Consider the following 55,521-nt stretch of genomic DNA (forward strand, 5'->3'; position numbering starts at 1 on the left):
CACCCACTCCTAGCCACCCCACCCGGCCGGACTCCTGGCATCCCGCCCAGCCGACCTCCTGGCAGCCCACCACCGGCTGCGGCGTGGGAGCGCAGCACCGGCTCAGCGATCGGTCGCGAGCCGGGCGTGACGCTCGACGTCGTAGCGCACGCCGTCGTAGCAGAGCTTGGCCCGCTCGATCCCTTCGGGGCGGAAGCCCGCCTTGGTGGCGACCCGGCACGACGCCGGATTGTCCGTGCGGTGCCCCAGCTCCAGCCGGTGAAGGCCGCGCTCGCCGAACGCCCACCGGGCCAGCTCGTCGGTGGCCGCCGCCGCGATGCCCCGCCCTCTGTACGCCGGCACGACCCAGTAGGACACCCAGCCGTTACCGTGGGCGTCGATCCCGGCGACCGCGACGTTGCCCACGACCAGCTCGCCGATCGTCACGGCGAAGGCGTGACCGGCCCCCGGCCAGGCGGCGATCCAGCCCACGGCGTCCTGGAGGGTGACGACGGGCCACGGCGCCTGGTGCCGCAGATCCGGAGACTGGAAGGCGCGCAACACGGCCGGGGCGTCGTCGTCGCGCCACTCCCGCAGCCGCATGTTCACAGGGGTCACGCTGCCCGAGATTACCCAGGCTGCACCTGTTGCCCGATCTGGTGGGTGGCTTCGAAATCGGCCACCAGCTGCTTCGGCGCGGTCAGGCACCAGGCCTCGGCCACCAGCTCGAACAGCTCGTCAGAGTCGATCCTGTCGAGGTGGACCACCACCCAGCCGAACCGCCCGGCCGTGAACTGCACCTCGAACACCTCTGGCCGCTCGGTCACGAGGGCGATCTGCTCCTCGATCGTGGCCTTGAGCCCGACGGTCTCGGTCGCCTCCCACAGGTAGCCGAAGCCCTTGTCACGCACCTTGAGCCCGATCCACTCGCTGCCATGGCTCATCCGGACCTCGGGCAGCTCGTTCAGCAACTCAAGGAACTCATCGACGCTCACACCCATGCCCGCCTGTGTACCAGACGCGGCCGACACTTCCCTGGCCGCGGCGGACGCACCGTGCCGGCCGCCTCCCCAGAACGATCAATCGTAATAGCGGACTTCCAGCACGTTGCCATCGGGATCAGGAAAGTAAATCGCCTCGGGAGCGATGCCCTGGGCGCCGAAGGTGTTGGTCGCGGTGCCGGAGATCTCCACTCCGTGCTGTTTCAACCGGACCTGGAGGGCGTCGAAATCCTCCCTGCTCACCGACAGGCAGAAATGATTGATCGGATGCCCGGCGCTGCCCTTCACGCCGGTGTGCTCGTCCACCCCTTTTAAGGCGTCGTACGCCATGAGATCGAGGATCGTCCCGGCCGAGATCCGCACGCTGGGAAAGGCCGCCTTGCCATCGCGAAACTCCTCCGTCCGCACCCCGGGCAGCCCGAGCACCTGCTCGTAGAAATGCAGGGACCTGCGCTGGTCGGCAACCCAGCAGACGAGATGGTCAAGGCACACATCCATGAAAACCTCCTGCTCCAATATCTGCCGCCCGCCGCTCCTTGTCCACCTGCAGAACCACCTGCCCACGAATTTCTGCCTCCGCGAAACACGTGGTTAACGTCAAGTTAGCGGTGATGACCTGCACGGTTGAGCCGGCCGCGACATTCCTCCGCACAATGCGGGTGTGATGGAGATCATCGCCACCGGGGCCAATAATAGTCGCAGGCTTTCGGATTCATCATGACGGCCCGTGGCCGGACGGGCCGAACCCGGAGGGCGCGCGCACCCCGCAATGAGAGCGATGATGACGTGGTGGACTATTTCAGCACCTTGATCGCCGTCTCCGACGACTGCCCGGTGGAGCGCAGCGTCGTGCCGGCCCCGCACAACGGCAGGAAGACGGTCGCCGTCCTGCAACACGAGCTGCTCGCCGGGCGGCCGTACGAGCTGACCCAGGAGGACGTCCTCTTCAGGTCCTGGCTCATGCGCCAGCCGGGCTGCGAAGACAGGACGGACGACGAGGTGGCCGCGTTGCGGGACACCTTCTTCGCCAAGTCCCAGGCCTGCCTGCGCGCCTCGCCGCTGCCCAAGAAGTACGGGTTCGGCCTGCTGTTCGATGCCGAGGGCCGGGTGGCACTGTGCCCGATGGAATCCGAGGACTACCGCGCCGGCCTCCACCGCGAGGACGTCAAGGTCCTCAAGGCCATGCGGTCGAGCCGCGGCCGGCCGGGCGCAAGCCGGTGAGTCCGGGGGAAGCCGGTGAGTCCGGGGGAAGCCGGTGAGTCCGGAGGCAGCCGGTGAGTCCGGAGGCAGCCGGTGAGTCCGGAGGCGGGTCAGCGGTCCTGCGGGAGGCGGTAGACGGACACGTGAGAACGTGACTCCGCGGTGAAGTCGGCGCCGGCCCAGTCGGCGTGCCTGGTCTCCAGCTCGAACCCGGCCAGCTTCGCCATGAGGTCGAGCTCGGCCGGCCAGATGTAGCGGTGCGGGCTGCGGAACAGCTGGGCCTGCCTGCTCTCGTCGAACCTGAAGTGGTGCGACACGACCAGCTGGCGCAGCACGTCGTAGGTGTCCAGGCCGATGTAGCCGGGCTCGGCGGTGAAGACCGTCGCCTGCTGGCCCGGTGGCAGCTTGCGCAGTTCGGGCACCCACAACTCGATCACGAACCGCCCGCCGGGCTCGAGATGGCGAGCGGCGTTGCGGAAGCACGCGACCTGTTCGGCCTGGGTGAGCAGGTTGGAGATCGTGTTGAAGACGAGATAGACGAGAGAGTATTTCCCCGGGGCGGAAGCGGTCGCCATGTCGCCGTTGATCACCGGGATCGCCGCTTCGTCCACCTTCGTGCGCAGCTGCTCGATCATCGGCGTGGACAGCTCGATGCCGGTGACAAGCACCCCACGCTCGGCGAGCGGCACGGCCACGCGGCCGGTCCCGATGGCGAACTCGAGCGCCTGCCCGTCGCCCGCGAGCTCGGCGAGGCGGTCGACGGTCGGCTCCAGCACCTCGGACGCGAACATGCCGGTGCCCGGCGTGTCATAGAGCCGGGCGGTCTCAGCGTCCCAGATGCGCTCCTGGGCGTACTCCGGCTCACCGGCCCCCGTCATGCCGCACACCCCATCCGCCGCCGGGCCCGCTGGACGCGGCGTTCGGCGCGGCTCAGCCACTTCTTCTCCTGCGGACTCCTCCGCCTCATCGTTCGCCTTCCGTGACGGTGCTCTTGGGCGATCAACAGTAGGCAGCACGCGGGCCCGGCGTCCAGCGAGTTTCCGCCGGGTCGCGGCACGGACCCGGGAGGCGGGCCGCGACGGCCTCCCCGCGAGGAGGAGGAAAGGTCTCTACTTTTAGAGAAAGCATATCTTCGTACACTGTCTACTATGCTGAGCCCATGGCGGAGCAGATCGGCCTGCGGGAGCGCAAGAGGCGGCGCACGCGCCAGACCCTGATCCACACGGGGCTGCGGCTGTTCGCGGAGCGGGGATACGACCAGACCACCGTGGCCGACATCTGCGCGGCCTCCGAGTTGTCGCCCGCGACCTTCTACAAGCACTTCCCCGCGAAAGAGGACATCGTCTTCGCCGACTATCCCGAGCGGGTCGACGCCATACGAGCGCTGGCCTCCGCGCCCCGCCCGGGAGAGTCACTCGAAAGCCTGCTTCGGCGGGTTTTCGCCGTGGCACTGGAGCCCGGGCGGTGGAGCATCGATCCCGCCGAGGATCTGATCGTGATCCGCACACAACTCATCTTCGCCGTGCCCGCGCTGCGCGCGATCGCGCTGAGATGGCTCTTCGACATCCAGCACGAGTGGGCGAAGGCGCTGCGGGAGGCGTTCCCCGAGCTGGACGACATCACCGCGCACGCCCTCATCGGAGCCATGGTCGGGGCGCTGGCGAGCGCGGGCCGCGCCGCCATCGAGAACGGGCGGCACGGCGTCGCCCTGATCGAGGACATCACCCGTGCCCTCGACGTCGCCATGGCCGGGCTCCCCCACCACCCGACCCCGCGACAGGAACAGGCCGGCGCGACGCCGCTGTAGAAGCACCCGGCCGCCTGTGCTACTTCCGGCCCGGAGCTCCGAAACTTTCGGAGCGCGACGACGACCGGGAAAAGGCCCTACCGGCTCCCGCAACTTTCATCCACATGCCGCCGGCAGCGCCTGGTCATCGAGGCACTGCCGCCACGGAAGCCCGAAAATTTCTATGTTGTGTTGACATGTTTCGGGACGATTCTCACACTGATCAGCGGCTGGACACGCGCGGTGAACAGCCCGTGCCGTCGATCGATCGGCGATCGTCGCCCGCACCCCCCGCCCGGAAGGAGAGCCTCAGTGATCAGGAGCTCGGGCCGCTCAACGATCCGAACAGCGGCCGTCGCGCTGGTGGCAGCGGCACTCTGGGTCGCTGGAGCGGAAACGGCGGCACTCGCCGAGGCGCCCGGGACGCTCGCCAAGAGCCCCGGGACACTGGCCGAGGCGCCCGGGACGCTCGCCGAGGCGCCGGCGGCGCCTTTCGCGGCCGGCGTCGAGGACGAAGGCGCCGACTGCGCGGTGCCCGGCCTGCCCGGCGAAGGATCGCTGCCGTCCAACTCCCGGCTTCCCGACCCCTTCATGAAGCTGGACGGCACGCGCATCACCACCAGGTCCGACTGGCGCTGCCGGCGGGCGGAGATCAAGAAGCTGGCGGAGAGATTCGTCTACGGCGAGAAGCCCGCGAAGCCGGCGAGCGTCACGGGCACGGTCTCCAGCACCGGCATCACGGTGAACGTCAACCACAACGGCAGAAGCTCCAGCTTCTCGGCGAGCGTCTCGCTGCCGAGCGGTTCTGGGCCGTTCCCCGCGGTCGTGGTCCTGGGAGGGTTCGGCGCCGACACGGCGGCCATCAGGGCTGCGGGGGCGGCGGTCATCAGCTACGACCCCTACGCGGTCGGCAGGGAGGGCACACCGCGCAACAACAAGCAAGGCGCGTTCTACAGCGTGTACGGCTCGTCGAGCAGCACCGGGCTGCTGGTCGCCTGGGCCTGGGGCGTGAGCCGCATCATCGACGTCATCGAGCAGTCGGGCGGCGGCATCCTCAGAGCGGATGCCACCGGCGTCACCGGATGCTCGCGGTTCGGCAAGGGCGCCTTCGTGGTCGGCGCGTTCGACCAGCGCATCGCGTTGACCATGCCGATCGAGTCGGGCAGCGCCGGCGTGCCCATCTTCCGCGGCATCCCCGGGGAGGGCGCCCAGAGCCTGAGCAGCGCGTACGGCGAGCAACCGTGGCTGGGAGACGCGTTCGGCTCCTTCACCAGCAGCCCGAACCGGCTCCCTGTGGACACGCACGAAGCAGTGGCCATGATCGCCCCGCGCGGGCTGTTCATCATGGACAACCCCCACATCACCAACCTGGGTCCCAGGTCGGCCAGCGTGGCGGCCCTCGGAGGCGCTGAGGTGTACAAAGCGCTCGGCGCCGGAGAGAACATCACCTACTGGTCCGACGTCCAGGACGGCAGTCACTGCGCCAACCGGGCAGAATGGCGTACCCCGCTACAGCAGCACATCCAGAAGTTCCTCCTCAAGACGGGCAACGCACCCGGCGCAATGAGGATCTCGTCCAGGGCGCAGGGCAACCTGGCCGAGTGGCGAGACTGGCAGACGCCGACCCTCGGCGACGGTTCCGGCGACATCACCGCGCCGGTCACGCCGGGCTCGCCCAACGCGTCCGACGTGACCGCCACCAGCGCCAGGCTGGCCTGGACCGCCTCCACCGACCAGGGCGGTTCCGGCCTGGCCGGCTACACCGTCTACCGGGAGCAGGGCGCCACCGACCCGCAACTCGGCCAGGCGACGACCAACTCGATCACCCTCACCGGCCTGACCGCGAACACCGAATACCAGGTGTACGTACGGGCGCGTGACGGCGCGGGCAACGTGTCCGGCAACTCGCCCTCGGTCACGTTCACCACGACCGGCGGCGGTGGCGACACCTCGCCGCCGACGGCTCCGGCCGGACTGGCGGCCTCAGGAACGACGTCCACCGGCACGAGCCTGACCTGGACGGCCTCGACGGACAACGAAGGCGTCTCCGGCTACGACATCCTGCGCGCTCCCGGCGCGAGCGGCGGCATGTTCGCCCAGGTCGGCACCTCGGCCACGACCTCGTACAACGACACGGGCCTGACCCCCGACACCACCTACCGCTACCAGGTCAGGGCCAGGGACGCCGCGGGCAACACCTCACCAGTCTCGAACACCACCCAGGTCACCACCCGGCCCGGCACGTCCACCGGAGGCTGCACGGCCGAGGCCACCGTCCAGACCCAGTGGGGCACCGGGTACGTCATCCAGCCGCTCACCGTCACCAACACCGGCACTTCGACGATCACCGGCTGGGCCGTCACCTTCACCCTGCCGGCGGGGCACACGCTGACCGGCTCGTGGAACGGCACCACCACCGTCAGCGGACAGACCGTGTCCATCAGGAACGTCGGCCACAACGGCACCCTCGCCCCCGGAGCCGGCACCGGCGGCGTCGGCTTCCAGGTGAGCCGCCCGAACGGCGACACCGCGCTCCCGTCCGGATACACCTGCGTCTGACGCCCGGGGCCCACCCACCCCTCGCGGGCGTGGGTGGGCCCCGCGGCCACGGCCGTGGCCATGCGTGACTCGGCACGGACGCGCGGAGGAGGGGTGCGGCGGCCGCACGCAACTCGGTGCCGAACGGCGCGCTCGACCAGCAGGGCATAGCGGGAGTTGTGCAACAGGCCGGGATCCCGGGGGCCGTTGCCCGGAGTATCGTCCAGATCAGATACTGAGGAAACGGGACGATCCCGGAGGTCAGGTTGGCCCAGGAGGAGATCCGCCGGCACAACGCCGGCACCCTGCTCCGACACGTGCACCTGGGCGGCGCGGTCTCCCGCACGGCGCTGGCCGAGCGGATGAGGCTGAACCGCAGCACCATCATGGCGCTGACCACCGAGCTCGCCACTGCGGGCCTGGTCCGCGAAGAGCTTCCCGCCGACACCGGCCGGGCGGGACGGCCGTCGCTGGTGGTCCGCCCCGACTCCGGCCAGGTCTACGTGCTCGCCTTCGACGTCGCCGTGGACCGGCTGGTCGCCGCCCGGGTCGCGCTCGGCGGGATCATGCTGGATCGCCGGGAAGCCGTCCGCCCGCGCGCCGGAGCCGACCTCGACCGCGTGGTCGAGGTGCTCGCCCGGTTCGGCCGTCAGCTGCACCGTACGGCCCCTCCGGACTCCGTGTGCGTCGGCGTCGGCGCGTCCTACTGCGGCATGATCCGGCCCGGCGACGGCATGGTGCGCTTCGGCCCCGACATGGGCTGGGTGGACCAGGCGTTCGGCACCGAGCTCGGCCGCCGGCTGGGCCTCGGCCTGCCCGTGTCCGTGGGCAACGAGGCACACCTCGGCGCGCTGGCCGAGCAACAACGCGGAGCGGGCTCCGGCTTCCAGAACCTGATCTATCTCCACGGGGACGTCGGCGTGGGCGGCGGCATCATCGTGGGCGGCAAGCTGCTGGACGGCGACGGCGGCTACGGGTGCGAACTGGGGCACATGGTGGTGAACCCGTACAACGGGCGTCCCTGCGGATGTGGCTCACATGGTTGCCTGGAGGCGGAGGTCGGCGAGCGGGCGCTCCTCGACGCCGCGGGCCGGCCCGCCGACCTGTTCGGCCGCGACGCCGTACGAGCCGTGGTCGACGACGCCGACCGCGGCGATTCCGCAGCCCAGGAGGCGCTGCACCAGGTCGGCGACTGGCTCGGCATCGGCGTGGCCAACCTCATCAATCTCTTCAATCCCGGCATGGTCGTCTTCGGCGGCATGCTGCGCGACATGTACCCGGGCGCGGCAACCCAGGTGCGCGCCCGCATCGCCACCAACGTGCTGCCCGTCGCCCGCGAACGGGTGAGGCTGCGCACCTCGGCGCTCGGAGACGACGCCACCCTGGTCGGCGCCGCCGAACTCGGCTTCTCCGACCTGCTGGCCGACCCGCTGGGCGTGCTCACCCGCACGACGAGATGACCCACGTGGTGCGGCCGACCGGCCGTTTCCCCGTTCCCGCAGTGGCACGGAGACGATCGAAGCACCAATCCTTTTCTGGAGAGAATGTCAAGGATTTGTGCACTGGCTGATAAGGCGAACCGCCACTGCGGTTGTACATTTCACACGGGTCGAAACAAACGCCATTTGACAGCTGCATCCGCGGTGCGACCGGCGAGCCTCCGCACGTCCGGAACCGTTCGGCGGCGTCTCGTTGAATGGCCAACGAAGAAACGGGAGACACACATGTTCACCATGAGACGCGCCGTCGGCGCCTTCGCTCTCGGCTTGACCGTGGCCGCCGGCGCCGCCGCCCTGACGGCGCCCGCCGCAGCGGCCGCGACCACAGGGCCGGTCAAGCCGGCTGGTTACTGGGACCTCATCCGGTGGTACCCCGGCACCACTCAGGGGGGAATCGACTGCAACAACGCCGGCAAACAGTACGGCGGCTCCTACCGGTGCGATCTCGCGACCATCGGCGGCGTACGAGTGTACGAGCTCTACATCTGGCGGGAATGATCCGGCGACAAGGCGATCGCCGTGAACGACGGCGAGACATCGGAAAGGGACCGCGTGCTGCCCGCCCAGGGCCAGGACGGGCACATGAATCGTTCCAGCGTCCGGACGGACTTGTTCAAGTCGGCAAGGAAGGACGATAAATGCGCAGACAATTAATTCTCTCGCTCGCCGCCACGCTGATCGCCTTACGACCTTTTCCATGAACGCTTCCGCGCAGGCGGGCTCATGGTCGGCCGCCTCCGCCGAGGACGAGGACGTCGCGCTGGTCGCCGAGCAGAGAGGGCTCTCCCTGACCGAGGCCCAGGCCCGCTACGGCTGGTACACGTGGGACAACGTACGCGATGTCTCCAGCGTCAGGCGTCCGGTGCTCGACCAGAGCATCTGCCACTTCGGCCGTACGACGGGCAGGGACTGCTCGGCGCCCGTCTTCGCGCTCGACGTCTGCAGCGGCGACTTCTGCGACATTGTCGCCGTGACGGCGCACACCACTGACAACGGGGACAGCGGCGGACCCTGGTACTACACCACCACCGCCTACGGTGTCCACCACGGCTGGAGGTCGATCGGCGGCAAGGAGCGCGCCCTGTTCACCGAGGTGGCGAACTTCCCGCTCATGGACGTCAACGTCCTTACGCGCTAGATGCGCCCTGCGACGATCTGGAAGAACGGGCTATTGACGCCGATGACTGGTGCCTCCATCGGTGTCATGGCGCTGATCACGACTCGAAAGTCGTTGTCCTGCGCCTCCCGTACGAACGCTGTCAGACGGCCTTCACACCTCGGCTTATTCCTTGCCGTGGGTGGGGACGATATCGAGCTTGCGCATGCGACGGACGCTCCATTCCCCCAGAGCGCCGAGCGCCGCGTAAAGCGCAACCCCTTCGTCGGTCAGCTCGTATTCGACTCGGGGCGGTGTCTCCTCGAACACGGTCCGCCGGACGATCCCGTCCGCCTCGAGCTCGCGTAGTTGCTGGGCGAGCACCTTCTCACTGACGCCGGGGAGGCTGCGGCGCAACTCCCCGAATCGGTGGAGCCGCTCGTCCAGCGCCCAGAGAATCAGCGCTTTCCACTTGCCTCCGACGACGTCCATCGCGGCGTCGAGGGCACAGATGTAGGGCGGGTTACGCACCCGTCTCATGATAGCCGGACCGCGCCGCCCTACTCCTGGATGCCCTGGTACGGGCTCAGCCGGCGGTGACGGCGCGCTGCATCCGCCACAGCGAGGAGCGCAGGTGTCCGGCCAGATCCGCGGGCACACCCGCCTCCGCGGAGGCGGAGAGGATGGTCTCCAGGCCGGTCGCCTGCATCGCGGGGTTGTACTCGTCGGGGACGGATTCGCTCACGTCGGCGCCGGCGACCGTGATCGGAAGCATCTGCTCCATCCACGGCCGGAGCACCTCGCGCTTGAACGTCTCCACGTCGCCGCCTTCCGCGTGGACCAGTGCCACGGCGTGGTCTGCCCCGGCGCCCATGCCGTACATGCCGCTGAGCGCGGCCATATCGTACAGCGCCGCGAGTCCCGGGTCCTCGCCCACCCAATGAGGACGGCCGATGGGGCCGAGCACCGGGGCGACACGGTCGAACAGGTCACGCGCACCGCTGTAGAGGATGAAGGATCCCTCCGTCCCCACCGTCGGAGGCACGGCCATGATCCCGCCGGCGAGGAAGCGCACCCCGTACCCACCGAGCCATCCGGCGAGCTCGCGTGCCTGACGTACAGAGCCGCTGGTGAGGTTGACGAGCGTCCCGCCGGCCGGCTTGCGCAAGGCCGGTCCGAGCGCCTCCCGGACGCTGGCGTCGTCCAGCAGGCAGGCGACCGTCAGGCCGCCCGCCCCGATCGCCTCCTCCACGCTCGACGCCTCCCGCGCACCGCGCGCAACGAGTTCGCCCGCTTTCCCGGGCGTACGGTTCCAGACCGTCACCTCGCGACCGGCTTCGAGGAGCGCGCTCGCGAGTGCGCTCCCCATGGCTCCCAGACCGACGATGCTGATTCGTTCATGTCGCATATTCATGGGAACACTGTTCACTCGGGTCGGTACGCGCCACAAGAACGCACTTCAAAGTGCGTGGTTACGTGGAGGTTAGTGCTCAAGCCTCAGGTGGTGATCTTCACTGTTCACCGGCGGCTGGGACGTTCGTCGTGGCCGGCTCGGACGCGTGCTTGATGACGCGGCTCCAGCGGCAAGATCACGATCTACGGCCGGAGTATGACCCTGGCTGTTTTCCTCTGGGCCCGGCAACGCGGCACAGGCTAAAGTCGTCGATGATTTCGATGCATGAGGTGAGTCGCTCCCATTACAGGTTGGAGTAACCCCCATACCGCAATACCCGTTGGGCACCTCAGCCGTCTCAGACAGGGACCACCTGCACTGCTTTCCCGCACAGTTTGCTCATGTCGTCCTCGTCGGACGTCAGAACGACGGCAGGGCGCACCGAGCGCAGTGCGGTGACCGCGACCACAGCGTCAATGGCGCACTTGTGACCGTGCAGGCGGACATCTCGAAGACGCTCGATCGCTCGCGACGAGATATCCTCGGTAACCGGCTCGATCTTCAGCCGGGACAGGTGCCACCTCAGGCGATCACCCTTGATGCGGACATCTTGCGACCGGACAGGAGACTCCGGTGCCGCCGATGCCGCAGTAGCCATTGGGCACTTTGTAGAGATATTGCTGGTGGTAGCACTTCATCTCGCGCGATAAATCAGGCTCAGGCCGCGGGAGCACGTGGACTGATTCGCACCTCCAGCTCGGCGCCCAGAGCCCTGGCCAGTCGCTCGAGGACCGGCAGCGTCGGCACGGTACCTCCTCCTTCGAAACGGGCCACCGCTGACTGCGTCATGCCAGCCGCACGAGCCAGCTCACTCTGGCTCCACCCGCGAGATTCGCGCATCTGTCGTACTGCCCGACCGAGTTCGAAGGCGAGACGAGCCGCATCGTACGCCTCGGCCGCCCTGGGCTCGGACAGTCGTCGGTCACGAAGATCAGCCCAATCGGTCCGCTCGGTCATCATCACTCCTCGTCCACCGAGTGCGCCTCGTCCTTGCAACGGGACAACGCCCGCCGCGCCCGCTCCACTTCTCGATCTTCCCTCATTCGTGTTTTGCGGAAAACAGTCAGAAGGATGATCCGCCGATCCGAAGCGATCCAGTAGCTGATCCGCATTGTCAGATCATCAAGGTAGAACCGCAGCTCGCGCAGCTTGCCATCGAGCTGTCGCGTGTACGGCTCTCCCAGCAGCGGGCCTTCCGCCGCCAGCAGATCGACATAGAAAGCCGCTCGCGCGAACGACTCTGCCGAAAGCTTCTCCAGCCACTCCCGAACTTCCGGTTCCAGCCCTACGCTACCCCAGACCATAGCAACGATGCTATGGCAGCAGGACTCCCCGATCCGATCGCAGAATTTTGACCGCCCGAAGTGATGCCACAACTACCCATAGCTACTTCAGCGGACACAGGAGGCAACAAGGAAGCCCTCGAGACCGGTGTCCACGGCTCCCGCGGCCCTACACCTCGCCGGACGTGAGCCCGACCGGGCAGGCGACGCCCGTGCCACCGATCCCGCAGTACCCATTGGGCACTTTGTACAGGTATTGCTGGTGATAGTCCTCGGCGAAGTAGAAGGGGCCGGCGGGGGCGAGCTCGGTTGTGATGTCGGCGTACCCGGCCTGCTTCAGCACCTTCTGGTAGGCGTCACGCGACGTCTCGGCGGCCTTCTGCTGCTCCGGGGAGTGGTAGTAGATGGCCGAACGATATTGGGTGCCGACGTCGTTGCCCTGGCGCATGCCCTGCGTCGGGTCGTGAGCCTCCCAGAAGATCTTGAGGAGCTCTTCGTACGACACCTTCGCCGGGTCGAGGACGACCCTGACGACCTCCGCGTGCCCGGTGAGGCCGCTGCAGACCTCGTCGTACGTCGGGTTGGGGGTGTGGCCGCCCTGGTAGCCGACGGCCGTCGTGACGACGCCCGGGGTCTGCCAGAACGTGCGCTCGGCGCCCCAGAAGCAGCCGAGGCCGAAGTCGGCGACCTCCAGCCCCGGTGTGTACGGCGGGGCGAGGGGGGCGTCGAGGACGGCGTGGCGGTCCGGCACGGGGATAGGCTCCGCGCGCCCCGGCAGGGTGTCCTCCGGTCGGACCATCGATGTCTTGTTGCCGCCGAACAGCCAGCCCATAACGCACCTCCAGAGGTCTTCCCTCAGCTTACATACGCGCCAACACTTAAGGGCTCCTGAATAATTCCCTATAGAGGAACAGGTTTGTGTTTAAGGGTGGTAATGCCCGAAACTGAAGTACATGCCTGACCTTCGGCGTGGCGTACTGTTCGGGATCGCCGCCTACACCATGTGGGGCCTGTTTCCGCTCTACTGGCCCCTGCTGAAACCCTCGGGCGCCGTGGAGATCCTGGCGCACCGCATGGCGTGGTCGCTGGTCGCCGTCGTCGCCGTGCTGGCCGTGCGCAGGCACTGGTCGTGGTTCAGGGAGTTGGCCCGCCGGCCGGGGAAACGCGGCCTGCTGAGCCTCGCCGCCGTCGTGATCACCATCAACTGGGGCACCTACATCTACGCGGTCAACACCGGGCACGTGGTCGAGAGCGCCCTGGGATACTTCATCAGCCCTCTCGTCAACGTGCTGTTCGGGGTGGTGTTGCTGCGGGAGCGGCTGCGGCCGTTGCAGTGGGCGGCGGTCGGGTTCGGGGCGCTGGCCGTGCTCGTGCTGACGGTCGACTACGGCCGGCCGCCGTGGATCGCGCTCACGCTGGGGATGAGCTTCGGCGCGTACGGGCTGGTCAAAAAGCGGGCCAACGTGGCGGCGACCGAGAGCCTGGCCGTGGAGACGCTGATCCTGCTCCTGCCGGCCCTCGGCTACCTGCTCTTCCTGCAGGGCACCGGCACGGCGACGTTCGGGACAGAGGGCGTCTGGCACGCGGTGCTGCTGGCGAGCGGAGGGCTGGTCACGGCCGTGCCGCTGATCTGCTTCGGGGCGGCGGCCATCAGGGTGCCGTTGAGCACCATCGGGCTGCTGCAGTACATCGCGCCGATCCTGCAGTTCGCGTGCGGCGTGCTGATCGTGCAGGAGGTCATGCCGCCCAGCCGGTGGATCGGCTTCGCGATCGTCTGGGTGGCGCTGGCGGTCTTCACGTACGACAGTCTCCGGACGGCGCGTGCGGCCGCCCGGGTCAGGCGAACGGCCGCCCAATCGGCCGCCCAATCAGACGATCCGGCAGACGATCCGGCGGGCGATCAGCCGCTGCGCTCCACCACGTAGTCGCATAGCGCCAAAAATGCGTTCTTGGCGGGGATGTCGGGAAGGCCGAAAATGTCGGCACGGGCCTGGTCCACCCACGACTCCAGCTCCGCCCGCGCCCGCGCCATCCCGGGATGCGCCCGCAGCAGCGTCAACGCCTCCTCGACCTCGTCCTCGGCGAGCGGCCCCGACAGCAGCGAGGTCAGCCGGGACGCCTCCCCTGAGGCCAGCGCGTACAGGACCGGAAGGGTCCTGACGCCCTCGCGCAGGTCGGTGCCCGGCGTCTTGCCCGACTCAGCCCCGCTGGAGGCCACGTCGAGCAGGTCGTCGCCGAGCTGCCAGGCCACCCCGATGGCCTCGCACGCGCGGCTGAGCCGCTCCTCCACGTCGGCGGGAGCCCCGGAAAGCAGCGCGCCGAAGCGGCCCGACGCGGCGATCAGCGAGCCCGTCTTGTCGGCCAGCACGCTGAGATAGTGGCCGACCGGGTCCTCGTCGTCGCGCGGGCCGATGGTCTCGCGGATCTGCCCCTGGACGAGGCGGGAGAACGTCTGGGCCTGGACGCGGATCAGCTCGGGGCCCAGGTCGGCCAGGATGTCGGAGGCCTGCGCGAACAGGTAGTCGCCGGTGAGGATCGCCACGGTGTTGTCCCACCGGGCGTTGGCGGAGGGAGAGCCCCGGCGCACCGGGGCCTCGTCCATGACGTCGTCGTGGTAGAGCGAACCCAGGTGGGTCAGCTCGATCACGACCGCGCCGGGCACCACACCCGGCGCTGACGGGTCGCCGAACTGCGCGGCCAGCAACACCATTAGCGTCCTGAACCGCTTGCCACCTGCCTCGATGAGGTGCCTGGACGCCTCCGTGACGAAGGCGTCCTGGCTCTCCACGGACGAGCGCAGCAGCTTCTCGACCGCGGCCAGTCCGTTGGCCACGTCCTGCGCCAACCGCTCGTCCTCAATGGGAAGGTCAACCACGGGAGGCGCGGACATACGGGATCCCCTTATCTAATGAACAGGCTGCGAGCAGCGTCGTCAGCAACACCGAGCACGGACTCCGGGTAGAGCCCCACCCCTACGGTAACGAGCAGGGAGACGCCGATGACGGCCACGGTTCCCATACTGGGCACCGCGATCGCCGGGCCGTCGGCCGAGGGCTCGCTGAAGAACATCAGCACGATCACGCGGACGTAGAAGAACGCCGCGATCGCCGAGGCCACGACGCCCACGACCACCAGCGCCGCCATCCAGCCGCCCATCGAGTCGCCAGGCTGCGTGCCGCTGTCCAGCGCGGCCGCGAACACGGCATATTTGCCGAAGAAGCCGCTGGTCAGCGGGATGCCGGCGAAGGCCAGCAGGAAGAAGGCGAACACACCGGCCAGCATCGGCGCACGCTTGCCGAGCCCGGCCCAGCGCGACAGGTGCCCCGCCTCGCCGCCCGGGTCGCGTACCAGCGTGACGACCGCGAACGCGCCGACCGTGGTGATGCCGTAGACCGCCAGGTAGAACAGGATCGCCTTCAGCGAACTCGCGTTCTGCGCGGCGGTGCCGAACGTGGCCATCACGCCGACGAGCAGGAAACCCGCGTGCGCGATGGACGAGTAGGCGAGCATGCGCTTGATGTCGGTCTGCGTGATCGCCAGGATCGAGCCGACGATCATGGTGAGCGCGGCGACACCCCAGATGACCGGCCGCCAGTTCCAGTCGAGGTTGCCCAGACCCACCCAGAACAACCGCAGCACGGCTCCCACGGCCGCGACGAGCGTGCCGGAGGCCATCAGAGCGGTGATCGGCGTGGGAGCACCCTGGTAGACGTCAGGCTTCCAGGCCTGGAACGGAGCCGCACCGATCTTGAACATCAGGCCGACGCCCAGCATCGCGAGCCCGATCATCAGCAGCGGATCGAGCGCGGCGCCGTTGGCCAGGGCCTGGTTGATACCCGGCAGCGAGACGGTGCCCGCGTAGCCATAGATCATCGCGGTGCCGTACAGGAAGAACGCCGAGGAGAACGCGCCCAGCAGGAAGTACTTCATGGACGCCTCCTGCGACAGCAGGCGACGCCGGCGGGCCAGGCCGCACAGCAGGTAGAGCGGCAGCGACATGACCTCAAGGGCCACGAACATCATCAGCAGGTCGTGCGAGGCGGGGAACAGCAGCATGCCGCCCACGGCGAACAGGACCAGCGGGTAGACCTCGGTGTGGCCGCCGCCCGTGGACTCGGCCTCCTCCTCGTCGGCACTGCCCGGCACGGCCGCGGCCGAGGCGACGAAGTGACCCTCGTCGTTGATGAGCAGCACGCAGACGAACGACAGGACGAGGATGACGCCCCAGATGAACAGCGAGGGCCCGTCCACCGCGAGCGCGCCCACGGCGGAGGCCGTGGTGGACACCTGGCCACGCAAGACCTGCACGAGGACCAGCGCGAACGCGCCGGCCAGGCTGAGCAGGGTGAGCGGCACGTGGATCGCCTTGCGCAGGTAGCGCGGCGCGAAGGCCTCGACGAGCACGCCGATGACGGCCGCGCCGAAGACCACCAGCAGCGGCGCGAGCGTGCCGTACTCGATCGTCGGCGCTGGGATGGAGTTCACTGACCTGTCCCCTTCTCAGCGATGGTGGAGGTGGGTACGCCCACGTTGGTCAGCGTCTGTTGCACTGACGGGTTGATCACGTCGAGCAGCGGCTTGGGGAAGAAACCGAACCCGATGATGAGGGCGACCAGCGGAGCCAGCACCCAGACCTCGCGGGCGTTCAGGTCTTTGAAGGGCTTGACCGGCTCGGCGGTCGGGCCGTTCAGGGCCCGCTGCACCATCCACAGGATGTAGACGGCCGCCAGGATCACGGCCACCGCGGAGACGATCGCGGCCGCCGTCAGCGCTCCCGAGCCGTGGGCCTGGCTCGAGTACGTGCCGATCATGACCATGAACTCGCTCACGAAGGACGACAGGCCCGGCAGCGAGAGCCCGGCCAGACCGGCGACGAGGAAGAAGCCCGCGAGCACCGGCGCGACCTTCTGCACGCCTCCGTAGTCGCCGATGAACGGCGAGCCGCGCCTGGCGATCAGGAACCCGGCGGCCAGGAACAGCGCGCCGGTGGCGAAGCCGTGGTTGACCATGTAGAGGGCCGCGCCGGACTGGGCGACCGAGGACATGGCGAACACGCCCATGACGATGAACCCGAAGTGCGAGATCGACGTGTACGCGATGAGCCGCTTCATGTCGGTCTGCCCGATGGCCACGATGGCGCCGTAGATAATGCTGATGACCGCCAGCACGATGATCGGCACCGTGAACGTCTTGGCCGCGTCGGGGAACAACTCCAGGCAGAAGCGGAGCATGCCGAACGTGCCGACCTTGTCCAGCACGCCGACCAGCAGCACGGCGGCCCCAGCCGGAGCCTGGGCGGCCGCGTCGGGCAGCCACGTGTGCACCGGCCACAGCGGCGCCTTGATCGCGAACGCGATGAAGAACCCGCCGAAGAGCCACTTCTGCATCGTCGGGTCCTGGATGGCCCCGACGAGTTCGGGGAACATGAACGTCTGCTTGCCCGCGACCACGTACAGCCCGATGACCGCGACCAGCATGAGCAGGCCGCCGAACAGCGAGTACAGCAGGAACTTCACGGCCGCGTAGGACCGCTGGGCGCCGCCGTACGAGCCGATCATGAAGTACATCGGGATCAGCATGGCTTCGAAGAAGACGTAGAACAGGAAGATGTCGGTCGCCGCGAAGACGCCGATCATCATCGTCTCCAGCACCAGCAGCAGCGAGAAGTACGTCTTCACCGACCGTTTAGGCGTGATGAGCGTGCCGTCGGCGGTCTTGACGCCGTCGGCGTCGTGCCACGAGGCCAGCACCACGATCGGCACCAGCACCGCGGAGAGCGCGATCAGCACGAGCGCAACGCCGTCGACGCCGACCCCGAACTTCACGCCGAAGCTCGGGATCCAGTCGTACTCGGCGACGAACTGGAAGCGCTCGCCCGACGGCTTGAACCCGGCGGCCATGACGCCCGTCAGGACCAGCACCGCCAGCGAGACCAGCAGCGTGACCTGCTTGGCCAGCTTGTCACTGCCCTTGGGAAGCAGGGCCACCACGATGGCGCCCACCACGGGCACCGCCATGAGTATCGGGAGCCAGGGTGACATCAGATGTTCCCAACGAGGAGCAGGGCGCCGGTCAGCAGGGCGGCACCGATCAGGATGGACAGCGCGTACGTTCTGGCGAAGCCCGTCTGGATCCGCCGCAGGCGCCCGGAGCTGCCGCCGATGCCCGCCGCCAGACCGTTGACCAGCCCGTCGATGCCGCGGTTGTCGAAGAACACCGCGAGGCGGGTCAGCCACTGGCCGGGACGCATGAAGAGCGACTCGTTGAGCGCGTCACCGTACAGGTCGCGCCGGGCGAACGTGGTGAGGAAGGAGCCGCGCGGCTGCACGGACGGAACCTCGGCCCGGCCGTACTTCATCCACGCGAAGGCCGCGCCGACCGCGACGAGCGCCAGGGTCGCCAGGCCGGGGGTGCTGGTGAAGTGGAAGGCGGGCAGTTCCTCAGGCCGGCCGACCGCCGGGGCGAGGAACAGCATCAGCCGGTTGCTCAGCACGAGGTAGGCGCCCAGGCCGAGCGCGCCGAGCGACAGGACCATCAGCGGGATGGTCATGACGGACGGGGACTCGTGCGGGTGGGCGTCGTCGGCCCAGCGCTTCTCGCCGAAGAAGGTCATGAAGACCATCCGCGACATGTAGAAGCCGGTGATGCCCGCGCCCAGCACGGCCAGCCAGCCCAGCACCGGCTGGTGGTGCACCGCGGTCTCGATGATGCCGTCCTTGGTGAAGTAGCCGGACAGCAGCGGGAACCCGATGATCGCCAGGTAGCCGATGAAGAACGTGGCGAAGGTGATGGGCATGAACGTGCGCAGCCCGCCGTACTTCCGCATGTCCACTTCGTCGTTCATGCCGTGCATGACCGAGCCGGCGCCGAGGAACAGGTCGGCCTTGAAGAAGCCGTGCGTGATCAGGTGGCCGATCGCGAACGCGTAGCCCGCGGGGCCGAGGCCCGCGCCGAGCATCATGTAGCCGATCTGCGACATCGTCGAGCCGGCCAGGCCCTTCTTGATGTCGTCCTTCGCGCAACCGATGATCGCTCCGGCCAGCAGCGTAGCTGCGCCGACGATGGCCACGGCGAGCGCGGCCCCCGAGCCCTCGGGGAAGAAGAACGCCCCCGAGCGCACCACGAGGTAGACGCCGGCGGTGACCATGGTCGCGGCGTGGATCAGAGCCGACACGGGGGTCGGGCCCTCCATGGCGTCGAGGAGCCAGGACTGCAGCGGCAACTGCGCCGACTTGCCGCACGCGCCGAGGAGCAGCAGCAGGCCGATGGCCAGCATGGTGCCGTTCTCGGTGCCGGGCGTGATCTGCTCGCCGAGGCCCTGGAACGTGAGCGTCCCGAACGTGGTCCAGATGACGAACATGCCGACCAGCAGGCCGAAGTCGCCGACGCGGTTGACGACGAACGCCTTCTTCGCCGCGGTGGCCGCCGACGGCTTGAACTGCCAGAACCCGATCAGCAGGTACGACGCCAGGCCGACACCCTCCCAGCCGATGAACAGGCCCACGTAGTTGTCGGCCAGCACCAGCAGGAGCATCGCGGCCACGAACAGGTTCAGGTAGGCGAAGAACCTGCGCCGGTGCTCGTCGTGCGACATGTAGCCGATCGAGTAGATGTGGATCAGCGAGCCCACACCGGTGATCAACAGGGCGAAGCTGATCGACAGCGGGTCGATCAGCAACCCCATATCGGCCATGCCCGGGATGAACTCGTAGAGATGCACGGCCCGCCGGCGTTCCTCCTCCCCGAACCCGATCAGCTCGAAGAACCCCAGCACCGCCACGGCGAACGAGGCGAGGGACATGGCCACGCCCAGCAGATGGCCCCAGCGGTTCGTGAACCGGCCGAACACCAGCAGGACGAACGCCCCGACGAGCGGGAAGGCGATCATCAGCCAGGACAGTCCGATCACGCCGCCGGTGTGCTGGGCGATCTCAGCGATTTGAGATTCCACCAGTCACCTCTTAGTACTTCAGCAGGTTGGCGTCGTCGACGGACGCGGACCTGCGGGTTCGGAAGATCGTCACGATGATGGCCAGGCCGACGACGACCTCGGCCGCGGCCACCACCATCACGAAGAACGCGATGATCTGGCCTTCCAGGTTGCCGACCTGCCTGGAGAAGGTGACGAAGGCGAGGTTGCAGGCGTTGAGCATGAGCTCCACGCACATGAACACCACGATCGCGTTGCGCCGGACGAGCACGCCCAACGCGCCGATGGCGAACAGCAGCCCCGAAAGGATCAGGTAGTGCGTGGTCACTTGGTCACCCCGTTGCTCTCATCGGCGTTGCTCTCCGCGTCGCCGCTCTCCGAGCCCTCGTCATCGGCCCGGTGCTTGATGGCCGCGGCGAGTTTGGGGTCCTCGGGCAGGTGGCCGTGCTCGACGTCGTAGCGCGCGATGTAGCGGTTGACCGAGGTCTCCGCGACCGACCCGTCAGGCAGCAGCGCCGGCATGTCGATGGCGTTGTTCCTGGCGTAGGTGCCGGGGCCGGGCAGCGGCGACGGGCGGTCGCCGAGGAACCGGGCGCGGGAGAGGTCCTTCTGCGTGGCCTTCTCGGTGAGCTGCTCGCGGTGCGCCAGCACCATCGCGCCGAGCGCGGCGGTGATCAGCAGCGCCGAGGTGATCTCGAACGCGAAGACGTACTTGGTGAACAGCAGCAGCGCGATGGAGCGGATGTAGCCGCCCTGCGCCGTGGCCTGCGCCAGACCCGCCGGGTCGGCGAAGACCGCGTTGCCGACGGCGAGGACGATCAGCGTCACGAAGCCGAGCGCCGCGATGGAGGCCCAGAAACGCTGGCCCTTCAGCGTCTCGACGAAGGAGTCCGACGAGTCCACGCCGACGAGCATGAGCACGAACAGGAACAACATCATGATCGCGCCGGTGTAGACGATGATCTGCACTGCGGCCAGGAAGGGCGCGTCCTGCACGGCGTACAGGACGGCCAGGCAGAGCATCACGGTGCCGAGCATCAGCGCGGAGTAGACGGCCTTCCGGTTGAAGACCATGCCGAGCGCGGCGCCGACGGAGACGACGGCGAGCACCCAGAAAGTGATGGTCTCACCCATTGGTCCGTCCCAGGCGGTAGTAGTCCTCTTCGGTCTCGCCGAGCCGCATCGGGTGCGGAGGCTGCTCCATGCCCTGGGTCAGGGGGGCGAGGAGCATCTCCTTGGTGTAGATGAGGCTCTCGCGGCTGCTGTCGGCGAGCTCGTACTCGTTCGTCATGGTGAGCGCGCGGGTCGGGCAGGCCTCGATGCACAGGCCGCACAGGATGCACCGCAGATAGTTGATCTGGTACGTGCGCCCGTAACGCTCGCCCGGCGAGAAGCGCTCCTCGTCGGTGTTGTCCGCGCCCTCGACGTAGATCGCGTCGGCCGGACACGCCCAGGCGCACAGCTCGCACCCGATGCACTTCTCCAGCCCGTCAGGCCAGCGGTTGAGCTGGTGCCGCCCGTGGAAGCGCGGGGCTGTCGGCCTCTTCTCCTCCGGGTAGTTGGTCGTGACCGGCTTCTTGAACATCGTATGGAAGGTGACCCCGAAACCCTTGACGGGGTTCAGCCAATCAGTTAGTCCCACTGGGAATCTCCTTGTGCTGCACCCCGTGGTAGTGCGGCAGATCGAGCGGCGGCACCGGGAAGCCGCCCGCCACCGGCTCCTTGGACAGTTCCTCGAACTCGGCCTCCACCTGCGCCTTCCTGGCCTCCCTGCGCCGCTGGTTGACGGTGTCGAACCGCATCCAGATGGCCAGCGCCCCGATGACGATCACCGCGCCGAGGCCGATGCCGATCATCCTGTCGCCCTCGTTGATCACGACGTTGCGCACCGCGGCCACCAGCAGGATCCACGCCAGGTTCACCGGGATCAGCACCTTCCAGCCCAACGCCATGAGCTGGTCGTAACGGACGCGCGGCAGCGAGGCACGCACCCACACGATGAAACTGAAGGTCAGCACGAACTTGATGAAGAACCACAGCACCGGCAGCCAGCCGACGTTCGCACCGTCCCACAACGAGATCGGCCACGGCGCCCGCCAGCCGCCCAGGAACAACGTCACCGCGATAGCGGAGGCGGTGAACGTGTGCAGATATTCGCCCATCATGATGAGAGCGAACTTCAGCGACGAGGAATATTCGGTCTGGAACCCGCCGACCAGCTCGCCCTCGCCCTCGGGCAGGTCGAACGGAATGCGCGCGGCCTCGCCGAACATGCAGACCACGTAGATCAGGAACGACGGGATCAGCAACACCGCGAACCACGTCTGCTCCTGCGCCTTGACGATCTCCGACGTCGACAGCGTGCCCGCGAACAGGAAGATGGCCACGAACGACAACCCCATGGCGATCTCGTACGAGACCACCTGGGCCGCCGACCGCAACCCGCCCAGCAGCGCGTACGGCGAGCGCGACGACCACCCGGCCAGCACCACGCCATAAACCGAGACCGCGCCCATGGCCAGCATGAACAGCACCGCCACCGGCAGATCGACCAGCTGCAACGGCGTCTGCACGCCGAACAGGTTGACCATCGGCGCGAACGGCACGATCGAGAAGGCCAGGAACGCCGGCACCACCATGATGACCGGCGCCAGCAGGTAGAGGACCTTGTCGACGGTCCGCGGGAAGAGGTCCTCCTTCAGGCCCATCTTCAGGCCGTCGGCCACGGACTGCAGCAGGCCGAACTTGCCGGCCCGGTTGGGGCCGTAGCGGTGCTGCATCCGCGAGATCAGCTTGCGCTCGTACCAGACGCCGAACAGGACGCCCAGCATCAGGAAGAGGAACAACATCACGGCCTTGATGATGGTGATCCACAGCGGGTCCTTGCCGAAGTCGGCGAGGGTGGGATCGGCCGCGAGAAGGTGCATCATGAGGCGCTCCCGATCGTGACGATGTCGCCGGCCACCGCACTCAGGTCACGCGTGACCGAGCAGCCGCCGGAGTTGGCCGGCACCCAGACCACGCGTTCCGGCAGGTCGGCGACGCGCACCGGCAGCGTGACGGTGTCGGCCCCCGAGCCGCCGATGACGAGCTTGTCGCCGCCGACGACGCCGATCTCGGCGGCGGTGACCGCGGAGACCAGCGCCTCGGCCTCACGAGCGGTGCCCGCGAGGTAGGGCTCGCCGTCCTGCAGCCTGCCCTCGTCGAGCAGCAGGTGCCAGGTGGCCAGCAGGGCCTCGCCGGCCGCCGGGGCGACCTGGGCGCGGGTGGCGGTGTGCGGGGCGGTGACGCGGCTGCCGCGCCAGGCGCCCAGCCCCGACAGCTCCCGCCGCACGGCCTTGGCGTCGGGCAGGCCGAGGTGCACGTCCATCCGGTCGGCCAGGTTGCCGATCACCGCGAGGTCGGACTGCAGGCCGGGCACCTTGAGCGGCGCCTCGAACGAGCGGCCCCTGCCCTCCCAGTTGACGAACGTGCCGCCCTTCTCCTGGACGGCGGCGACGGGCAGCACCACGTCGGCGCGGTCGGTGACGGCGCTGGCGCGGATCTCCAGGCTGACGATGAACGGCGTGCGCTCGAGCGCGTCGAGCGCCGCCGCGGGGTCGGGCAGATCGTAGGGGTCGACGCCGCCGACGACCAGCGCGTCCAGCTCGCCCTCGTGGGCGGCGGCGAGGATGCCGGCGGTGTCGCGGCCCGGTGTGGCGGGCAGCGAGGCCACGTTCCACGCCCTGGCGACCTCGGCCCTGGCGGTCTCGTCGTCGACCGGGCGGCCGATCGGCAGCAGGTTGGGCAGCGCGCCCGCCTCGACCGCGCCGCGCTCGCCGGCCCTGCGCGGGACCCAGGCGAGCCGGGCGTCGGAGACGTTGGCCAGCCGTATCAGGGCGGAGAGCGCGCCCGGCACGGTGGCCAGGCGCTCGCCCGCGAGCACGATCGTGCCCTCGGCCAGCGTGCCGAGCAGGTCCCCGATGGCGTCGGCCTCGGCCCCGGGAGCGGTGCGGATGAGCGTGCCGCCCATCTTGACCAGGCCGGGCGTGGCGAACGGCGCGATGGCGGTGACCTTGAGCCCCTTCTTCATCCACGCCTTACGCAGGCGCAGGAAGACGATCGGCGACTCCTCCTCGGGCTCGAACCCGACGAGCAACACGTGCGGGGCGTTCTCGAGGTCGGCGTAGCTGATCTCGATGCCCTTGCCGGCCACCGTGTGGGCCAGGAACTGCGCCTCCTCGGCGGAGTGCGGCCTGGCGCGGAAGTCGATGTCGTTGCTGCCCAGGGCGATCCTGGCGAACTTGGCGTAGGCGTAGGAGTCCTCGACCGTGGCCCGGCCGCCGACCAGCACTCCGGCCTTGCCGCGTGCCCTGGCCAGGCCCTCGGCGGCCACCGACAGCGCCTCCGGCCACGAGGCGGGTACGAGCGCGCCCTCCTCGTTGCGGACCAGCGGCGTCTTCAGCCGGTCGGGCTGCTGCGCGTAGGTGAACGCCCAGCGGCCCTTGTCGCAGTTCCACTCCTCGTTCACCTGCGGGTCGTTGCCCGCCAGGCGGCGGGTGACCCGGCCGCGCCGGTGGTCGGTGCGCATGCTGCAGCCGGAGGCGCAGTGCTCGCACGCGCTCGGCGTGGAGACCAGGTCGAACGGGCGGGCCCTGAACCGGTAGGCGGCGCCGGTCAGCGCGCCGACCGGGCAGATCTGCACCGTGTTGCCGGAGAAGTAGGAGTTGAACGGCTTGCCGTCGGCCGTGCGCACCTGCTCCTTGGCCCCGCGCTCGAAGAACTCGATGAGCGGGTCGCCGGCGATCTGGTCGGAGAAGCGGATGCAGCGCGCGCACTGCACGCAGCGCTCGCGGTCGAGCAGCACCTGCGTCGACAGCGGCAGCGGCTTGGGGAAGGTGCGCTTCTGCTCCTGGAACCGGGACTCACCGCGGCCGTTGGACATGGCCTGGTTCTGCAGCGGGCACTCACCGCCCTTGTCGCAGACCGGGCAGTCGAGCGGGTGGTTCAGCAGCAGGAACTCCATGGCCGCGCGCTGCGCCTTCTCGGCGACCGGCGAAGTGAGCTGCGTCTGCACCACCATGCCCTCGGCGACCTCGATCGCGCACGACGGCTGCGGCTTCGGGAAGCCGCGGCCGTTGCCCGCGTCGGGGATGTCGACCAGGCACTGCCGGCAGTTGGCCGCCGGGTCGAGCAGCGGGTGGTCGCAGAACCGCGGGATCTGGATGCCCAGCAGCTCGGCGGCCCTGATGATCAGAGTGCCCTTGGGGACACTGACCTGGAACCCGTCGATGGTCAGGGTCACCAGGTTCGTTTCTGTCTCTACGACGGTCACTGCTCACCCCAGAGAGTGGACTTCTTCGGGTCGAACGGGCAGCCGCCGATCTCGAAGTGCTTGAGGTACTCATCGCGGAAGTACTTCACTGAGGAGTGGATCGGGCTGGTGGCGCCGTCGCCCAGCGCGCAGAACGACCGGCCCAGGATGTTGTCCGCGATGTCGGTGATCGTGGCCAGGTCGTCCTCGGTGCCCTGGCCCGCCTCCAGCCGCTTGAGCACCTGCTTGAGCCAGTAGGTGCCCTCGCGGCACGGGGTGCACTTGCCGCACGACTCGTGGGCGTAGAACTCCGTCCAGCGCAGCACCGTACGGACCACGCAGGTGGTCTCGTCGAAGATCTGCAGGGCGCGGGTGCCGAGCATCGAGCCCTTGGCGCCGACCGCCTCGAAGTCGAGCGGCACGTCGAGGTGCTCGTCGGTGAAAATCGGCGTGGAGGAGCCGCCCGGGGTCCAGAACTTGATCTGGTGCCCGGCGCGGATGCCGCCGGCCATGCTGAGCAGCTCGCGCAGCGTGATGCCGAGCGGCGCTTCGTACTGGCCGGGCCGGGTGACGTGGCCGCTCAGCGAGAAGATGCCGAAGCCCTTGGACTTCTCGGTGCCCATCCCGGCGAACCAGTCGGCTCCGTTGCCGATGATGGAGGGAACACTGGCGATCGACTCCACGTTGTTCACCACAGTGGGCGAGGCGTAGAGACCTGCCACGGCCGGGAACGGAGGCTTGAGTCGCGGTTGACCCCTGAAGCCTTCGAGCGAGTCGAGCAGCGCCGTCTCCTCGCCGCAGATGTAGGCACCGGCGCCGCTGTGCACGACCAGCTCCAGGTCATATCCGGAGCCGAGGATGTCGGTGCCGAGATAACCCTTCTCGTACGCCTCCCGCACGGCCGCCTGCACCCGCCTGATCACGTGCAGCACCTCGCCGCGCACATAGATGAAGGCGTGATTGGCCCGGATCGCATACGACGTGATGATGACGCCCTCGACCAGCGCGTGCGGGTTGGCCATCATCAGCGGGATGTCCTTGCAGGTGCCCGGCTCCGACTCGTCGGCGTTGACGACGAGATAGTGCGGTTTACCATCCCCTTGCGGGATGAAACCCCACTTCATGCCAGTCGGGAAGCCCGCGCCGCCGCGGCCGCGCAGCCCGGAGTCCTTGACGGCCTGGATGACGGCGTCGGGCTCCATGCCCAGCGCCTTCTTGGCCGCCTCATATTCGCCGTAGCCGTCGAGGGTGAAGGAGTCGGGCTGGTCCCACTTCGCGGTCAGGACCGGGGTGAGAGTGCTCATGCCTCAGGGGCCTTCCATCCGTTGGCCTTGGCGACCTTCAGGCCCTCCAGCGAGGGGCCCGCGGCCGACGGGCCGTCGCCGGCCAGGCCGTCGGGCAGGCCCGCGAGCACGCGCGAGGCCGCCTTGAAGGTGCAGAGCTTCTTCGGGCCGCGCGTGGGCCGCACGTCCTTGCCGTCGCGCAGGTCGTCGACGAGCTGCTTGGCCGACTCGGGCGTCTGGTTGTCGAAGAACTCCCAGTTGACCATCATGACGGGGGCGAAGTCGCAGGCCGCGTTGCACTCCACGCGCTCCAGCGAGACCTTGCCGTCGGGGGTCGCCTCGTCGTGGCCGACGCCGACGTGCTCCGACAGCTCCTCCCAGATCTGGTCGCCGCCCATGACCGCGCACAGCGCGTTGATGCAGACGCCGACGTGATAGTCGCCGACCGGCTTGCGCTTGTACATGGTGTAGAAGGTCACGACGCCGGTGACCTCGGCCTTGCTGATGCCCAGCATCTCGGCACAGAACTCCTGCCCGTCGTCGGAGACGTAGCCGTCCTCCGACTGCACGAGGTGGAGTAGCGGCAGCAGCGCCGACCGCGTCTTCGGGTAGCGCCCGATGATCTCCTTGGCGTCCCGTTCCAGACGCTCACGGACATCCGGTGAATAGGTCACCGGTCCACACCTCCCATGACGGGGTCGATAGATGCCACCGCGGCGATCACGTCGGCGACCTGGCCGCCCTCGGCCATCGCGGGGAAGCTCTGCAGGTTGCAGAAGGACGGCTCGCGGAAATGCACGCGGTAGGGGCGGGTGCCTCCGTCGCTGACCACGTGCGCGCCGAGCTCGCCCTTGGGCGACTCGATGCTGGCGTACGCCTGCCCGGCCGGCACCCTGAAACCCTCGGTCACCAGTTTGAAGTGGTGGATGAGGGCCTCCATCGAGGTGCCCATGATGTGGGCGATGTGGTCGGGCGAGTTACCGAACCCGTCGGGGCCGAGCGCGAGCTGCGCGGGCCAGCCGATCTTCTTGTCCTCGATCATCACCGGGTCGCCCTTGAGCGGCCCCGCGATGCGGTCGAGCGCCTGCTCGACGATCTTGAGGGACTCCTCCATCTCCTTCATCCGGACGAGATAGCGCGAGTAGACGTCGCAACCACGCTCGGTGGGGACGTCGAACTCGTACGTCTCGTAGCCGCAGTAGGGCTGCGACTTGCGCAGGTCCCACGGCAGGCCCGCGGCGCGCAGGATCGGGCCGGTGATGCCCAGCGCCATGCAGCCGGTCAGGTCGAGGTAGGCGACGTCCTGGGTGCGGCGGACGTAGACCGGGTTCTCGTCGAGGAGCTTGCGGATGTCCTTGATCCGCTTGGGCATCTCCTTGAGGAACTCGCCGACCTTGTCGACCGCGCCCGCGGGCAGGTCGACGCTCACGCCGCCCGGCCGGATGTAGGCGTGATTCATGCGCAGGCCGGTGATGTACTCGAACAGGTCCATGACCATTTCGCGGTCGCGATAGCCGAACAGGAACGGCGTGGTCGCGCCCAGCTCCATGCCGAACGTGCCCATGGCCACCAGGTGCGAGGCGATGCGGTTGAGCTCCATCATCATCACGCGGATGGCCTGCGCCCGGTCAGGGATGCGGTCCTCGATGCCGAGCAGCTTCTCCACGCCCATGCAGTAGGCGGTCTCGTTGAAGATCGGCGAGAGGTAGTCCATGCGGGTCACGAACGTGGTGCCCTGCGTCCACGTCCGGTATTCCATGTTCTTCTCGATGCCGGTGTGCAGGTAGCCGATGACGCCGCGCGCCTCGTTGACCGTCTCACCGTCGAGGGTCAGGACCAGCCGCAGCACGCCGTGCGTGGACGGGTGCTGCGGGCCCATGTTGACGACCAGGCGCTCGTCCTGCGAGTCGCGCACGCCGGACACGACCTGGTCCCAGTCAGCCCCGGTGACCGAGTAGACCTTGCCCTCGGTCGCCTCGTCATAAGCCGTGCTCACGCGTGTTCCTCCCACCGGTCGTCAACGCTCAGCTCGACACGCTCGCTCACGCGTACGACCTCCTCTGATCGGGCGAGGGGATGGTGGCGCCCCGGTATTCGACGGGGATGCCGCCCAGCGGATAGTCCTTGCGCTGCGGGTGGCCGTCCCAGTCGTCCGGCATCATGATCCGGGTCAGGCCCGGATGGCCGTCGAAGACGATGCCGAAGAAGTCGTACGTCTCCCGCTCATGCCAGTCATGACCAGGGTAAACGCCTACCGTGGATGGAATGTGCGGGTCGTCGTCGGGGCAGGCGGCCTCGACGCGCACGCGCCTGTTGAAGGTGATCGAGCACAGGTGGATGACCGCGTGCAGCTCCTCGCCCGTCAGGTGCGGGTAGTGCACGCCGGACACGCCGAGCGAGAGCTCGAAGCGCAGCGCCGGGTCGTCACGCAGCTTCTGGCACACCTCGACCAGCCGCTCGCGCTTGACGTGCAGGGTGAGCTCGCCGCGGTCGACGACGACCCGCTCGATCGCGTCGTCGAGCGCGAGCGCGTCGACGATCTCGTCGAAGTAGCCGCCGTACGGGCGGGGCGTCGAGACCTGGGGCTGCCGGCGTACGACGAGGCCGCCGTAGCCGGAGGTGTCGCCGGAGTCCTCGGCCCCGAACATGCCGCGCCTGGCGACGGGCGCCTCGGGCACCGCGGGGACCTGGACCTCAGGCGTCTGCCCGCTGTCCGGGCTGCCAGGGAGGTTGTCGGGCGAGGTCACTTCGATGCCCCCTGGTCGATCAGCGGCAGCGTACGCAGCGCCTGCAGCTCGAGCTCGTCGATCTGCTCGGCCCGGTGCGCGCCGAACTTCATGTTCTGGATCTTGTCGTGCAGCTTCACGATCGCGTCGATCAGCATCTCGGGCCGCGGCGGGCAGCCGGGCAGGTAGATGTCGACCGGCACGACGTGGTCGACGCCCTGCACGATGGCGTAGTTGTTGAACATGCCGCCGCTGGAGGCGCACACGCCCATGGAGATGACCCACTTGGGCTCGGCCATCTGGTCGTAGATCTGGCGCAGCACGGGAGCCATCTTCTGCGAGACCCGCCCGGCGACGATCATGAGGTCGGCCTGGCGAGGAGACGCCGAAGCGCGCTCCATGCCGAAGCGCGCCAGGTCGTAGTGGGGGCCACCGGTGGCCATCAGCTCGATGGCGCAGCAGGCGAGGCCGAACGTGGCCGGCCACACGGAGCTCTTCCGCGCCCATCCGGCGGCCGCCTCGACGGTGCTGAGGATGAACCCGCTGGGGAGTTTCTCTTCAAGTCCCATTTTCAGTCCCAGTCCAGACCCTTGCGGCGCCACACGTACGCGTAGGCGACGAGCACGGTGACGATGAACAGCAGCATCTCCACCAGGGCGAACAGCCCCAGCCCCGGGGCGATCGTCCGGCCCGCGTCGTTCAGCTCCGGCGCGAACGCGACCGCCCACGGATAGAGGAAGATGATCTCGATGTCGAAGACGATGAAGAGCATCGCCGTGACCATGTATTTGAGCGGGAACCGTCCGCCACCGACCGGCTGGGGCGTCGGCTCGATGCCGCATTCGTAGGCGTCAAGCTTGGCGCGGTTCCAGCGCTTGGGGCCGGTGAAGGGAGCGATGGCGACCGAGAAGATCGCGAAGCCCCCCGCGAGAACGGCGAGCACCAGGATGGGCACGTAAAGGTCCATCGCTACGCCTCCTCTGGAGTCGCCGCGCGCGCGGGCGCGCAGCCGGATCTGTCAGTTCTGAGATTCATGCTGGTGGCGCGACCTTCGAGAGTGCGTTTATGATCTTGTCCGACGCATCGCCTCGCCGGTCGGTGAGATTACCAAGGAGTTTGAGCGCGAAGCGCATCAGCCTCGGGTGGGGAAGCCCGTGCCTGGTGCCGAAGCGCATCACGCCCGGCTTCCCGAGCGCCTCGACGAACCATCTGCCAAGGGTGAAGTAACCACCGTATGCGTCTTTCAGCACACGGGGGTAAGCCCGCAGGGTCCGCTCGCGCTGCGCGGGAGTGGTGCCCCTGAGGGCCTTTGCGATGATCTCCGCGGCGATCTCGCCGGTCTCCATGGCGTACGCGATGCCCTCGCCGTTGAACGGGTTGATCGAGCCGCCGGAGTCGCCCACCAGCATCAGGCCGCGCGTGTAGTGCGGCTGCCTGTTGAAGGCCATCGGGAGCGCGGCGCCGCGGATGGGCGCCGTCATGTTGTCCTCGGTGAAGCCCCAGTCGGCCGGCATCGACCGGCACCAGCGCCTGAGCAGGTCGCGGTAGTCGATGTGCTTGAACTGGGCGCTGGTGTTGAGCAGGCCGAGCCCCACGTTGGCGGTGCCGTCGCCGACGCCGAACACCCAGCCGTAGCCGGGCAGCAGCGTGTCGCCGTCCCACAACTCCAGCCACGTCTCCAGGTAGTCGTCGTCGTGGCGGGGGCTTTCGAAATAGGTGCGCACGGCCACGCCCATCGGGCGGTCTTCGCGCTTGTGCAGGCCCATGCCGAGGGCGAGGCGGGTGCTGTTGCCGTCGGCGGCCACGACCACGCGCGCGCGGAACATACGGCCGTCCTTGGTGGTCACGCCGACGATATGGCCGCTGCGGTCGTCGAGCACCGGGCCGGTGACGGTGACGCCCTCCATGAGGCGCGCGCCCCTCTTCACCGCCGTGGCCGCGACGATCTGGTCGAAATCCTGCCGGGTGCGTACGAGCCCGAAGTCGGGGAACCGCTCCAGCTGGGGCCAGTCGAGCTCGAACCGCAGGCCACCGCCCACGACGCGCAGGCCCTTGTTCCTGACCCAGCCGGGGGCGTCGATGTCGACCCCCATGTTGAGCAGCTGTTTGACCGCCCGCGGCGTGAGGCCGTCGCCGCAGACCTTCTCGCGGGGGAACCTGGTCTTCTCCAGGAGCAGCACGTCGAGGCCGGCCTGGGCGAGGTAGAAGGCGGTCGCGGAGCCGGCAGGTCCGGCGCCGACGACGATGACATCAGCGTCAGCTGTGCCCCTGGTCGCGTCAGCGCCACTCCGTAGGCTTCGCTCTCCCGGGACGAGCTCCTGCGCTTGAGGTCGGGCTGCTGGCACGGTCACTGGACTGTCCTGTCCTACACGCTCGAAGGCCTTGGGGTGTCGCGCCTTCGTTCCTTTGTGAACCCCTTCACAAACTTGTCGGCCCGAAGTCTACTGCTTTTCGTGCACAAAGTGGCAGCCGGGGGGCACTTCCCGGACACAACAAGGCCCTTCGTCCTGACGAAGGGCCTTTACCTGCGTGCCGGGCACCGTCAAACGTCGAACCCGCCGTTCCGAACCCCCTTGGCGAAGGCCCGCCACTCGCCGGGGGTGAAGACCAGTGCTGGCCCCGCGGGGTCCTTGGAGTCTCGGATCATGATCTCTCCGGACCCGCCCCTGGCGAACTCGACACACTCACCTGCCGCTGCGCTGAACGAGCTCTTCCGCCAGCCATCCGACAAGACAGGACCGTTCATCGGGCGGCTCCCCCTAGCCTCACAGGTCTACTGCCGCCACACTAGTATTCAGGGCAATATAAACACGCTTGGTCACCGATCGGTGACGATTGCTTGCCGAAATGGTTACTCAGAGTCCGTCGAGCGTGCCGGTAAAGCTTCGCGACTCCTCCTCGCTCATGGCCGCCTCTTCAAGCTCTCGTTGATGACCAGCGAGTACCGCAGGACCGTTTCCTCGTCTTCGACAGCGTGAAGGAGGGGTGGTTCTCGCAGTAGACGACTTCGCCGGAGATGTTCCCCAGCACAGGCACGGAGGGTGAGCCGAACAGCATGAAGTTGGCGATGTCGGTCGGATGCGGCTCCTCCAGACGAAGCACCCGGACGGTGATGTTCGGCAGGTCGCAAAGCTTGACGAGATGACTCATCTGGTCGCGCGTCACCCTGGCGTCCGCCTTTCCGAAGCGGCGGCGCGGCACCGCCTCGTCGAGCACGACGGAATAGTCCAGAGGCGGATCCTTCATGAGCACGCGCTGCCGGCGCAGGTCTGGCGCGGGTCCGGCGTTCGATCTTGCCGGGCGGAGCCATCCCGACCGTGCGGGCGAACTTTGCCTCGCCGCCGGCGAGTTCCAGCAACAGGCCGCTGAGCTCGTCGTCGGCCCCGGAGCGCTTGAGGAGGCGCGCCACGTCCTTGGCCGAAGTGGCCACCTGTCCCGTTTCGAGACGCGAGATCTTGGACGTCGACCAGCGTGAGGACCGCGCGACCTGCACGCCGTGGAGCCCCGCATCCTCGCGAAGCCGCCGCAGCTCGGCGGCGAGCTTCCGGCGGCGGAGGGCCGGATTGATTTCTCCGGCCACGCCGGCTCCTCCCAAGGATTTCGCTGATTATGCCTGTTTCAACTACCGGGCAATCCTCGCGGGGAAGGTCTGCTTTCGCCCCGGAAAGAGTCCCTGCCATCATCCCTGCGGGAATTGCACGGGAACGCCCTCCGGCACAACCTTGGGGTAGCCCGCCACGAAGGAATGCGGGGAAGAGAGGAGCGGCAATCCGGGAATTTCGGGTGGGCGAATGGGCGGATGGCTGGAACCCATCCGCCCGTAGCCACGCCGCGCCCCGGCTCTGACTCAGACCAGAAATCCCGAGCCTCGGACATGTCAGACGGCACATGCGGGAGCGGAAAGCGCAAGGTGAGCCGGGCACAATCCGCGCTCAAGCGGGCTTGAAACCCCTGTGCATGGCGACGATCCCCATCGTGAGATCGCGCCAGGCCACCCGTTCCCAGCCGGCGTGCTGGATCATCCGCGCCAGCGCCGGTTGGTCGGGCCAGTCGCGGATCGACTCCGCCAGGTATGCGTAGGAGTCGTCATTAGACCCGAACACCTTGGCCACCTTGGGCAGCAACTTCATCAGATATTCGCGGTAGACCAGATCGAACGGGGCGAAGGTGACGTGCGAGAACTCAAGGATCACCAGGCGCCCGCCCGGCTTCGTCACCCGCCACATCTCCCTCAGCGCCCGCGTGGTGTCGTGCACGTTGCGCAGCGCCACCGAGATCGTCACCGCGTCGAAGGAGTCGTCGGCGAACGGCAACCGCAGCGCGTCTCCCGCGACGAACGGCACCCCCTGCCCCGTCAACGCGTTGCCGCCGTGGCGGCGCACGCCGGTGCGGAGCATGCCGAGTGAGAAGTCGGAGGCGATCGCCCGCGCGCCCAGCGAGGTGAACGCGTCGGTGGAGGTGCCCGTGCCCGCCCCCAGGTCAAGGACGATCTCCCCGGGCCCCGCGTCGACCGCGGCGGCCACCGCCTTGCGCCAGAGCCTGACCTGCCCGAGGGAGACCACATCGTTGACCAGATCGTAACGCCGGGCGGTGCGATCGAACATCGCGGCGACCTCGTCCGGCTGTTTGTCCAACTGAGCACGCGTCATGCCCACACCATATGGCTATCGGAACATTCAACGGAAAGTATCCACACCATTACGCAACGTCTGCTAGAAATTGGCGAATGCTTGCCCGTCTCGCCCTTGCGGCGATCATCGCCTCGGCCCCCACCGCGCATCCTCGCGTCGTGCTGGCCGACCCGATCGACAGCACTCCCCACGTGCTCGACGGCATCGTCAACGCCATCGCCGTCGTGGGCCGCACCGTCGTGGTCGGCGGCGCGTTCAGCGAGGTCGCCGACGCCGCCCGCACCACCACCTATCCGCGCGCCAACCTGTTCGCCTACGACCTGGCCACCGGCCGCGTCCTGGAGGACTTCGCGCCCGTCATCCCAGGCCCGGTCCACGGCTTGGCGGCGGGCGAGCGCGGCACCGTCTACGTCGGCGGCCAGTTCCACGGCGTCAACAACGAGCCGTCCAGGGCGCTGGCCAAGCTCCGCCTCTCCGACGGCGCACTGGCGCCCGGCTTCGCACCGCGCATCGGCGGCGGCACGGTGACCACGCTGGCCCGCCAGGGCTCCAAGCTGTACGTCGGCGGCGACTTCGTCAGCCCCCGCACCGCGCTGGCCAGGCTCGACGCGGTCACCGGCGCGGCCGACCCCGACTTCGCCATCACGCCGGGCAAGCCGCTGACCAGGCAGGTGAAGGTCTACGCGCTGGCCGTCTCGCGCGACAGGCTCGCCGTGGACGGCACGTTCACCACGCTCGACGGCGCGTCCAGGCCGCAGCTCGGGCTGATCGACGTCAGCGGGCGCGTGGCCAGGGTCGCGCCGTGGCGGACCGACGTGTACGCGCGCACGTGCATGGCCGCGTTCCCGTCGTACGTGCGCGGTCTCGACTTCTCCCCCGACGGCCGCTATTTCGCGGTGGTCACCACGGGGGGCCCGAGGGCCGGCATGTGCGACACGACCGCCAGATTCGAGACCTACGCCAAGGGCTCGCGCATCAAGCCGACCTGGGTCAACAGCACGGGAGGCGATTCGCTCTACGCGGTCTCGGTGACGGGGGCGGCAGTCTATGTGGGCGGGCACCTGCGCTGGCTGGACAATCCGCGGGGCCACGACTCAGCCGGCCCTGGAGCGGTGTCACGGCCCGGCATCGGCGCCATTCATCCGCGCACAGGAAAGGCGCTGAGTTGGAATCCGACGCGCGAGCGCGGGATCGGCGTGAAGGCGTTCTACGCACATCCCACCGGACTACTTGTCGGTAGCGACACGACGAGACTCGGACGGGAGTACCATGCCCGGATTGGCATGTTCCCCCTGCCCTAGTCGTCGTGCGGCTTCGGCCGGTCGACCTTGTCGCTGATGCGCGCACTCACGGCGTCACGTTGCCTGGAGAGCAGGACGTAGCTCGCTATGCCGCTGATCAAGAATGAGCAGACGATCAGCACCAGCGGGTTAGTCAGTCCGAGCAGCCACAGCACACCCAGGGTCACCAGAAACAGGCCGATCCGCGACGCGGTGTAAACGAGAACGGGACGCACAGGTTCGAGGTTACTCGGACCTGTGGCGCGGTCGCTCTTCGCATCAGACGCGAGCACTGCTACTGTCCCAGTCAGGGAGTTTCGTAAAGAAACACCCACGAGAGCCCCAAAGAGGCTCTATCATATAACAATCGGGCAGTCAGCTGATAACAACCCGTGATCTTTGTAGAAAACCACGGATAAATCAGGCTTCGCTCGACACACTGGTTACCTGTCCGCCCGCTGGCAGGAAGCGGGATGCGAGGGGGAGAGATTGGTGGAGAGTAGCAGCGAGCGTCTGCTGACCCCAGGAGAGGTTGCCGCCCTCTTCCGGGTAGACCCAAAGACGGTTACGCGCTGGGCTGCGGCAGGCCGCATCAGCAGTATCCGCACCCCCGGAGGGCACCGGCGCTTCCGCGAGTCGGAAGTCCACGCCCTTCTCCGAGGCGAGGACGTTCTCACGGCCGACAGGCCAGCAGGTGAGTCCCCGCGCGTCTGACGTTCCGTCCAGTCGGTGATCCTGTCCGCCAGGATCACCGCGGACGGGATCGACTGTTGCGTGCTTCCCGGCCACACTTCCGTACGGTGAGCACGGGGCGGCGCCATCCGCCGACCGTGGCTGGCGCCTGTCCGTCCGTTCCATCTCAGGCACCTTCCTGCTCGGCCTTGAAAGCCAGGAACTCGCGCTCCAGGTCGTCGTTCTCCTCTTCCCAGCGCCGGCGGCGCTCGGCCGCCTCCTCCTCCGTCAGCGCCTCGGGCAGGAACGTCTCGTAATCGGGATCACCGGGCTGGAGCTCCACGTACGCGTTGCCGATCAGCCGACCGTCTTCGCTGGTCAGGCTCTGCGGTACGCGTAGCGTCCCGTCCGCGAGCCGGATGACGTACATGGTGGACCACCTAGATTCCGTAGCGCCGGTTGAAGAACAGCATGACGTCGAGCGCCATCCGCGTGTCGCCCCCGAGCATGTCCAGCAGGGCAGGACGCTGGCGGGAGGCGATGGCGGCGAAGGCGTCGGCGAAGAACTCCTTGCGTCCCAGCCCGCCTCCCTGGCGGTGGAACGTCGAGGCCAGCACCGGCATGGCCGTCTCGTAGAGCCGCACGAACTCGGGCGAGTCCGAGACCCACTCGCCGTGCGCCGAGTCGACGTCGTCGATGGCGTGGCCGACCTCGTGCATCATCACGTCAGGAGTGGGCGAGGGGCGATCGCCCACCACGATCTTGCGGTCTCCGTACGCGCCCGCGCAGATGTCCCAGGTCGCGCGGCCCGACGGTAAGGGGGCGCCGCGTAAGTAGCCCATGTCGTCGAGGTCGGGCACGCCTCCCCCGCCGACGTAGATGCCTTCGAGACCGGCCGCGAGCTTCTCCTTGAGCCCGTCGGGCAGCCGGGCCAGGCTCTCCACCGCGTGGACGACCTCGGGGGACGGCGGCCCTCTCCGGACGTCCCACTGGCGGTGCAGGATCTGCTCCAGCCTGCCGCAGTGGCGTAAACCGTCGCCCATCGAGGGCACGTCGGGCCGGTTCGGCTGCGCCCTGGGCGGCTCGTCGCCGAGCTCGAAGTCGTACCAGGTGTAGCGGGGGCGCTCGGCAACGGCGGCGGGCAGCCGCGCGCGGCGCTCGCGCACCGTGAAGGCGTCCCACGTCACCTGGCGTTCGCGACGGCCCGGTGGTGCCCCCGCCTCGCCGCCCGGCCAGGCCCCGTGCTCCGGCTGCTCGGCCCCCGGCCAGTGTCTGCGGTCCGGCGGCTCGCCGCCCGGCCATGGCCTGCGGTCCGGCGGGCCAGCTCCCGGCCACGGCTTGCGTTCCGGCTGGTCCACGCCGGGCCAGCCCGACCGCTCCTGGCGGCCGCCGAGCTTGCCGCTGCCCGCCGGACGCCGGCGGTCCGTGCCCTCGCGTCCTCTGGCCGCCGCGCGAGCCTCCCTGCGCCTCTCGCGGGCGTTGGACCAGAACGAGCGATCGGAGTCGGCCGGCGCCTCACCGCGCCGGGAGAAGAGGTAGGAGCCGCGCCGCCACCAACGGCCGCGTCGATGCCGGCCCTTGTCGTGAGAAAAGGCCATCGCACCTCTCAACGCCGTGAAGCCCATGCAGACCGGCACATCGGGTTCCACCGTACGACGTCGATCTTCTCCTAGTAACCCGAAATGGGACATCAAGCGGCACGATCACGCTGAGGATGGCTTACAGTTCGGGCATGGCAGGTGTTCTAATCGGCCTTGGGCTGCTCGCCTTCTGGCTCTTCTCCCTCTTCGACGTGGTGACCACGCCGGAAGACGAAGTAAGGAACGTACCAAAAGCGCTCTGGATCCTGATAGTCGCGCTGATCCCGCTGCTCGGCGGCCTGGTGTGGATGGCCCGTGGCCGTCCGCGGGCCCCGCGGGCGGCATGGCCCGTCCCCCCGGGCCCCGGCACGCCGAAGGGACCGGACGACGACCCCGACTTCCTCCGTGACCTAGAGCGCCGCATGCGTGGAGACGACGTCAGCTAGTCCACGTCGGCGTAGCTGTGCAGGCCCTCGAAGAAGATGTTGACCCCGATCAGGTTGAACAGGAGGCAACCGAACGCCACCAGCTGCACGATCGTCGCCGACCTCCCCCGCCAACCGGCCGTCACCCTGGCATGCAGGTAGGCGGCGTAGGCGACCCACGTGATGAACGACCACACCTCCTTGGGGTCCCAGCCCCAGTAGCGACCCCACGCGCGGTCGGCCCAGAGAGCGCCCGCGATGACGGCGAACGTCCACACCGGGAAAGCGAACACGATCGCCCGGTGCGCCACCCGCTCCAGGTCGGCGCGGGCCGGCAGACGCGAAAGCCCGTCGCCGCGCAGCAGGTAGAGCACACCTGACACACCCGCGATGGTGAACAGACCGCTGGCGACGATCGCGGCGGTGACGTGGATGGCGATCCAGTACGAGTCGAGCGCCGGCACCACCGGCCCTGCCGTGGTGTAGAAGGCCTTCACCGCGAGGCCGAGACCGAGCGCGACGGTGACCATGACGAAGGAGCCGAGGAAGCGCACGTTGGCGCGCAGCTGGGTGACCAAGAACGCGGTCACGGCGGCGAAGCAGATGGCCACCACGAACTCGTACATGTTGCCCCAGGGCCACCGGTCGGCGGCCAGGCCGCGGGTGGCGATGGCGCCGAGGTTGGCAGCCCAGCCGAGCCAGGCGAGCGCCAGGGCGGCTGTCCCGGCCCTGGCCGCGACCCTGGACGGCGGCGCGCCGTCGCCTCCGGTCGCCGCGGCGACGTCTCCTCCTGACCCGGGCGCCGTCGCGTCGCCGCCCGCGTCCACGTGGTCGCCTGGGAGCCCCGTGACCGCGTCGCGGCCCGGCGCCCCGTCGCCGCTCCGGTCGGCAACCCTGTCGTTGGCGGGGGCGCCGACCGTGACCGGCTTCTTGGCGGCGAGCGGGCCGGCCGGGGACCGCGCGGCCACGCCGGGACGGGCCCGGCCGAAGGCGAGCTCGATCGCGAACCCGATCATGGCGACGACATAGAGCAGGACGGCGGCGACGACGGAAAGGTCGCTCAGCTCGGCGAGTTGCTCAGCGGACATCCTTTTCTCCTGCTGATAGATCCTTGACGATGTCGGCGAACTCCTCGGTGAAGCCCGCCGCGGAGCCCTCTGTGCGGGTCAGGCCGCCCACCTCGACCCTGCCATCCTCGATCCTGACGAACACCCTGCGCCGCCTGATCATCAGCGACAGGGCGATGGCGACGACGGCGGTGCCGCCCGCCACCAGCGCGGGAACGCGGCCGGGGTCGTAGGCCGTCTGGAGCGTGATCCACTCCTTGACTCCGGTGAACTCGATCTTGCCCACGCCGCCCGGCAGGTCGACCGACTGGCCCACGGCCAGCGGCTTGGGCGTGTCGGAGGCCATGAGCAGCGGCTTGAGCTTCTTCATCACCTCGGGCGGCGCCAGCTCGTAGACCGACTGCGGCCGGCCCGAACGCACGCCCAGGTCGCCGGAGAAGGCCCCGAGCACCTGCACCTCGGGGTTGAGCTCGCCGGGGAAGGCGGAGGCGTGGCTGCCGTCGGTCAGCGGCACGCTGGTGGGCAGGAACCGCAGCAGGAAACCCAGCTGCTCCGGCTGCGCGTCGGGCGCCTTGACCACGCATCCCGAGGTCATCGTGGCCTTGTCCTCGATGAGGCACGGGACGGGCCCTTCGAAGGCCACCTGGCCCTTGCCGTCGGTCACCTTGAAGACGGGGGCGTAGCCGTTGCCGATCAGGTAGGTCTGGGTGCCGCCGACGTCGAGGGGCTCGTTGACCTTGAGCTCGTAGCCGCGGGCGGGCGCCTCGGGCGAGTCGTTGACCTCCAGGCGGGCCGAGTAGTCGAGCACCTGGCCCTTCCTTTCGCCCGTGACCTGGTAGGAGACCTTGAAGTCGGCCAGCTGGAAGGAGAACGGCTCCAGCGACTCGGCCGACACCTGGCTGCCGGGCATGAACCGGTCGTAGGCGGCCACGGTGTTGGCGAACCCGTCGCCCTCGACGACCAGGACGTTGCCCCGGTAGCCGAAAAGCGATCCTGCGCCGATCGCGACCAGGATGCCGAGCAGGGCGACGTGGAAGAACAGGTTGCCGGTCTCGCGCAGGTAGCCCTTCTCCGCCGACACCCAGCCGTCGCCGGTGGCGACGCGGAAACGCATCCTGCGCAGCCGCCGTGCGGCCTGCTCGACCGTGAGGTCGCCGTCGAACGTGGCGGAGTGGGGCAGCCTGGACGGCCGTTTCGGCGCGGCGGGCGGCTTGCGGCGCAGCTCGCGCAGGTAGGTCGCGGTGCGCGGGACGATGCAGCCGATGAGCGAGGTGAACAACAACAGGTAGACGGCGGCGAACCAGGTCGAGGTGAACACCTCGAAGAGCTGGAACCTGTCGTACCACTCGGCCAGGGCCGGGTTCTGCTCGTAGAGGGCGGCCACCTTGTCGGGCTCGACGCCGCGCTGCGGCACCACCGAGCCGGGCACGCTGCCGAGGGCCAGCAGGAACAGCAGGATCAGCGCCGTCCGCATCGAGGTGAGGGTGCGCCATCCCCAGCGCAGCCAGCCCACGGGCCCGAACCCGGCCGGTTTGGGCGAGCGCGGCTTCTCCAGCTCCTGGACACTCATCAGATCACCGGCTCGAAGGCGCCGATCAGACCCTGCATGGCCGCGATCAACTCTCCCCAGAGCCCGGTCACGAGCAGCACGCCGACGGCCACCATCATGCCGCCGCCGATTCTGGTGATCAGGCGCGAGTGCTTGCGGATGGCACGGAACGTACGCAGGGCCTTGCTGTAGGCGAGCGCCGCCCCCACGAACGGCAGCCCGAGCCCGAGTGCGTACGCGACCGCGAGCAGCGCCCCGCGCCCCGCGCTGCCCTCGTTGAGCCCGAGCGCCAGCACGACGGCCAGCGTGGGCCCGATGCACGGGGTCCACCCGAGCCCGAACACCACCCCGAGCAGCGGCGCGCCCGCCAGCCCCGCGGACGGCAGCCGGTGGATGCGCACGTCGCGCATCAGGCCGGGAATGACGCCCAGGAACGCCAGCCCGAGCAGGATGGTGAGCACGCCGAGCACCCGCGTGATGATCTCGGCGTTGCCGAGCATGACCGACCCGAGCCCGCCGAACAGCGCCCCGCTGAGCACGAAGACCAGCCCGAACCCGGCCACGAACAGGACCGTGCCGAGCACCAGCCGCCCCCGTCTGGGGTCGGCGCTCATGCCGGTCACGTAGGACAGGTAGCCGGGCACCAGCGGCAACACGCACGGCGACAGGAACGACACCACCCCGGCGAGCACCGCGATCGGCACGGCGAGCAGCAGCGAGCCCGAGGCGACGACGTCATTCATCGCGCACCTTGGTCACCGCGTTGAGCAGGTCGGTGTATTTCACTGCGCCCAGCGCCCTGGCCGCGATCCGGCCCTGCTCGTCGATGATCAGCGTGGACGGGATGGCGGCCGGCGGCACCGTGCCCTGGAAGGCCAGCGCGACCTTGCCGGGCTGGTCGAAGATGTGGGGGTAGCCGGTCTTCTCGGTGCGCTCGAACGCCAGCGCGTCGGCCTGGCGGTCCTTGAAGTCGACGCCGAGGAACTCGACCCCGCTGTCCCTGGTCTTGGCGGCGACCTCCTTGAGCACGGGCGCTTCGGCCCGGCACGGGCCACACCACGAGGCCCAGAAGTTGAGCACCACGACCTTGCCCTTGTGCGCGGCGAGCGATGCGGTGCCCCCGTCGAGGGTGGGGCCCTCGATCGCGGGCGCCGGCTTGCGCTCGCCCGCCTCGAACACCTGCATCTTCCCGTCGCCCGCGACGAAACGGGTGTCACCCGCCTGCGGCTGGCCGCTCTGGTTGCCCGCGCAGCCGGCGACCATCGCAGCCAGGAGAACGAGAAAGACGGACTTGGTGCGCACGGAGGAAGATCTCCTTGTACTACAACCGGTAGAGCTTGCAACTCTACCGGCGACGCCGTCCGCCCCGGACATCGGGGAGCGCCTCAGGCCCCGGGGACGGAAGGGCCGGGGTCGAGCGAACCGGCCGGCTCGCTGTAGCCCACGCTGACCAGACGGTTCCCGTCGAACGTGAACGTGGTGATGCTGGCCAGCGCGCACTGCCTGCGCCGGGGATCGTGCCAGAGCCTGCGCCGCTCGGCCGCCATCCTGATCGCCCAGATGGGGAGCTGATGGCTGACGAGCACCGTCTCGTGCCCGCGCGCCGCCGCTCTGGCGTCGTCGATCATCGAGCGCATGCGCTGGACGATGGCCGGATAGGACTCGCCCCATGACGGGCGGAGCGGATTCCAGAAATAGCGGTAGTTGCGCGGGTTGCGCAGCAGCGCCAGGCCGGGCCCCGCCGTACGGCCCTCCAGCAGGTTGCCGGCCTCGATCAGCCGCACGTCCTGTGTGATCTCGAGGCCGAGCTTGTCGGCGAGCGGCGCCGCGGTCTCCATCGCCCGTTCGAGCGGCGAGCTGTAGACGGCGACGATGTCACGGCCGCCGACCGCCTTGGCGACCGTCTCAGCCATGAGCCGGCCGGTCTCCGACAGGTGGTAGCCGGGCAGCCTGCCGTAGAGAATGCCTTTGGGGTTGTGCACCTCACCGTGGCGCAGAAGGTGGACGACGGTCATTTCAGCCATGGTGTGGCACAGCCTATCCGCTCGGCCGCGCCGAGCCACGCGCCAGGCCACGCGCCGGGCCACTGGACCGGTCTTCGCCGGGTGTTCACGCGCCGGTAAAGTCGCCTCCTGAGGGGAGGCGCCGGGTTGAGTCCATGGGCACTCGTCCTCATTCTGGTCGCGGCCGTCGCCCACGCCTCGTGGAACGTGCTCAGCAAGAAGGCATCCCAGGCCGACGGCCTCGTCTTCGTCTGGCTCGTCGCCGTCACGGCCGCGGTCGTGTGGGCGCCGCTGTTCGCCGGGTTCCTGATCGTCACGGCCACCCTTCCGACATGGCAGGACCTCGCCGTGATCGGCGGCAGCATGGCCCTGCACCTCGGCTACTTCGTGCTGCTCCAGCGGGGATACGGCACCGCGGACCTGTCGGTCGTCTACCCGGTCGCGCGCGGCACCGGGCCGATGCTGGCCAGCCTGGCAGCCGTGTTGTTCCTCGGCGAGCGGCCGTCGCCGGCCGGTGTGGCGGGGATCGTGCTGGTCGGGGTCGGCGTGTTCATGCTCAGCGGCGGCCAGGCGAGGGCCGGGCTCAAGGCGGTGGCGCCCGGGATGGCCGCGGGGGTGTTCATCGCTGGTTACACGGTGTGGGACTCGCAGGTGGTGACCGCGTTCGCGGTGGCGCCGCTGATGCTCAACTATCTCGGCGAGGCCGCACGTGCCCTCGTGCTCGCGCCCGTCGTGCTCGGCACACGGCGGAAGCTGGTGTTGCCCGTGTGGCGCGAGCACCGGTTCCGGGTGGTGGGGACGGCGGTGCTGATCTTCGTGTCGTACATGCTGGTGTTGTTCGCCTTCACGATGGCGCCGGTGAGCGTGGTGGCGCCGGCCCGGGAGGTCAGCGTGCTGATCGGGGTCCTGCTCGGCGGGCGGCTGCTGGCCGAGGGCGACCTGCGGCGCAGGCTGCTGGCGGCGGGCGTGATCGTCGGCGGCATCGTGGCCGTCACGCTCAGCTGACCGCCCAGGCGTTCTCCTGCGTCCTGCTCGCCTCGGCGAGCGCCTCGACCATGGCCCTGATCGCGGGGCGGCGGGCGGCGTCGGAGCGCCAGATCGCGTAGATGCGGCGTGACTGGCGCGGCCTGAGAGGGACGAGGCGCACGCCGTCGGGCACGCAGTCCCGGCCGAGCCGCGGCACGATCGCGCAGCCGAGTCCGGCGGCCACGAGCGCGAGCTGGGTCGGATATTCCTCGGCCATGCAGGCGATCACCGGCTCGATCGACGCGCTGCGCAGCGTGAAGACCAGCCAGTCGTGGCAGACGGTGCCGGGCGAGCCGCTGATCCACCGCTCGCCGTGCAGCTGGGCCAGCTCCAGCTCCTTCGCGCCCGCCAGCGGGTGGCCGGCGGGGATCGCGACGTCGGCGATGTCGTCGAGCAGCGTGGCCCTGGACAGGCCGTCGGGGATGGCCATGGGCCTGTTGAGCCAGTCCTGGATCACGCCCAGGTCGAGCTCGCCCCTGGCCACGTCGCGCACGACGCGCTCCGGTTCGCGCTCGTACAGCTGCACCCACAGGTCGGGGTGGCGCTTCCTGAGCGCGACGAGGGCGGCGGGCATGAGGCCGCGCGAGGCGGTGGGGAAGGCGGCGGCGTTCAGCCGGCCGACGACTTCGCCGCGCAGCGCCTCGAAGTCGGCCTCCGCGGTCTCGACCAGGGCGAGGATGCGCTCGGCGTGCTCGGCGAGCAGGCCGGCCGCGTCCGTCAGCCGCACGCCGCGCCCGTTGCGCTCCATGAGCTTGGCGCCGGTCTCCCGCTCCAGCTTGGCGATCTGCTGGGACACCGCCGACGGGGTCACCATCAGCGCGTCGGCGGCGGCTCCGACCGACCCGTAGACGTGCACAGCGTGAAGAGCCTTGAGCCGGTTCAAGTCCAACATGTAAGTCAGTCTAAATGGTTTAGCGTAGAAAGTCTCGCTTGTCGTTGAATGTGTAGCAGATGAAAATAGATGCATGAGAATTATCAAGCTGAAGAGGCAGCGCCCCGACACCGTGTCGTACCTCAAGGTCCTCGCCGAGCAGGCTCGCGAGCAGCGCATCCGCTACCAGAAGCCTGCTCGCTGAGTGAGCCCCCGCCATCTCGCCCGCGCCGCCGGCCTGGGCGGGTGCTCAAGGTCGCGCCCGCTGCGCGGCGGCCATCGGCGTGTCGGGCCCGATCGGGGCCTTCGCGCGCTGCGCGGTGGCCCGCCTAGGCAGCGGCCGCGGCCGCCTTCGCCGCCGCCGGGAGCGCGTCGGCGACGCGGTTGAGCGCCTCGTCGTCGTGCGAGGCCGACAGGAACCACGCTTCGTACGCCGACGGCGGCAGGTAGACGCCCTGCTCCAGCATCGCGTGGAAGAACGCGGTGAACGCGGCGGTGTCCTGCGTCTTGGCCTCCTCGAAGCTCGTGACCTCCGACTCCGTGAAGAAGATCGAGAACAGGCTGCCCGCCCGCTGCAGCCGGTGCGGCACCCCCGCCGCGCCGAGTGCCTCGGAGGCCGCACCGCCCACCTGGGAGGCCGCGGCGTCCACGCGCGCGTAGGCGTCGTCGTCGAGCGCCCGGAGCGTGGCCAGCCCCGCCGCGCAGGCCAGCGGATTTCCGGACAACGTGCCCGCCTGATAGACGGGGCCTTCAGGAGCCAGGTGGGCCATGACGTCGGCCCGGCCGCCGAACGCCGCCGCCGGCAGCCCGCCGCCCATGACCTTGCCGAACGTCATCAGGTCGGCGTCGACAGGGTCAAGGCCGTACCAGCCGGAGCGCGAGACCCTGAAGCCCGTCAGCACCTCGTCGACGACGAGCAGCGCGCCGTGGGCGGTGCACAGCTCACGCAGCCGCGCGTTGAAGCCGTCGCGCGGCGGGACCACCCCCATGTTCGCCGGGCACGCCTCGGTGATCACGCACGCGACGTCGCCGGCGGCGAACGCCTGCTCGACGGCCTCGACCGAGTTGTACGGCAACACGATCGTGTCGGCCGCCGCCGCCCCCGTCACACCCGGCGTGTCCGGCAGCCCGAACGTCGCCACCCCCGACCCGGCAGCGGCCAGCAGCGCGTCGACGTGCCCGTGGTAGCACCCGGCGAACTTGATCACTTTGGACCGCCCGGTGAAGCCGCGCGCCAGCCGCACGGCGCTCATCGTCGCCTCGGTGCCGGAGCTGACCAGGCGCACCTTCTCGACCGGCGCCACCCTGCCGACGATCTCCTCCGCCAGCTCGACCTCGCCGGGCGTGGCGGTGCCGTAGGAGAAGCCGCGGGAGGCCGCCTCGGACACGGCCTCGACGACCGCGGGATGGCGGTGGCCGAGGATCATCGGGCCCCAGGAACAGACCAGGTCGACGTAGCGATTGCCGTCGACGTCGGTGAGGTAGGGGCCCTGCGCCGAGGCCATGAAGCGGGGCGTGCCGCCCACCGCGCCGAACGCGCGCACCGGAGAGTTGACGCCCCCGGGCACGAGCCGGCGGGCGCGGGCGAACAGGTCCTCGGAGTTCTGTGTACGGCTCACCCGACCCAGGTTATCCGTGCCTCCCGTCGCCTCTCCTCGCGGGACGACATCGCCATAGTGGCAATGTATGCCATCCATAAGGCTTGGCGAGTTCGACGAGGCGGCGCAGGCCCGCCGCGCGGCGAAGGCGGCTTGGAAACAGGCCATCACCTGATGTCCTACCTCGTCCACACTTCAGCGCTGTGGTATCTCCTGCGGAACACTGATGCGCTGGAAAAGTGGGCCGCCAGGGTCACCACGCAACCGCTCCGGATCTGCGACCCACAAGAACGGAGTTCCTCTATTCGGCCACGGGCACCGCCCATAGAGACCAACTGGAAGAGGAACTCAACACGCTCTGCGAGTTCGCGCCGGTCCCGAAGACCGCCTGGCGTTGGGTGGAGAACGCACAGTACAAACTCACCCAGAAGGGACAGCACCGCTCTGCCGGAGCCATCGATCTGCTGTTGTGCGCCACCGCCGTGCACCATGGGCTCACGGTGCTGCACGTCGACGACGACTTCGCCACGGTGGCGGAGGTCATGACCGAGGTCGACCAGCGTGACATACGCCGGTCGTGACTCAGTCGGCCAGCCACTCCAGGATGCGCAGCGGGTCGGGCAGGGGCAGGCCGTCGGGTGGCCGCAGCCAGGAGACCGGCTGGCCGGCCGGCAGGGTGGAGGGCGGCGCGACGACGTAGCTGTCACGGCAGTGCCAGCGCAGCCCAGGCGTGTCGTCGATCGTGGCGGGGTCGCAGTCGAGGTGGCACGACCACCACTCGTCCTCGTCCTCCGGGTTGCCCCGCGTGGCCACGTAAAACAAGACCCGGTCGCCTTTGGCGGCGACCGGGCCTGAGTGCGCTCCGGCGTTGTCGATGCGGGTGAGGGCGGACAGTCCGATCGCGAGCGGCACGTCGAAGACGTCGAACACGCGTCCGGTGGGAAGAATCACATTGGCTTCCGGCTCGGCCTGCCACCAGCGCGTGAGCAGCGCCGGGTCGGTCGTGGCCTGCAGGTGCCAGGCGGGCGACAGCGGATGGGCGCCGGGGTCGGGACAGCCGAGGCGGTCACACGAACACGCGCGCGGCCCCTGACGCAGCGGGAACGCCCCTGGCACCACGGGCCAGCCCATCGCGGCGTATTCGAGCACGAGATCGATGCGTGTCGGGCGCGACCGTTTTCTGGTACGCCGAGCCAGTGGTACCCCCACCATTGGTGTCTCCCGTCGAGTCCAGCGCCTGAGGAGGTCCCGGCTCCGGGCCGTACGCACACGCGGGACACACCGGCACTTGGTTGCCTGACGAGAACCTGCTCATCAGCGCGCCTGGTCGAGGCCGTAGCGGCAGCCATGCAACAACTTTCTCGTCTGCTCGCACTCTAACGCACGCGCCTCACGCGTTGACGGGAACCCCTCGGTTAGAGACGCCGCGCCACTTCGGTGGCCCAGTAGGTGAGGATCAGGTCGGCCCCCGCACGCTTGATCGCGACCAGCGACTCCATGATCATCCGGTCGCGGTCGACCCAGCCGTTGGCCGAGGCGGCCTCGATCATGGCGTATTCGCCGCTCACCTGGTAGGCCGCCACGGGCACGTCGGCCTCGTCGCGGAAGCGGGTGATGACGTCGAGGTAGGCCATCGCCGGCTTGACCATGACCGCGTCGGCGCCCTCGGCGAGGTCGAGGCGGAGCTCGCGCAGCGCCTCCTCCAGCGGGCCCGCGGGATCCTGCTGGTGGGTGCCGCGGTCGCCGAACTGCGGCGCGCACTCGGCGGCGTCGCGGAACGGCCCGAAGAAGGCCGAGGCGTATTTGGCGGTGTAAGCCAGGATCGGGACGTTGCCGTGGCCGGCGCCGTCGAGCGCCGCCCGGATCGCCCCCACCTGGCCGTCCATCATCCCGCTCGGCGCCACCATCTGCGACCCGGCCGCCGCCTGGGCGACAGCGATCGAGGCGTACCGCTCCAGGGTGGCGTCGTTGTCGACGTCACCCGAGGAGGTGAGGATGCCGCAGTGCCCGTTGTCGGTGAACTCGTCGAGGCACGTGTCGGCCATCACCACGACGGAGTCGCCGACCTCGGCGTTCACCTCGCGCAGCGCGACCTGCAGGATGCCGTCGGGGTCGTCGGCGGCCGAGCCGCGCGCGTCTTTCACGGCCGGGATGCCGAACAATATCAGCCCGCCCACACCGGCCTGCGCGGCCTCGTTGGCGGCCTTGCGCAGCGAGTCGCGGGTGTGCTGGACCACGCCCGGCATCGAGGCCACGGGCTGCGGCTCGGTGATGCCCTCCTTGACGAACGCGGGCAGGATCAGGTCGGCGGGGTGCAGCCTGGTGCCGGCCACCATGCGCCGCAGGGCGGGGCTCCTGCGCAGCCTGCGCGGACGGGCGACGGGGAATCGCGCGCTCATCTGGCTCTCCTCCTGGCGCCCCGGCGGTTCTGCGAGGGCCGGCGCGGGGTGTCACCCGCGGCCACGGCCGCCTGGCGCTGCTTGGCTCCGAACTCGGCCAACGCGGTGGCCAAGGCGGACGCGGACGGTTTGCCGGCCATGACGTCGACCCGGAGCCCGAACTCCTCGGCGGTCTTGGCCGTCTGCGGCCCGATGACCGCGATCACGGTGACGTTGTGCGGCTTGCCCGCGATGCCGACGAGGTTGCGCACGGTGGACGACGACGTGAAGAGCACGGCGTCGAAGCCGCCGCCCTTGATGGCCTCGCGGATGGGCGCGGGCGGCGGCGCGGCCCGCACGGTGCGGTAGGCGGTGACGTCGTCGCACTCCCAGCCCAGCTCGGTGAGCCCGGCCACGAGCGTGTCGGTGGAGATGTCGGCCCTCGGCAGCAGCACGCGGTTGATCGGGTCGAGCATCGAGTCATAGGGCGGCCACTCGGCCACCAGCCCCTCGGACGACTGCTCGCCCGACGGCAGCAGGTCGGGCTTGACCCCGAAATCGACCAGGGCCCGCGCGGTCGCGTCGCCCACCGCGGCCACCTTGAGCCCGGCGAACGCGCGCGCGTCGAGGCCGTATTCCTCGAACTTCTCGCGCACGGCCTTGACCGCGTTGGCGCTGGTGAAGGCCACCCATTCGTAGCGGCCGGTGACCAGGCCCTTGATCGCGCGGTCCATCTGCTGCGGGGTGCGGGGCGGCTCGACCGAGATGGTCGGCACCTCCTCGGGGACCGCGCCGTACGAGATGAGCTGCTCCGACAGGCTGCGGGACTGCTCCTTCGTGCGCGGCACCAGCACCCGCCACCCGAACAGCGGCTTGGTCTCGAACCACGACAGCTTGTCGCGCGCCTCCACGGCGTCGCCGACCACGATGAGGGCCGGCTCCGTGAACCCGGCGTGCTTGAGGTCGGCGTGGAGCCGGCCGAGCGAGGACACCACGGTGTATTGCTCGGTGGTGGTGCCGCCGCTGGTGACCGCGACGGGGGTGGTGTCGGGCTTGCCGCCGGCGATGAGCGCCTTGCCGATGGCCACGGCGTCGCCGATGCCGTGGTAGATCACCAGTGTGCCGCGGCAGGCTGCGTGGACGGCCCAGTCCTGGTCATGTGCCGCGTCGACGACCCTGAACTCCGGCACCTCGGTGGCCGCCGGGATGCCGGCGTAGTCGAGCACGGCGGTCGCGGGCGGCACGCCGGGCACGATCTCGAAGTCCACCCTCGCCGCGGCGCAGGCCGCGACCTCCTCGGCGATCGAGGAGAACAGCGTCGGGTCGCCCTCGCACAGGCGGACCACGACCTCCCCGCGCGCGGCCCGTTTGACGGCGACCTGGAGGTCGCCCTCGACGACCTCGACGCCTTCGCGGCAGTGCCGCAGCAGCGGGCCGTACGTTTCCGTGTCGAGCACCACCACGCCGGCCTTACCGAGCAACTCGGCGGCGCGGAGCGTGAGCAGCTTGGGATCGCCGGGTCCCGCGCCCACGAACGCGACGAGACCGGCGGTTGGACTATCGGAGCTCAATGGGACTGCTCCCCCATCAATCTGTCGGCCCCTGCGGAGATCATCTCGGTCGCCAGGAGGCGGCCCAGGTTAGCAGCCTCCGAAGGAGAGCCGGCGGCGGACTTGCGGACCGCCTCGCGGCCGTCGATCGAGACGACCACGGCGGTCAGGTTCAGAGTGTGCCCGTCATCGGCCGCGAACGCACCCACCGGTGCGGAGCATCCGGCCTCGAGTGCGTTGAGCACGGCGCGCTCGGCCGTCACAGCGGAGCGGGTGCGCGGGTCGTCGAGCACGCCCAGGAATTCGACCAGGTCGGCGCGGTCGGCGCGGCACTCCACCGCCAGCGCACCCTGCCCGGGCGCGGGCAGCAGCTCCTCGACCTCGAAGATCTGCGCGACCTCCGCGTCACGGCCGATCCTGGTCAGGCCGGCGGAGGCGAGCACGACCGCGTCGAGCTCGCCGGAGGTGACCTTGCCGATGCGCGTGTCGGCGTTGCCGCGGATCGGGACGTATTCGAGGTCGGGCCGCAGCGCGCTCAGCATGGCGACCCGGCGCGGGGAACCGGTGCCGACCCTGGCTCCGGGGACGAGGTCGGCGAACTTGCGCGGCCCGACCAGCGCGTCGCGATGGTCGTGGCGGGCGGGGATCGCGGCCAGCGTGAAGCGGGGGTCCTGGGTGGTGGGCAGGTCCTTCAGCGAGTGGACGGCGAAGTCGACCTCGTCGTCGATCAGCTTGTCGCGCAGCGCGCTGACGAACACGCCCGTGCCGCCGAGCTGCGCGAGGTGGGCCTTGGTCACGTCGCCGAACGTCGTGATGCCGACCAGCTCGATCGCGCGGCCGGTGCGCTGCATGTAGGCGTCGGCCACCATCTGGGACTGCGTGGTCGCCATGAGGCTGCGGCGGGTGCCCAACCGCAGGGCGTGCGGGAGCGGTGTCACAACTCCACCTCCCTCACGGCCTCGGGCATCTTCGGATCCAGGTCGAACAGCTCGCGCAGCGCCTCGGCATAATGATCGCCTCCTGGGCAGGTGGCGAGCCGCTTGACACGCACGGTCGGCTCGTGGAGCAGCTTGTCGACGACCCGCTGCACGGTCATGGTGACCTCGTCGCGCGCCCGCTCGTCGAGGTCGGGCACACGCATCAGGAGACGGCCGAGCTCCGACTCGACGACGTCGGCCGCCTTGCTGCGCAGCGCCACCACGGTCGGCGTGACCTTTGAGGCCCGCTCGGCGTCGAGGTAGGCCCGCAGTTCCTCGGCGACGAGGGCGCGTACGGACGCGACCGCGTCGCCCTCACGCGCGCCGATGCCGGAGTCCTGGATCGTCTCCAGGTCGACCAGCGTGACACCGGGCACGGCGCGTACGGCGGGGTCGATGTCGTGCGGCAGTGCCAGGTCGAGCAGGAAGACGGGCCGGGTCAGCATGCCGGGCGTGATGACGTGGCGGCCCGCGCCGGTGCAGGTGATGACGAGGTCGGCGCCGGCCAGCTCGTCGGCCACGGCGGAGAACTCGACCGCCCGGCCGCCGACGGACTCGGCCAGCCGGGCGCCGCGGTCGTAGGTGCGGTTGGCCACGACGATGTCGGTGACCCCGGCCCGCGCCAGCGTGGCGGCGGCCAGCGAGCTCATGGAGCCCGCGCCGACCACCAGCGCCCGCCGCCCGGCCAGGTCGCCGGCCAGCGTGAGGCCCGCGGTGACGAGGGAGGCGCCGGCCTGGTCGATGCCGGTCTCGTGGTGGGCCCGCTTGCCGACCCGCAGCGCCTGCTGGACCAGCTCGTTGAGGGTGGCGCCGACGGTGCCGCGGCGCTGCGCCAGCTTGAGGGAGCGGCGGACCTGGCCGAGGATCTGGCCCTCGCCGACGACCATGGAGTCGAGGCCGCACACCACGGAGAACAGGTGCTCGACGGCCCGCTCTTCGTAGTGCACGTAGAGGTGTGGCGTGAGCTCCTCGACGGGGACGCCCGAGTGCACGCCCAGCAGGCGGCTGACGGCGGTGACGGCCGCGTGGAAGCGGTCGACCGTGACGTAGACCTCGACCCGGTTGCAGGTCGAGACGACCATGGCCTCCGCCACGCAGGGATCGTCCTGCACGTCGTGCAGGAGCTTGGCGAGCGCGTCACCCGTCACCGAGACGCGCTCGAGCAGGGCCACCGGCGCCGTCCGGTGGCTGAGTCCGATAGCCAGAACACTCATTGACCGTCCACCGCCATGAGTGGCCCCCCAGCCTTGCGTTGCTCGTGGAACGCGAGAATCTGCAGTTCGATTGATAGGTCGACTTTACGGACATCGACGCCATCCGGGACCGAAAGCACAACTGGGGCGAAGTTCAGGATGCTGGTCACTCCCACGGCTATCACGCGATCACACACCTTCTGCGCCGCCGCCGCCGGCGTCGCCAGCACCACGATCGAAACTCCACGCCGAACGATCACGGCTTCCAGGTCGTCGATGTGCTCCACATTCAATCCCGCGATGGTGTCGCCCACGACTTCGGGGTCGGCATCGACGAGCGCCGCGACCCGGAAGCCCCTGGAGACGAAGCCGCCGTAGTTGGCCAGCGCACGCCCGAGATTGCCGACCCCCACGATGGCGACCGCCCAGTCTTGCGTCAGGCCGAGCTCGCGCGAGATCTGGTAGACGAGGTATTCGACTTCATAGCCTACGCCACGCGTGCCGTACGAACCGAGATGTGACAAATCCTTGCGGAGCTTCGCGGAGTTGACCCCGGCGGCCCCGGCCAGATCCTCCGAGCTGACGGTCGCGATGCCCCGCTCGGCCATCCCGTGCAGCGCCCGCAGGTACAACGGAAGCCTGGCGACCGTCGCCTCGGGAATGCCGCGATCACGGGGTTGGGACGGGCTCTTCACGTGCCGGAGCTCCAGGGAACAGGCGGCTTGGGGACCGCGGTGAACGGAATCGATCCGTCTTTCAGGTTAATCCCTTTGTGAACCGATGCACAAAGTCGCGGGCGTGGAGTGGCGGACGTCTCGCATACCGTTGACCTCATGCATCGCATCACCTTGCTCGGCAAGCCCGGCTGTCACCTGTGTGACGACGCGCGTGAGGTCATCGCCAGAGTGGCCGGCGAGCTCGGCGTGCCGTGGGAGGAGGTCAGCATCGACTCCTCCGAGGAGCTCAGGGAGAAATACTGGGAGATGATCCCGGTCACGCTGATCGACGGCGTGCAACACGACTTCTGGCGGGTCGACGAGGCCCGCCTGCGCGCCGCGCTGAGCGCCTAGAACATCACCGTCGGCAGCGGCACCACCTTGGCGGCGTTGACGTTGAGCTCGATGACGTTGGTGGCCAGCACCATCGTCTGCCGCTCGTTGATGAACCTCTCGACGTGCGGCTGGCGCTGGTGGTCGCGGTAGGCGATCTCGTCGCGATAGAGCTCGTAGACGATGCGCTGCAGGGGCGCCGACTTGACCGCGTGGCAGGCGTAGACGAGCGTGTCGGGCTCGCCGCGGCGCACGGCCTCGACGGTGGCCTCGGCCAGCCTGTCGAACGCGTCGCCCGCGCCGTCCATGATCGTGAAGACGGTGAGCAGGCCGTAGATGTTGGGCGAGGGTTTGCCGCCGGCCTGCTGCTGCGCCGGGGTGAACACGTCGGCGCCGGGAAAGACCGATCCCGTGCCCGGCATGGCGAAGTCGGGCCGCTGGGACGACGCGTCCGCGGGCGGGGCGCCGTTCATGATGTAGCCGGTCGAGGGCCCGGCGTCGGGCGGCGGCGCCATGCGGGCGGCGTAGTCGACCTCCTGGTCGCCCGCACGATATTCGGCCACCAGATCGCCCAGCCCCGACGATCTGCGCGGCGGGTCGGCGGCGGGCACACTCTCCGGCCTGCCCGGGTGGCCCGGCTGTTCGTCGCGGAACATCGGGCGCTCCCCTGGCGGGATCGGGGGCGCCGGCCGTTCCTCGTGGTGCTGCGCCCGTGCGTCGCGGCGCTGAGAGCGATCGTCGCCGCGCGGTGGGCGCTCGTCGTGCTCGGGGCCGAAGTCGTCCTCGTCGTCCTCGTACGGCGCCAGGGGCCGCAGCACGGTGTACCAGACGGCCGCCGCGGCGACGGCGAGCAGCGCCGTGGTGAACACCGCGGGCACCGCGAACCGCATCGCGCCCACGAGCGCCAGCCCCGACGGGACGATGACGGCCGAGGCGTGCAGGTTGTCGGTGTCGTACTCGTCGCCGTTGCGCCACTTGAGCCCGGCGACCACGAGCATCCCCAGCATCACCAGCGCGTCGATGACGTGCACGCCGGTCAGCAGGGAGCTGGGGATGATCGCCCAGACGGCCGAGCCCGACGGCAGCGCCTTGCCCATTTGCTCGACGCGGAGCGGGTCGAAGATCATGATCGCGACGGAGACGACGGTGAGCGCGATGCCGAACAACCACGCCAGGAATCTCGGCGGCGCCTTCTCCGCCAGCAGCTGCACCATGCCGACGGCCAGCCAGAGCGGGGCCAGCAACGACCCCGTCACCTGGTAGATCCGGAATGTGACGCTGCCGAACCCGAAGAAGGAGCCGATGGCGATCACGCCCAGTGACAGCGCGAGCGCCGCCACCGCGACGGTCCAGGCGATCAACCACCCGTCCGGCTCGTCCCGCAGGCGTTGGATCAGGGCGCCCGCCGCGAACGCGGCCAGGAGCGCACCGGCAAGGGCTATGACAGCAACAAGGATCTCCATGGTGACTCCAATGCTGCCGGACTATGCCTCCCAGCCGGTAGCCGTAGACGAAACGTGCCAGCTCGGGCCACCCTCGGGGGCCACGGGCAGCGAGGTGCGCGCCGCAGGCGGCGGGGGTTCGCGATAACACGGTATCTTCCGATTACGCCTAGTCATGCCAGCATGCTGTGGATTGTGGAATTTCCGGTTGATTTCTAGAGTGTTCGAGCAGCCGCACCCCTTACCCCCAGGGATACCGGATGCCTGACTCGTCGCCGTTCGCCGGGCTGCTTGCGCCAGCAGGCGCCGCGCCTGCCCTGACGGGCGAGCTCGCCGTGCGCGAAGAAGTGCCCGATGACATACGTACGCTGGTGCTTCATGCCAAGAGCGGCTGCACGGAGTCGTTTGGCACGCTCTACGACCGCTACGTGGACCTCGTCTACCGCTACATCTATTTCCGGGTGGGCTCCCACCCCCTCGCCGAGGATCTGACCAGCGAGACCTTCCTGCGCGCGCTGCGCAGGATCGCCGACTTCACCTGGCAGGGCCGCGACTTCGGCGCCTGGCTCGTGACCATCGCGCGAAACCTCGTGACCGACCATTTCAAGTCCGGTCGCTACCGGCTCGAGGTGCCGACGGGAGAAGTGATCGATGTCCCGCTCGACGGCTCGCACATTCCGGAGAACGCCGTGGTCACGGCCATCATCAACGACCGGATGCTGCGTGCCGTCCGGGATCTCAATCCCGAACAACAAGAATGCGTGGTCCTGCGCTTCCTGCACGGCCTGTCGCTCGCGGAGACCGCGTTGATCATGGGAAAGAAGAGCGGAGCGATCAAAGCGCTGCAGTTTCGGGCCGTTCGGGCGCTGGCCAGGGCACTCAAGCACGACCTGGCGTAACCTCCACCATCCACACCTCGTTAGGCAGATGTCACAGCAGGATCCGTAAGGGAGCCGTCATGGGTAGGGCACGCGAACGGCGGGAGCGCGTGCTCGAGCATCTCACGGACCTGCCCAGGCTGCCTCTCGGCGGCGCCCCCGACCCGGCCTTCCGCGACCGGCTCCGCGCCGAACTGGTCTCTGGGCCGATCTCTGGGCCGATCTCTGGGCCGGTCACCGGCGAACTCCTGCCCGAGAGGCCGGCCCTCCCCAGGCACGCCCACC

Annotated in this window: 60 protein-coding genes and 2 pseudogenes (1 of these 62 only partly in view); 15 read left to right on the forward strand and 47 right to left on the reverse strand. The window is 69.0% G+C overall.

The genetic code is table 11. The annotated features are described in order from the left end of the window. Nucleotides 1–102: 102 nt before the first annotated feature. From E1294_RS15825 to E1294_RS15835, 3 genes are all read right to left on the reverse strand, one after another. Entirely contained in the window at nt 103–597 is a 495-nt protein-coding gene (locus tag E1294_RS15825; protein WP_246083045.1) for a GNAT family N-acetyltransferase, read from the reverse strand. Between the two features lie 11 nt (nt 598–608). Next, entirely contained in the window at nt 609–980 is a 372-nt protein-coding gene (locus E1294_RS15830) for an MmcQ/YjbR family DNA-binding protein (protein WP_132509220.1), read from the reverse strand. Between the two features lie 78 nt (nt 981–1,058). After that, nucleotides 1,059–1,478 carry a VOC family protein gene (locus E1294_RS15835; RefSeq protein WP_132509222.1) on the reverse strand — a complete coding sequence of 140 codons (420 nt, stop codon included), beginning with the start codon at nt 1,476–1,478 and terminating at the stop codon, nt 1,059–1,061. 291 nt (nt 1,479–1,769) lie between these two features. On the opposite strand from E1294_RS15835, the gene E1294_RS15840 reads away from it, so the two are divergent. Then, entirely contained in the window at nt 1,770–2,201 is a 432-nt protein-coding gene (locus tag E1294_RS15840) for a DUF6157 family protein (protein WP_220447767.1), read from the forward strand. A gap of 89 nt (nt 2,202–2,290) precedes the next feature. On the opposite strand, the gene E1294_RS15845 is transcribed toward E1294_RS15840, so the two are convergent. After that, complete coding sequence (locus E1294_RS15845; protein ID WP_132509226.1) at nt 2,291–3,058, reverse strand: class I SAM-dependent methyltransferase; 768 nt, start codon at nt 3,056–3,058, stop codon at nt 2,291–2,293. 281 nt (nt 3,059–3,339) lie between these two features. Here E1294_RS15845 and E1294_RS15850 point away from each other — a divergent pair, with 281 nt between their 5' ends. The 5 genes from E1294_RS15850 to E1294_RS15870 all read left to right on the forward strand — a co-directional run bounded on the left by E1294_RS15850 (nt 3,340) and on the right by E1294_RS15870 (nt 9,141). Beyond that, nucleotides 3,340–3,987 carry a TetR/AcrR family transcriptional regulator gene (locus E1294_RS15850; RefSeq protein ID WP_132509228.1) on the forward strand — a complete coding sequence of 216 codons (648 nt, stop codon included), beginning with the start codon at nt 3,340–3,342 and terminating at the stop codon, nt 3,985–3,987. Nucleotides 3,988–4,278: 291 nt separating this feature from the next. Continuing rightward, entirely contained in the window at nt 4,279–6,525 is a 2,247-nt protein-coding gene (locus tag E1294_RS55805; protein ID WP_165977314.1) for a fibronectin type III domain-containing protein, read from the forward strand. A gap of 245 nt (nt 6,526–6,770) precedes the next feature. Beyond that, nucleotides 6,771–7,964, forward strand: coding sequence for an ROK family transcriptional regulator (locus tag E1294_RS15860; protein WP_181958502.1), 1,194 nt, complete (start codon nt 6,771–6,773; stop codon nt 7,962–7,964). A gap of 264 nt (nt 7,965–8,228) precedes the next feature. Next, the gene (locus tag E1294_RS15865) at nt 8,229–8,501 is read left to right on the forward strand and encodes a hypothetical protein (protein ID WP_132509232.1); all 273 of its coding nucleotides are present in this window, start codon (nt 8,229–8,231) and stop codon (nt 8,499–8,501) included. A gap of 199 nt (nt 8,502–8,700) precedes the next feature. Further along, nucleotides 8,701–9,141 carry a chymotrypsin family serine protease gene (locus E1294_RS15870; protein WP_132509234.1) on the forward strand — a complete coding sequence of 147 codons (441 nt, stop codon included), beginning with the start codon at nt 8,701–8,703 and terminating at the stop codon, nt 9,139–9,141. Nucleotides 9,142–9,285: 144 nt separating this feature from the next. Here the strand turns inward: E1294_RS15870 and E1294_RS15875 are convergent, their stop codons facing one another. From E1294_RS15875 to msrA, 6 genes and pseudogenes are all read right to left on the reverse strand, one after another. Continuing rightward, entirely contained in the window at nt 9,286–9,639 is a 354-nt protein-coding gene (locus E1294_RS15875; protein WP_165977315.1) for a winged helix-turn-helix transcriptional regulator, read from the reverse strand. 46 nt (nt 9,640–9,685) lie between these two features. Continuing rightward, a complete protein-coding gene (locus tag E1294_RS15880; RefSeq protein ID WP_165977316.1) occupies nt 9,686–10,513 on the reverse strand; it encodes an NAD(P)-binding domain-containing protein in 828 nt (275 codons plus the stop codon). Nucleotides 10,514–11,082: 569 nt separating this feature from the next. Next, nucleotides 11,083–11,181, reverse strand: a pseudogene (locus tag E1294_RS57745) (peptide-methionine (S)-S-oxide reductase MsrA); the annotation flags it as partial. A gap of 28 nt (nt 11,182–11,209) precedes the next feature. Then, nucleotides 11,210–11,512 carry a helix-turn-helix domain-containing protein gene (locus tag E1294_RS15890; RefSeq protein WP_342775053.1) on the reverse strand — a complete coding sequence of 101 codons (303 nt, stop codon included), beginning with the start codon at nt 11,510–11,512 and terminating at the stop codon, nt 11,210–11,212. Next, nucleotides 11,512–11,856 (reverse strand): type II toxin-antitoxin system RelE/ParE family toxin, encoded by a 345-nt coding sequence (locus E1294_RS15895; RefSeq protein WP_132509240.1) that lies wholly within the window; start codon nt 11,854–11,856, stop codon nt 11,512–11,514. Before E1294_RS15895 ends, E1294_RS15890 begins: the two co-directional genes overlap by 1 nt. A gap of 148 nt (nt 11,857–12,004) precedes the next feature. Then, on the reverse strand, nt 12,005–12,667 hold the full coding sequence (msrA, locus tag E1294_RS15900; protein ID WP_132509242.1) for a peptide-methionine (S)-S-oxide reductase MsrA: 663 nt from the start codon (nt 12,665–12,667) through the stop codon (nt 12,005–12,007). Nucleotides 12,668–12,788: 121 nt separating this feature from the next. Between msrA and rarD the strand changes: the two genes are divergently transcribed. Then, the gene (gene rarD, locus E1294_RS15905) at nt 12,789–13,760 is read left to right on the forward strand and encodes an EamA family transporter RarD (RefSeq protein WP_132509244.1); all 972 of its coding nucleotides are present in this window, start codon (nt 12,789–12,791) and stop codon (nt 13,758–13,760) included. On the opposite strand, the gene E1294_RS15910 is transcribed toward rarD, so the two are convergent. From E1294_RS15910 to E1294_RS16000, 20 genes and pseudogenes are all read right to left on the reverse strand, one after another. After that, entirely contained in the window at nt 13,736–14,725 is a 990-nt protein-coding gene (locus tag E1294_RS15910; protein ID WP_132509246.1) for a polyprenyl synthetase family protein, read from the reverse strand. The genes rarD and E1294_RS15910 overlap by 25 nt on opposite strands. Nucleotides 14,726–14,736: 11 nt before the next feature. Further along, nucleotides 14,737–16,320 (reverse strand): NADH-quinone oxidoreductase subunit NuoN, encoded by a 1,584-nt coding sequence (nuoN, locus tag E1294_RS15915; protein ID WP_132509248.1) that lies wholly within the window; start codon nt 16,318–16,320, stop codon nt 14,737–14,739. Beyond that, nucleotides 16,317–17,876 carry an NADH-quinone oxidoreductase subunit M gene (locus E1294_RS15920; RefSeq protein ID WP_132509250.1) on the reverse strand — a complete coding sequence of 520 codons (1,560 nt, stop codon included), beginning with the start codon at nt 17,874–17,876 and terminating at the stop codon, nt 16,317–16,319. Before E1294_RS15920 ends, nuoN begins: the two co-directional genes overlap by 4 nt. Next, entirely contained in the window at nt 17,876–19,723 is a 1,848-nt protein-coding gene (gene nuoL, locus E1294_RS15925) for an NADH-quinone oxidoreductase subunit L (protein WP_181958506.1), read from the reverse strand. Before nuoL ends, E1294_RS15920 begins: the two co-directional genes overlap by 1 nt. Nucleotides 19,724–19,796: 73 nt before the next feature. Beyond that, nucleotides 19,797–20,093: an NADH-quinone oxidoreductase subunit NuoK gene (gene nuoK, locus E1294_RS15930; protein WP_132509252.1), complete on the reverse strand. Its 297-nt coding sequence runs from the start codon at nt 20,091–20,093 to the stop codon at nt 19,797–19,799. Continuing rightward, complete coding sequence (locus tag E1294_RS15935) at nt 20,090–20,899, reverse strand: NADH-quinone oxidoreductase subunit J (RefSeq protein ID WP_132509254.1); 810 nt, start codon at nt 20,897–20,899, stop codon at nt 20,090–20,092. The genes nuoK and E1294_RS15935 overlap by 4 nt, the downstream gene beginning before the upstream one ends. After that, complete coding sequence (gene nuoI / locus E1294_RS15940; RefSeq protein WP_132509256.1) at nt 20,892–21,407, reverse strand: NADH-quinone oxidoreductase subunit NuoI; 516 nt, start codon at nt 21,405–21,407, stop codon at nt 20,892–20,894. The genes E1294_RS15935 and nuoI overlap by 8 nt, the downstream gene beginning before the upstream one ends. Then, entirely contained in the window at nt 21,394–22,695 is a 1,302-nt protein-coding gene (nuoH, locus tag E1294_RS15945; protein WP_132509258.1) for an NADH-quinone oxidoreductase subunit NuoH, read from the reverse strand. Before nuoH ends, nuoI begins: the two co-directional genes overlap by 14 nt. Beyond that, nucleotides 22,692–25,079 carry an NADH-quinone oxidoreductase subunit G gene (locus tag E1294_RS15950; RefSeq protein WP_132509260.1) on the reverse strand — a complete coding sequence of 796 codons (2,388 nt, stop codon included), beginning with the start codon at nt 25,077–25,079 and terminating at the stop codon, nt 22,692–22,694. The genes nuoH and E1294_RS15950 overlap by 4 nt, the downstream gene beginning before the upstream one ends. Then, the gene (nuoF, locus tag E1294_RS15955; RefSeq protein WP_132509262.1) at nt 25,076–26,362 is read right to left on the reverse strand and encodes an NADH-quinone oxidoreductase subunit NuoF; all 1,287 of its coding nucleotides are present in this window, start codon (nt 26,360–26,362) and stop codon (nt 25,076–25,078) included. The genes E1294_RS15950 and nuoF overlap by 4 nt, the downstream gene beginning before the upstream one ends. Continuing rightward, entirely contained in the window at nt 26,359–27,015 is a 657-nt protein-coding gene (gene nuoE / locus E1294_RS15960) for an NADH-quinone oxidoreductase subunit NuoE (RefSeq protein ID WP_132509264.1), read from the reverse strand. Before nuoE ends, nuoF begins: the two co-directional genes overlap by 4 nt. Then, nucleotides 27,012–28,337 carry an NADH-quinone oxidoreductase subunit D gene (locus E1294_RS15965; RefSeq protein WP_132509266.1) on the reverse strand — a complete coding sequence of 442 codons (1,326 nt, stop codon included), beginning with the start codon at nt 28,335–28,337 and terminating at the stop codon, nt 27,012–27,014. The genes nuoE and E1294_RS15965 overlap by 4 nt, the downstream gene beginning before the upstream one ends. Before the next feature lie 46 nt (nt 28,338–28,383). Next, on the reverse strand, nt 28,384–29,088 hold the full coding sequence (locus tag E1294_RS15970; RefSeq protein ID WP_132509268.1) for an NADH-quinone oxidoreductase subunit C: 705 nt from the start codon (nt 29,086–29,088) through the stop codon (nt 28,384–28,386). Continuing rightward, entirely contained in the window at nt 29,085–29,636 is a 552-nt protein-coding gene (locus E1294_RS15975) for a NuoB/complex I 20 kDa subunit family protein (RefSeq protein WP_132509270.1), read from the reverse strand. Before E1294_RS15975 ends, E1294_RS15970 begins: the two co-directional genes overlap by 4 nt. Before the next feature lie 2 nt (nt 29,637–29,638). After that, entirely contained in the window at nt 29,639–30,034 is a 396-nt protein-coding gene (locus E1294_RS15980; protein WP_132509272.1) for an NADH-quinone oxidoreductase subunit A, read from the reverse strand. 64 nt (nt 30,035–30,098) lie between these two features. Then, complete coding sequence (locus tag E1294_RS15985) at nt 30,099–31,313, reverse strand: geranylgeranyl reductase family protein (protein WP_132509336.1); 1,215 nt, start codon at nt 31,311–31,313, stop codon at nt 30,099–30,101. 296 nt (nt 31,314–31,609) lie between these two features. Next, the gene (locus E1294_RS15990; protein ID WP_132509274.1) at nt 31,610–31,813 is read right to left on the reverse strand and encodes a DUF397 domain-containing protein; all 204 of its coding nucleotides are present in this window, start codon (nt 31,811–31,813) and stop codon (nt 31,610–31,612) included. Between the two features lie 170 nt (nt 31,814–31,983). Next, complete coding sequence (locus E1294_RS58055) at nt 31,984–32,334, reverse strand: Scr1 family TA system antitoxin-like transcriptional regulator (RefSeq protein WP_425465207.1); 351 nt, start codon at nt 32,332–32,334, stop codon at nt 31,984–31,986. Nucleotides 32,335–32,446: 112 nt separating this feature from the next. Further along, nucleotides 32,447–32,647 (reverse strand): annotated as a pseudogene (locus tag E1294_RS58060) (helix-turn-helix domain-containing protein); the annotation flags it as partial. Between the two features lie 352 nt (nt 32,648–32,999). After that, the gene (locus E1294_RS16000) at nt 33,000–33,716 is read right to left on the reverse strand and encodes a demethylmenaquinone methyltransferase (RefSeq protein ID WP_132509276.1); all 717 of its coding nucleotides are present in this window, start codon (nt 33,714–33,716) and stop codon (nt 33,000–33,002) included. Nucleotides 33,717–33,793: 77 nt separating this feature from the next. On the opposite strand from E1294_RS16000, the gene E1294_RS16005 reads away from it, so the two are divergent. After that, nucleotides 33,794–34,999, forward strand: a complete 1,206-nt coding sequence (locus tag E1294_RS16005) for a hypothetical protein (RefSeq protein ID WP_132509278.1) — start codon at nt 33,794–33,796, stop codon at nt 34,997–34,999. Here the strand turns inward: E1294_RS16005 and E1294_RS16010 are convergent. Continuing rightward, on the reverse strand, nt 34,996–35,214 hold the full coding sequence (locus tag E1294_RS16010) for a DUF4229 domain-containing protein (protein ID WP_132509280.1): 219 nt from the start codon (nt 35,212–35,214) through the stop codon (nt 34,996–34,998). The genes E1294_RS16005 and E1294_RS16010 overlap by 4 nt on opposite strands. A gap of 256 nt (nt 35,215–35,470) precedes the next feature. Here E1294_RS16010 and E1294_RS16015 point away from each other — a divergent pair, with 256 nt between their 5' ends. Continuing rightward, entirely contained in the window at nt 35,471–35,692 is a 222-nt protein-coding gene (locus E1294_RS16015) for a BldC family transcriptional regulator (protein ID WP_026214226.1), read from the forward strand. 145 nt (nt 35,693–35,837) lie between these two features. Here the strand turns inward: E1294_RS16015 and E1294_RS16020 are convergent, their stop codons facing one another. Together E1294_RS16020 and E1294_RS16025 are read right to left on the reverse strand one after the other, a co-directional pair. Then, a complete protein-coding gene (locus E1294_RS16020) occupies nt 35,838–36,080 on the reverse strand; it encodes a hypothetical protein (protein WP_132329319.1) in 243 nt (80 codons plus the stop codon). A 10-nt stretch (nt 36,081–36,090) separates the two neighbouring features. Further along, nucleotides 36,091–37,248, reverse strand: coding sequence for a hypothetical protein (locus E1294_RS16025; protein WP_132509282.1), 1,158 nt, complete (start codon nt 37,246–37,248; stop codon nt 36,091–36,093). A gap of 134 nt (nt 37,249–37,382) precedes the next feature. On the opposite strand from E1294_RS16025, the gene E1294_RS16030 reads away from it, so the two are divergent. After that, entirely contained in the window at nt 37,383–37,676 is a 294-nt protein-coding gene (locus tag E1294_RS16030) for a PLD nuclease N-terminal domain-containing protein (RefSeq protein ID WP_132509284.1), read from the forward strand. On the opposite strand, the gene ccsA is transcribed toward E1294_RS16030, so the two are convergent. The 5 genes from ccsA to E1294_RS16055 all read right to left on the reverse strand — a co-directional run bounded on the left by ccsA (nt 37,673) and on the right by E1294_RS16055 (nt 42,295). Beyond that, nucleotides 37,673–38,743 carry a cytochrome c biogenesis protein CcsA gene (ccsA, locus tag E1294_RS16035; RefSeq protein WP_132509286.1) on the reverse strand — a complete coding sequence of 357 codons (1,071 nt, stop codon included), beginning with the start codon at nt 38,741–38,743 and terminating at the stop codon, nt 37,673–37,675. The genes E1294_RS16030 and ccsA overlap by 4 nt on opposite strands. After that, nucleotides 38,733–40,292: a cytochrome c biogenesis protein ResB gene (resB, locus tag E1294_RS16040; protein WP_132509288.1), complete on the reverse strand. Its 1,560-nt coding sequence runs from the start codon at nt 40,290–40,292 to the stop codon at nt 38,733–38,735. Before resB ends, ccsA begins: the two co-directional genes overlap by 11 nt. Then, nucleotides 40,292–41,014, reverse strand: coding sequence for a cytochrome c biogenesis CcdA family protein (locus E1294_RS16045; protein ID WP_132509290.1), 723 nt, complete (start codon nt 41,012–41,014; stop codon nt 40,292–40,294). The genes resB and E1294_RS16045 overlap by 1 nt, the downstream gene beginning before the upstream one ends. Continuing rightward, nucleotides 41,007–41,573: a TlpA family protein disulfide reductase gene (locus tag E1294_RS16050; RefSeq protein ID WP_246083047.1), complete on the reverse strand. Its 567-nt coding sequence runs from the start codon at nt 41,571–41,573 to the stop codon at nt 41,007–41,009. The genes E1294_RS16045 and E1294_RS16050 overlap by 8 nt, the downstream gene beginning before the upstream one ends. 83 nt (nt 41,574–41,656) lie before the next feature. After that, on the reverse strand, nt 41,657–42,295 hold the full coding sequence (locus tag E1294_RS16055; RefSeq protein ID WP_132509294.1) for a histidine phosphatase family protein: 639 nt from the start codon (nt 42,293–42,295) through the stop codon (nt 41,657–41,659). A 126-nt stretch (nt 42,296–42,421) separates the two neighbouring features. Between E1294_RS16055 and E1294_RS16060 the strand changes: the two genes are divergently transcribed. After that, a complete protein-coding gene (locus E1294_RS16060) occupies nt 42,422–43,279 on the forward strand; it encodes a DMT family transporter (protein ID WP_165977317.1) in 858 nt (285 codons plus the stop codon). On the opposite strand, the gene E1294_RS16065 is transcribed toward E1294_RS16060, so the two are convergent. Together E1294_RS16065 and hemL are read right to left on the reverse strand one after the other, a co-directional pair. Continuing rightward, the gene (locus E1294_RS16065) at nt 43,272–44,192 is read right to left on the reverse strand and encodes a LysR family transcriptional regulator (protein ID WP_132509298.1); all 921 of its coding nucleotides are present in this window, start codon (nt 44,190–44,192) and stop codon (nt 43,272–43,274) included. The genes E1294_RS16060 and E1294_RS16065 overlap by 8 nt on opposite strands. A gap of 308 nt (nt 44,193–44,500) precedes the next feature. Continuing rightward, on the reverse strand, nt 44,501–45,790 hold the full coding sequence (gene hemL, locus E1294_RS16070) for a glutamate-1-semialdehyde 2,1-aminomutase (protein WP_132509300.1): 1,290 nt from the start codon (nt 45,788–45,790) through the stop codon (nt 44,501–44,503). Between the two features lie 218 nt (nt 45,791–46,008). Here hemL and E1294_RS16075 point away from each other — a divergent pair, with 218 nt between their 5' ends. Next, a complete protein-coding gene (locus E1294_RS16075; protein ID WP_220447770.1) occupies nt 46,009–46,350 on the forward strand; it encodes a PIN domain-containing protein in 342 nt (113 codons plus the stop codon). 1 nt (nt 46,351) lies between these two features. On the opposite strand, the gene E1294_RS16080 is transcribed toward E1294_RS16075, so the two are convergent. The 6 genes from E1294_RS16080 to E1294_RS16105 form a co-directional block, all read right to left on the reverse strand. Beyond that, entirely contained in the window at nt 46,352–46,981 is a 630-nt protein-coding gene (locus E1294_RS16080; RefSeq protein WP_132509302.1) for a bifunctional DNA primase/polymerase, read from the reverse strand. Nucleotides 46,982–47,184: 203 nt separating this feature from the next. Continuing rightward, nucleotides 47,185–48,168 (reverse strand): porphobilinogen synthase, encoded by a 984-nt coding sequence (gene hemB, locus E1294_RS16085; RefSeq protein ID WP_132509304.1) that lies wholly within the window; start codon nt 48,166–48,168, stop codon nt 47,185–47,187. Next, complete coding sequence (locus E1294_RS16090; protein ID WP_132509306.1) at nt 48,165–49,679, reverse strand: bifunctional uroporphyrinogen-III C-methyltransferase/uroporphyrinogen-III synthase; 1,515 nt, start codon at nt 49,677–49,679, stop codon at nt 48,165–48,167. Before E1294_RS16090 ends, hemB begins: the two co-directional genes overlap by 4 nt. A gap of 35 nt (nt 49,680–49,714) precedes the next feature. After that, nucleotides 49,715–50,635, reverse strand: a complete 921-nt coding sequence (gene hemC / locus E1294_RS16095) for a hydroxymethylbilane synthase (protein ID WP_132509308.1) — start codon at nt 50,633–50,635, stop codon at nt 49,715–49,717. Next, nucleotides 50,632–51,888, reverse strand: a complete 1,257-nt coding sequence (locus E1294_RS16100; RefSeq protein ID WP_132509310.1) for a glutamyl-tRNA reductase — start codon at nt 51,886–51,888, stop codon at nt 50,632–50,634. Before E1294_RS16100 ends, hemC begins: the two co-directional genes overlap by 4 nt. After that, nucleotides 51,885–52,562 (reverse strand): redox-sensing transcriptional repressor Rex, encoded by a 678-nt coding sequence (locus tag E1294_RS16105; protein ID WP_132509312.1) that lies wholly within the window; start codon nt 52,560–52,562, stop codon nt 51,885–51,887. Before E1294_RS16105 ends, E1294_RS16100 begins: the two co-directional genes overlap by 4 nt. A 138-nt stretch (nt 52,563–52,700) precedes the next feature. On the opposite strand from E1294_RS16105, the gene E1294_RS16110 reads away from it, so the two are divergent. After that, nucleotides 52,701–52,937: a glutaredoxin family protein gene (locus tag E1294_RS16110; protein WP_132509314.1), complete on the forward strand. Its 237-nt coding sequence runs from the start codon at nt 52,701–52,703 to the stop codon at nt 52,935–52,937. On the opposite strand, the gene E1294_RS16115 is transcribed toward E1294_RS16110, so the two are convergent. After that, nucleotides 52,934–54,379, reverse strand: a complete 1,446-nt coding sequence (locus tag E1294_RS16115; protein ID WP_132509316.1) for an antibiotic biosynthesis monooxygenase — start codon at nt 54,377–54,379, stop codon at nt 52,934–52,936. The two genes, E1294_RS16110 and E1294_RS16115, sit on opposite strands and share 4 nt — an antisense overlap. Nucleotides 54,380–54,618: 239 nt before the next feature. Here E1294_RS16115 and E1294_RS16120 point away from each other — a divergent pair, with 239 nt between their 5' ends. After that, a complete protein-coding gene (locus E1294_RS16120) occupies nt 54,619–55,257 on the forward strand; it encodes a sigma-70 family RNA polymerase sigma factor (protein ID WP_132509318.1) in 639 nt (212 codons plus the stop codon). A gap of 59 nt (nt 55,258–55,316) precedes the next feature. Then, nucleotides 55,317–55,521 carry the start of a DUF5667 domain-containing protein gene (locus E1294_RS16125; RefSeq protein WP_132509320.1) on the forward strand. It continues 467 nt past the right edge of the window, so 205 of the gene's 672 nt are visible here — the first part of the coding sequence; its start codon is at nt 55,317–55,319; its stop codon lies beyond the right edge, outside the window.

Source organism: Nonomuraea diastatica (assembly GCF_004349015.1).
Lineage (GTDB): Bacteria > Actinomycetota > Actinomycetes > Streptosporangiales > Streptosporangiaceae > Nonomuraea > Nonomuraea diastatica.

Coding starts and splice junctions, on each gene's coding strand:
- E1294_RS15830 (WP_132509220.1), bottom strand. CDS start 980: ATGGGTGTGAGCGTCGATGAGTTCCTTGAGTTGCTGAACGAGCTGCCC.
- E1294_RS15835 (WP_132509222.1), bottom strand. CDS start 1,478: ATGGATGTGTGCCTTGACCATCTCGTCTGCTGGGTTGCCGACCAGCGC.
- E1294_RS15845 (WP_132509226.1), bottom strand. CDS start 3,058: ATGACGGGGGCCGGTGAGCCGGAGTACGCCCAGGAGCGCATCTGGGAC.
- E1294_RS15850 (WP_132509228.1), top strand. CDS start 3,340: ATGGCGGAGCAGATCGGCCTGCGGGAGCGCAAGAGGCGGCGCACGCGC.
- E1294_RS15865 (WP_132509232.1), top strand. CDS start 8,229: ATGTTCACCATGAGACGCGCCGTCGGCGCCTTCGCTCTCGGCTTGACC.
- E1294_RS15870 (WP_132509234.1), top strand. CDS start 8,701: ATGAACGCTTCCGCGCAGGCGGGCTCATGGTCGGCCGCCTCCGCCGAG.
- E1294_RS15875 (WP_165977315.1), bottom strand. CDS start 9,639: ATGAGACGGGTGCGTAACCCGCCCTACATCTGTGCCCTCGACGCCGCG.
- E1294_RS15880 (WP_165977316.1), bottom strand. CDS start 10,513: ATGAATATGCGACATGAACGAATCAGCATCGTCGGTCTGGGAGCCATG.
- E1294_RS15890 (WP_342775053.1), bottom strand. CDS start 11,512: ATGATGACCGAGCGGACCGATTGGGCTGATCTTCGTGACCGACGACTG.
- E1294_RS15895 (WP_132509240.1), bottom strand. CDS start 11,856: ATGGTCTGGGGTAGCGTAGGGCTGGAACCGGAAGTTCGGGAGTGGCTG.
- msrA (WP_132509242.1), bottom strand. CDS start 12,667: ATGGGCTGGCTGTTCGGCGGCAACAAGACATCGATGGTCCGACCGGAG.
- rarD (WP_132509244.1), top strand. CDS start 12,789: ATGCCTGACCTTCGGCGTGGCGTACTGTTCGGGATCGCCGCCTACACC.
- E1294_RS15910 (WP_132509246.1), bottom strand. CDS start 14,725: ATGTCCGCGCCTCCCGTGGTTGACCTTCCCATTGAGGACGAGCGGTTG.
- E1294_RS15920 (WP_132509250.1), bottom strand. CDS start 17,876: ATGTCACCCTGGCTCCCGATACTCATGGCGGTGCCCGTGGTGGGCGCC.
- nuoL (WP_181958506.1), bottom strand. CDS start 19,723: ATGATCGCCTTCCCGCTCGTCGGGGCGTTCGTCCTGCTGGTGTTCGGC.
- E1294_RS15935 (WP_132509254.1), bottom strand. CDS start 20,899: ATGGGTGAGACCATCACTTTCTGGGTGCTCGCCGTCGTCTCCGTCGGC.
- nuoH (WP_132509258.1), bottom strand. CDS start 22,695: ATGATGCACCTTCTCGCGGCCGATCCCACCCTCGCCGACTTCGGCAAG.
- nuoF (WP_132509262.1), bottom strand. CDS start 26,362: ATGAGCACTCTCACCCCGGTCCTGACCGCGAAGTGGGACCAGCCCGAC.
- E1294_RS15975 (WP_132509270.1), bottom strand. CDS start 29,636: ATGGGACTTGAAGAGAAACTCCCCAGCGGGTTCATCCTCAGCACCGTC.
- E1294_RS15980 (WP_132509272.1), bottom strand. CDS start 30,034: ATGGACCTTTACGTGCCCATCCTGGTGCTCGCCGTTCTCGCGGGGGGC.
- E1294_RS15990 (WP_132509274.1), bottom strand. CDS start 31,813: ATGAACGGTCCTGTCTTGTCGGATGGCTGGCGGAAGAGCTCGTTCAGC.
- E1294_RS16000 (WP_132509276.1), bottom strand. CDS start 33,716: ATGACGCGTGCTCAGTTGGACAAACAGCCGGACGAGGTCGCCGCGATG.
- E1294_RS16005 (WP_132509278.1), top strand. CDS start 33,794: ATGCTTGCCCGTCTCGCCCTTGCGGCGATCATCGCCTCGGCCCCCACC.
- E1294_RS16020 (WP_132329319.1), bottom strand. CDS start 36,080: ATGTACGTCATCCGGCTCGCGGACGGGACGCTACGCGTACCGCAGAGC.
- E1294_RS16025 (WP_132509282.1), bottom strand. CDS start 37,248: ATGGCCTTTTCTCACGACAAGGGCCGGCATCGACGCGGCCGTTGGTGG.
- E1294_RS16030 (WP_132509284.1), top strand. CDS start 37,383: ATGGCAGGTGTTCTAATCGGCCTTGGGCTGCTCGCCTTCTGGCTCTTC.
- ccsA (WP_132509286.1), bottom strand. CDS start 38,743: ATGTCCGCTGAGCAACTCGCCGAGCTGAGCGACCTTTCCGTCGTCGCC.
- resB (WP_132509288.1), bottom strand. CDS start 40,292: ATGAGTGTCCAGGAGCTGGAGAAGCCGCGCTCGCCCAAACCGGCCGGG.
- E1294_RS16045 (WP_132509290.1), bottom strand. CDS start 41,014: ATGAATGACGTCGTCGCCTCGGGCTCGCTGCTGCTCGCCGTGCCGATC.
- E1294_RS16055 (WP_132509294.1), bottom strand. CDS start 42,295: ATGGCTGAAATGACCGTCGTCCACCTTCTGCGCCACGGTGAGGTGCAC.
- E1294_RS16065 (WP_132509298.1), bottom strand. CDS start 44,192: ATGTTGGACTTGAACCGGCTCAAGGCTCTTCACGCTGTGCACGTCTAC.
- E1294_RS16080 (WP_132509302.1), bottom strand. CDS start 46,981: ATGGTGGGGGTACCACTGGCTCGGCGTACCAGAAAACGGTCGCGCCCG.
- hemB (WP_132509304.1), bottom strand. CDS start 48,168: ATGAGCGCGCGATTCCCCGTCGCCCGTCCGCGCAGGCTGCGCAGGAGC.
- E1294_RS16100 (WP_132509310.1), bottom strand. CDS start 51,888: ATGAGTGTTCTGGCTATCGGACTCAGCCACCGGACGGCGCCGGTGGCC.
- E1294_RS16110 (WP_132509314.1), top strand. CDS start 52,701: ATGCATCGCATCACCTTGCTCGGCAAGCCCGGCTGTCACCTGTGTGAC.
- E1294_RS16115 (WP_132509316.1), bottom strand. CDS start 54,379: ATGGAGATCCTTGTTGCTGTCATAGCCCTTGCCGGTGCGCTCCTGGCC.
- E1294_RS16120 (WP_132509318.1), top strand. CDS start 54,619: ATGCCTGACTCGTCGCCGTTCGCCGGGCTGCTTGCGCCAGCAGGCGCC.